The following is a 56,346-nucleotide window of genomic DNA, read 5'->3' on the forward strand; positions in this document are numbered from 1 at the left end:
GTGCAGGCCTATCGCAAGATCGATGCGTATTCGGGATCGGGCAGCTTCAAGGCCTGGCTGTGCCGGATCGCCTACACCCAGTTCCTGATGCAGGCGCGCAAGACCCGGGCCTCGCGGCGCACCGAGGACGCCCTGGCGCGCGAACCCGAAGAGATCGGGGCCGCCCCGTCCACGGCCGGCCAGTCGCTCGATCTCGACCGGGCGCTGGCCACGCTGAAAGCCGACGAGCGCACCTGTGTCATCCTCTGCTACGCCAACGGGCTCAGCCATGGCGAGGCAGCCGAGATCACAGGGCTGGCGCTGGGGACGGTGAAGTCCCATGTCAATCGAGGGCGCGACAAGCTGCGCGCCTGGTTCGAGCAGAGGGAGATGGCCGCATGACCGGTTCGACCGACCCATCCTTCAATTCCGGCTTCGACGCACACCTGTCGGCGATGTTCGACGAGGCGCGCGCACCGTTCGAGACGCGCTATGCGCGCGACGAGTTTACCCAGGCGCTGATCGCGCGGCTGGAACGGCCCGAGCGGGCGCGCTTCTGGGCGCTCGCCGCGGCGGGCGGCGCCGGTGCGCTTCTGGCCGGAAGCCAGCTGCCGCGCGCCGGAGCCTGGCTGGGCGAGACGCTGCCCCAGGTGTCCATGGCCGGGGCGGGCATCGAGCCTCATTTGCTGGTCGGCGCGATTGCCGCTGCCTTCGCGCTGGCCTTCGCCGCCGTGATGCCGCGCCGGGGCGCGCTGTAGCGCATCGCGCGACCGATTGTGCCGATACGAAAGCGGGTTATGGTGCGCGCATTCGCGAGCCCGTGACTGAAGGTAGCCTCCATGTCCGCCCAATCCGAGACACCGGTCAAACGCCAGACCCCGCCCTCCATCCGTGCCCGCAAGGGCGGTGAGCCCATTGTCTGCCTGACCGCCTACGACGCGCCGACCGCGGGTCTTCTCGACCCCCATTGCGATGTGCTGCTGGTGGGAGATTCGCTGGGCATGGTCGTGCACGGATTGCCGAGCACGATCGGGGTGACGATGGAGATGATGATCCTGCACGGCCAGGCGGTGATGCGCCGCGCGCGTCAGGCGCTGGTGGTGATCGACATGCCGTTCGGCAGCTATGAGAAGAGCCCGCAGCAGGCGTTCGAGAACGCGTCGCGCATCCTCGCCGAGACCGGCGCGCAGGCGGTCAAGCTGGAAACCGGCGCTTTTGCCGCCGAAACCGTGCGCTTCCTGACCGAGCGCGGCGTGCCGGTGATGGGCCATGTCGGCCTGCGCCCGCAGGCCTCGCTGGCCGATGGCGGCTTCAAGGCAAAGGGCCGCAGCCAGACCGAGCGCGACCGCGTGCTGGAAGAGGCGCGCCTGACCGACGAGGCGGGCGCGTTTTCCATCGTCATCGAGGGCACGTCGCAGGATCTGGCCGAAGAGATCAGCGCGGCGGTCAGCGCGCCGACCATCGGCATCGGCGCGTCGGCGAAATGCGACGGCCAGGTTCTTGTCGTCAACGACATGCTGGGCCAGTCCGACTGGGTGCCGCGTTTCGTGAAGAAATACGCCGATTTGCGCGGGTTGACCGACGAGGCCGCGCGCCGCTTTGCCGAGGAGGTCCGCGCGCGCAGTTTTCCCGGCCCCGAACACGTCTATCATGTGAAGGCTGGCTAAGCAGCACGCCCGTATTGCCCGGCCCGCCGCCTGCGGCTAGGGTCCCGCCACGTTTTAAAACCTCGAAATTTCCGGAGCGCCCCGATTGGCCGACGTATTCGACGAAGTCGAAGAAGAACTTCGCAAGGAACGCTATACCCAGTTGTTCAGGACCTACGGGCCCTGGGTGCTGGGCGCTGCCGCCGCGGTGATCCTCGGTGTGGCCGGTTATCAATGGTATGGCGCGAACGAGAGCGCGAACCGGGCCACTGCCGGTTCGCAGATGATGGAGGCCATAGAGGCCTACCAGTCCGGCGATACGGCGCGCGCCGACGCGGCCCTGACCACGCTGGCCGAGGAGGGCACGCGCGGCTATCAGGCACTGGCGCTGATGCAGCGCGGCGCCTTGGCGCTGGAAGCGGGCAACCGGGACGAGGCGGCCAGCTTCTTCGAACAGGCCGCGAGGGCCGCTCCGGACCGGCTGACGCGCGACACCGCGCGCTACAAGGCGCTGCTGATCGAGCAGAGCGAGCTGTCCTATGACGACGTCGTGCTGCGGGCCGAACCGCTGACCGAAGGCACGGGCCCGGCCGGTCCGCTGGCGCGCGAGCTGATGGGGCTTGCCGCGATCCAGGCCGAGCGCTGGGACGAGGCGCGCAGCCATTACGAACAGATCGCGTTTTCGCTGGACGTTCCGCAAAATCTCCAGCGCCGGGCCGGCGAAGCCCTGGCCCTGATCGCACAGCGCGCACCGGCCCCTGCGGCCGAGGCGCAGACCCCGGCGAGCGAGGGTGAGGAAAACTAGATGGTGACCATGACCCAATTGCTGCGCCTGGCCGGCTTTGGCGCCTGCGCGCTTGCCCTGAGCGCCTGCGGCGCGGGCGAACGCCTGAACGCCCTGAACCCGTTCTCGGGCGAGGAAACCGACGATCCGAACGCGCCGGCCGCCTCCGAGCGTATCTCGGTGCTGGCCTTTGAACAGACGATCGAGCGCTCCGACCAGTTCGGCCAGCCGATCGACCTGCCCGGTACCTACACCAATGACCGCTGGCCGCAGCCGGACGGCTATCCCAGCCATGCCATGCAGCACACCGCCGCCGCCGGCGATCTGAACCGCGTCTGGCGTGCGCGCGCCGGCCAGGGTTCGGCCCGCGACCGCCGCATCAATGCGCGTCCGGTGGTGCTCGACAACGTGATCTATGCGATCGACGCGGAAGGACGCATCTCGGCGCACAACGCGGAAACCGGCGACCGGCTCTGGGACCGGCGCATCCAGCGCAACCGGGTCGAGACGCAGAACGACGATGGGGGCGGCTTCGGCCTGTCCTTCATCCCGTTCGTGGGCGGCAGCGGTGGCGGCGGCGCGGACCGCATGGCGTTCGGCGGCGGCATCGCGGTCGATGGCGGGCGTGTCTACGCCCACCGCGGCGCGGAGTTCGTCGTGGCGCTCGATGCCGGCACCGGCGAGGAAATCTGGCGCCAGACCGCCTTCACACCGTTCCATTCGGCTCCGACCGTTTCTGATGGCCGCGTCTTCCTGACCACCGACGACAACGAGCTGTTCGCCATCGACGCCACGTCCGGCGAAGTGCTCTGGACCCATCGCGGTATCTCGGAAAGCGCGCGTCTGCTGACCGCGCCGAGCCCGGCCGTGTACGGCGAAATCGTCATCGCGCCCTACAGCTCGGGCGAGCTGGTCGCGCTGCGCGTGTCGAACGGTTCGGTTCTGTGGTCGGACTCCCTGACGCGCACCGGCGGCCTCACGCCGATGTCGACGATCAACGATATTTCCGGCAGCCCGGTCGTGACCAATGACCGCGTCTACGCCATGAGCCATTCGGGCATCCTGGCCGCGTTCAACCTGAATACGGGCGAACGCATCTGGACCCAGGAGATTGGCGGCCTGCACGTGCCCTGGCTCGTCGGCGACTATCTCTACCTCATCACGACCGAGGCCGAACTCGTCGCGCTGGACCGCCACACCGGCCAGCTGCGTTGGCTGACTGAGCTTGGCGCCTTCCGCAATGCGGAAAAGCGCCGCCAGCGAATCGCCTGGGCCGGTCCGATCATGGCCGGCGGACGCTTGGTCATCGGCAGCTCGCGCGGCAGCCTGCTGCTGGTGGATGCCAGCACCGGCGAAATCATGGGCGACCGCGATGTGGGCGAAGCTGTGTTCGTCCCGCCAGTCATTGCCGATCAGACCGTGTATGTCCTCAGCGATGACGGTCGGCTCTCGGCCTACCGCTAGCGCATTGGCATCGATCCAAGGATCGATGGGAATGCTCTGGTTTCTAGTTTGGCGTATTTTCGGCGAACCCGGGTTCCGCTTTCGCTGAAAATACGCGCGCACGCGCGGCGGCACAGAGCCGGCCGCACGCAGAAGGAATACTGCCATGAGACCGCCGGTTCTTGCGGTGGTCGGCCGACCCAATGTCGGCAAGTCCACCTTGTTCAACCGCCTTGCGGGCAAACCGCTGGCCATCGTCGACGACCGGCCCGGCGTCACGCGCGACCGGCGCGAGGCGCGCGGCCGGCTGGGCGATCTCGACCTGCTCCTGATCGATACCGCGGGCTATGAAGACGCGCGCGACGGCATCGAGGCACGCATGCGCGCCCAGACCGAAGCGGCGCTGAAAGAGGCCGATGTCTGCCTGTTCATGATTGACGGGCGCGACGGCGTGACGGCGCTCGACGAGCGCTTCGCCGAAGTCCTGCGCGAGGCCGACAAGCCGGTCGTGCTGGTCGTCAACAAGTGCGAAGGCAAGCAGGGCGACGAAGGTCTGCTGGAAAGCTGGGGCCTGGGCCTGGGCGAGCCGGTGCCGCTGTCGGCTGCGCACGGCGAAGGCATGGCCGAGCTTTATAGCGCGGTGCTGACGGGCCTGCGCACGCTGGGCATGGGCGATGAGAAGAAGACACGCGCCCGCCGCAATCTGGACGATCTGTTCGATCCCGACGCCGAGGATGAGGACGAGGACGACAAGCCGCCGCTGCGCATTGCGGTGGTGGGCCGACCCAATGTGGGCAAGTCCACCCTGGTCAATGCCATGATCGGCGAGGAGCGCATGATTACCGGCCCCGAGGCGGGCCTGACGCGCGACGCCATTGCCGTGGAATGGGAATGGGACGAGCGCCGCGTGCGCCTGCACGACACGGCCGGTCTTCGAAAGCGCGGCAAGGTGGATGACCGGCTCGAACGCATGAGCGCAGCCGACACGCTGCGCGCCATCAAGTTTGCCGAAGTCGTCCTGTTGCTGGTCGACGCGGAACGCCCGTTCGAGAAGCAGGACCTGACCATTGCCGACCGGGTGATCACCGAGGGGCGCGGCCTGGTCGTCCTGATTTCCAAGTGGGACACGGTCACCGACAAGCAGAAGACGCTGCTGTATCTGCGCGAGGAATTCGACCGGATGCTGCCCCAGATCAAGGGGGCGCCGCTTCTGCCCATCTCCGCCCAGACCGGGCGGGGCCTCGACCAGATCATGCCGACCGTGGATAAGCTGCACAAGAACTGGCGCGCCAAGGTGAAGACGCGCGATCTCAATGACTGGCTGCGCGAGATGACCGAGCGTCACCCGCCTCCGGCCGTGGACGGGCGCCGGGTCAAGCCGCGCTATATCGCCCAGACCAAGGGCCGCCCGCCGACCTTCGTGATGATGTGCTCGCGCGCCTCCTACCTGCCAGAAAGCTACAAGCGCTATCTGGTCAACGGTATTCGCGAAGCCTTCGGCATGCCCGGCGTGCCGATCCGCCTGATCGTGAAGGGCGGGAAAAACCCCTACGTGGACCAGAAGAAGAAATAGGGGCAGGGGTGCTGGTCTGAGACGGTGAGCGAAACGCCGGTTCAGCGATGACCAGATGCTTCAACGCTGCCAGCCGTGCTTCGCGGCGATGCCCGCAAACACGTCATCGGCGGGCATGACCTTGCCGTCCCGGACGGCGGCAACACCGTCGCTGATCCGCTCCATCTGCCAGGCATTGGCTTGAAGATACTGCTCGATGGCCTGATTGACGATGTCGTTTCGCGACCGGCCCATCGCGCCCGCGAGCGCGTCGATCTCGGCCAGCTTGTCGGTGCGCACGGTGATGGGTTCCGGTTCGGGGCGCTGCGCCATCGTGTGGTCCTTTATCCTCGCCTTTCATCATGTCACCGCCTGCCGGCCGGTCCAAGCGCCTCCACCCTGGGGCGGGTCGACCAGGTGGTGGGTGACAGGGGCGGGGCTCAGACCTCGAACGCCGCCAGGATGGGGCAAGGTCCGGCCGGGTCGCCCGCACAGTCGCGCGCCAGCCGGGTGAGGGAGTCGCGCGCCCGGCTCATCTCGGCAATCTGTTCGTCCAGCCGGGCAATGCGATTAACGGCGAGCTCTCTGGCCCGCGCGTGATCCTGCCCGGCGTCGAGCGCCAGGAGCTCCCCGATCTCCTCCAGCGAAAAGCCGGCGGTTTGCGCCTTGCGGATGAAGCGCAGGCGCCGCAAATCCTCATCGCCGTAGCGCCTTATGCCGCCAGCGCGAGACGGAGTGCGCAGCAGCTCCTTGCGCTGATAGAAGCGGATCGTCTCCACGCCGACACCGCCCGATTTGGCCAACTGGCCGATGGTGCGCATATTTCCCTCTTGATCCCGTACCATGGTACGGAACTTATATAGGGGGCCTGCCCGTTATGACCAGAACAGGAAGGCGGCCCGAATGACAACGACACACACAGCGGCACAGACACACACACCGGCGCAGACCGGCTCCAGGACGGCGAGTCTGTATCGCATGGTGATGGAGAAACATGTCTGTCCCTATGGCCTGAAAGCGAAGCATTTGCTGCGCTCGAAGGGCTATGAGGTTGACGATCATCATCTTGAAACGCGTGAGCAGACCGAGGCCTTCAAGGCCGAGCACGACGTGAAGACGACGCCGCAAATCTTCATCGATGGCGCGCGCATCGGTGGATATGACGCGCTGCTCAAGCATTTCGGCAACGAGGCCGCCGACCCGGACGCGACCAGCTACACGCCGATCATCGCACTGTTTTCCATCACGGCGCTGATGGCGCTAGCGGCGAGCTTCGCCGTATTCGGCACAATCTTCACGATTCATGCGGCCGAGTGGTTCATCGCCTTCAGCATGGCGATCCTGGCACTGCTCAAGCTCCAGAATGTCGAGACCTTCTCGACCATGTTTCTCAATTACGATCTGCTGGCCAAGCGCTGGGTGCCGTATTCCTACGTCTACCCGTTTGCCGAGGGCGCGGCCGGTATCCTGATGATTGCCGGGGCGCTGACCTGGGTGTCCGTGCCAGTCGCACTCTTCATCGGCACGATCGGCGCGGTGTCAGTGTTCAAGGCGGTCTATATCGACAAGCGCGAGCTGAAATGTGCGTGCGTGGGCGGAGGCAGCAATGTGCCGCTGGGCTTCATCTCGCTGACCGAGAACCTGATGATGATGGCCATGGCCATCTGGATGGGCCTGAAGGCGGTGGGGGTGATCGGCCTCGCCTGACGCCAGGCAAGCGGCTGAACGAAAACGCCCCGGCGAAGCTCGCCGGGGCGTTTGTCTTTCGGGAACCGGGCCGCGGGTTTAACCGCGCTCGAACTTTACGATCTCGCCATTGCGGGTTTCGGACGGCAGGGCCAGTTCGACGAAAAGCGGCGCGACCTCGTCGGGATGGGGCAGGGTCTCGGGATCCTCCCCCGGGGCGGCCTTGGCGCGCATCTTGGTGCGTGTTGCGCCGGGATCGACGAGATTAGCCGTGAGGGCGCAATCCTCCAGCTCCTTCGCCCAGCTTTGCACCAGCGCGTCCAGCGCAGCCTTTGAGGCGGAATAGGCGGCCCAGTAGGCGCGCCGACTGGTCGAGGCGCCCGAGCTGGTAAACAGCGCGCGTCCGGCATCTGAGGCCCGCAAGAGCGCCTCGAACGCGCGGATGAAGCGGGCGGGCACGATCGTGTTCACGCCCAGAACCTCGTTCCAGGTCTTTGCGGTGATCTGGTGGGCGGGCGTGATCTGACCCAGAACGCCCGCATTACAGACCAGGATGTCCAGCTTGCCCCAGCGCTCGGCAATGACGCCGGCGAGCTTCTCGATGCCTTCCGGGTCCATCAGGTCGAGCGGCACCAGCGTGCACTGGCCGCCGGCCGAACGGATCTCGTCGTCGAGCTGTTCGAGTGCGCCGGTCGTGCGCGCGGTCGCGATGATCTGCGCGCCTTCGGCGGCAAGCGCTTTGGCCACGGCATAGCCGATCCCGCGCGAGGCTCCTGTGACCAGGGCAACGCGGCCTTCAAGTCGTTTCTCGCTCATGCATCCACCAGGAAGGAGAGTTGCTGTTCTTTCGCCGCGATCGCCCGGTCGCGGTCGATCAGGCGGGTCGGGTACTCACCCGTGAAATAATGGTCGGCAAGCTGGGGCGCCGCATCGTTGCGCGCTTCCTGGCAGACCGCCCAGTACAGGCCGTCGACCGACAGGAAGCCGAGCGAGTCGCAATCGAGCATTTCGCGCATGCGCTCGGAATCGTGGCTGGCAGCCATCAGCTCCTCGCGCATCGGCATGTCGATGCCGTAGAAATCGGGATGGGTGATGGCCGGGCAGGCGGAGCGGAAGTGGACTTCCTTCGCGCCGGCCTCGCGCACCATGCGCACGATCTTCTTCGAGGTCGTGCCGCGCACGATGGAATCGTCCACCAGCAAAACCCGCTTGCCCTTCAGGGCGGCCGCGTTGGCCGAGTGCTTGCGCCGCACCGACAGGTCGCGCTTGGCCTGGGTCGGCTGGATGAAGGTCCGGCCCACGAAGTGGGAGCGGATGATGCCGAGATCGAACGGCTTGCCGATTTCGGTGGCGTAGCCGAGCGCGCTGGTCATGCCGGAGTCCGGCACCGGCACCACGACATCGATATCGGCCGGGCATTCCTGGGCCAGACGGATACCCATGCGCTTGCGCGCCTCATAGACCGAGCGCCCGGAAATCACCGAGTCGGGGCGCGCGAAATAAATATACTCGAACGCGCATGTCCGGGCAGGTTCGGCCGGGGCGTAGCGCCGGCTCTCAATCCCGTTATCGGACACGATCACCGCTTCGCCGGGCTCCACCTCGCGGATAAAGCGCGCGCCGATCATGTCCAGCGCGCAAGTCTCGCTGGCGAAGATCACGCCGTCATCGAGCTGGCCCATGACCAGCGGACGGATGCCCAGCGGGTCGCGCGCGCCGATCAGCTTGTCATTGGTGAGGGCGACCAGGGCAAACGCACCCTCGATCTGGCGCAAGGCCTGGAGCAGGCGTTCGGCCGAATTGGTTTTGCGCGAGCGCGCGGCGAGCTGAATGATGACCTCGGTATCCGAGGTCGACTGGAAGATGGCGCCCGAGGCGACCAGCTCCTCGCGCAGGGCGCGCGCATTGGTCAGATTGCCGTTATGGGCCACCGCGACGCCGCCGCCGCGCACGTCGGCATAGAGCGGCTGGACATTGCGCAGCGCACCCGAGCCGGAGGTGGAGTAGCGGTTATGCCCGATCGCCATGCGCCCTTTGAGGCCTGCCAGCGTCTCGGGGTCGGTAAAATTGTCGCCCACCAGGCCCAGCCGGCGTTCGGAATGGAAGCCCAGCCCGTCATAGCTGGTGATGCCGCACGCTTCCTGCCCGCGGTGTTGCAGCGCGTGCAGGCCGAGCGCGACGAGCACCGACGCGTCGTCGACATCGCGAACGGCGAAGACGCCGCATTCCTCGCGCGCCTTGTCGCTGGCGGCATCGTAGGTCAGGGAGGGGATCATCAATTCGGGTCCTCGTTTGAGCGCTCGATAAGGCGTCCGATCGGGTCGTCGTCAAGGTCTTCGCGCGGCCGGTCTGCAGCGCCCTCCGCCCAGGTGCCTTCCGGGGCGAGCGACTGGAGCAGGTCGGCCGTCGCCTCGGCCAGCGGATAGACCTGCGCGCCTTGCAGCCAGGCTGGCTGGGCCCCGGGCAGGGTGTTCTTGAACACCAGCACCACCAGCCCCAGCAGCAGGAGGCCGCGGACCACGCCGAACGCGAAGCCCAGCGTGCGGTCGATCGCGCTGACGTCCTCGCCATCCTTCACATTGCGCTTCAGCGAACTGGTGACGAAGGATATGGCCAGATAGACCACCAGGAAGACGATGGCCATGGCCAGCAGGTTGGCAATCACCGCGCTGTTGATGAATTCGCGCATTACCGCGCCGATCACCGGCTGGCACCACAGGGCCGCCAGCGCCGCGCCGACAAAGGCGGTCACGGTCAATGCCTCGCGCACGAAGCCGCGCATCAGGGCCATGACGCCGGAGATGAAGAGAACCAGAAGGGCGACGAGGTCGAAACCGGCCAGACTGTCCATGGTCAACTCCCCTTGCGCCGCGATTGCTACTGGTTGTCAGGATCGAGATGGCGAACTAGCGCCTGCACGGTTGAAAATCCGGTTACACGAAGTGCGCTGTCTTCCGCTCCGGCCGGCGTCAGTGCGGACTTGAAGCCCAGCTTGGCCGCTTCCTTCAGGCGCGCATCGGCGCGCCCGACCGGGCGCACATCGCCGGACAGGGCGATCTCGCCGAACACCACCCCGTCTGCGGGCAGGGGAGTATCGAAGTGAGAAGAGACCAAAGCCGCCGCCACCGCCAGATCCGCCGCCGGCTCGGATATCTTCAATCCGCCGGCCACGTTCAGATAAACGTCACGTCCGCCAAAGCCAAGCCCGCATCGCGCCTCCAGCACGGCCAGCACCATGGCCAGGCGGCCATTATCCCAGCCCACGACCGCACGCCGCGGCGTGCCGAACGCGGCCGGGGCGACCAGGGCCTGAATCTCGGTCAGCACCGGGCGCGTGCCCTCCATGCCGGCAAACACCGCCGCGCCCGAGGCCGCTTCGCCGCGCCCGTCCAGGAACAGGGCCGACGGGTTGGCCACTTCGCGAAGGCCGATATCGGCCATCTCGAACACGCCGATCTCGTCGGTCGGTCCGAAGCGGTTTTTCACCGCGCGCAGGATGCGGAACTGGTGGGCGCGCTCGCCTTCGAAATAGAGCACGGTGTCGACCATGTGTTCGACCACGCGCGGCCCGGCAATTTGGCCCTCCTTGGTCACGTGGCCGACCAGGATGACCGCGGTATTGCGCTTCTTGGCAAAGCGCACCAGCTCCTGGGAGCAGGCGCGCACCTGGGCGACCGTGCCGGGCGCGGCGGCCAGCTGGTCGCTCCACAATGTCTGGATGGAATCGATGATGACGATGTCGGGCTGTTCGGCCTTCAGCCCGTCGAGCACGGTTTCCAGCGAGGTCTCCGCCGCCAGCGCCACCGCCGCATCCGACAGGCCCAGACGGCGGGCGCGGCGGCGCACCTGATCGGCCGCTTCCTCGCCGGACACATAGACGGCCTTTGCGCCCGCATAGGCGAGGCGCGCGACCGCCTGCAGCAGCAGCGTCGACTTGCCGATCCCCGGATCGCCGCCGACCAGGATGGCGGACCCGGGCACCAGCCCGCCTCCGACCACTCGGTCGAACTCGGCAATGCCGGTCTGCAGCCGGGCCGGATCCTCGGTCGCGCTGCCCAGGTCGACCAGCTCCAGGCGCGAGCGGCGCGTCGTCCGCTTGCGCACGCCGGCCTGGGAAGAGAGCGGCGCCTCGGACGAGGCCTCCTCCTGAAGCGTATTCCAGGATCCGCAACTGTCGCACCGGCCGGCCCATTTGGCATGGACGCCGCCGCACGACTGGCAGACATAGACGGACTCCGAACGCGCCACGGGTTTCAGCACTCCTGACAGGATTCAACACACCACGGATATCTGACCCGATTCGCCTCTTGCGGCCTCGCCCTTGGGCTCAGGCCGATCTCGCGGTCAGGTAGAGCTTCACCGTGATGCCGCCATGGTCGACCGGCGCGCTCTGATAGGCAAAGGACAGGCCGGTGGCACGCGCCAGCTTCTCGTCATCGGTCACCAGCCCCGCGCGCCAGCCCGCAAAATCGCGCCGCACCGCGTCACCGAAGGCACGATACAGCGCCGCGAGGCGCGCCTTGTTGCCGATGCGTCCGCCATAAGGCGGGTTGGAAAGGATCAGCCCGGCCGGGCCCTCGGGGCGTGTCAGGGCGCTCAGCGGCTGCTGCTTGAACACGGTCAGGTCCGTCACGCCGGCCCGCTCCGCGTTCTCGCGCGCCATGCGCACCGCATTCTCGTCCCGGTCGTAACCGTAAAAGCGCACACCCTCCGGCACGGCGCGCTCCTGCGTGCTGACGCCCGGATCGCGCCCGGCATCATAGGTGGCCAGCTGCTCGAAGGCGAAGGTCCGCGCCCGCCCGGGCCACAGGCCGGCGGCCATCTCGGCGGCTTCGATCGCGAACGTGCCCGAGCCGCACATCGGGTCGATCACCGGCTCGGTCCCGGCAAACCCGGCCTGGCGCAGGAAGAGGGCGGCCAGCGTCTCGCGCAAGGGGGCCTTGGCGACGGCCAGCTTGAAGCCGCGCTTGTGCAAGGGCTCGCCCGAGCTGTCCACGCTGAGCGTGCAGACATTGTTGTCGATGCGCACCCGGATCGTGACCGGCGCATCGTCGTCGACCCGGCTGCCGAAGACTTCGCGGATCGCGGTCTCGATGCGCTCCTGCGCGGCGCCGGCATGATAGATTTTCGAGCTGCGGCAGCTGGCCTCCACCCGCACCGGCACGCCGGGCTTCAGGATCGCGCCCCAGTCCAGCTTTCGCGCCCGCTTGTCGAGCTGGGACAGATGGACGACGCGGAAGCTCGCGAACTCGACGAGGATGCGCGTGGCCCCGCGCACGGCGCGATTGGCCCGCCAGACCTCGCTCCAGCCGCCCGAGGCCGAGACTCCGCCGCGTTGCGCGCGCGCGCCATGAAAGCCGAGGCTGCGCACCTCCTCGCACAGCGTGGCCTCCAGGCCGGGCGCGGTCACGAAATAGAGCTGAAGCGGAGTGGAGGTCATGAGATGGGGGAACCGGGCTTCCAGGCGATAAGGTGCATAAGTAGAGCAGGCGCGCGGCAAGCCCTATAGCAGGGCGCAGGTGCCGGGAGACTCATCACGAGCCGCGAAACCGGCTATGCTTGTTGCCATTCTGGCGGTGATGACCGCGATGCATGAGAGTGCTTTTCCATGAAATTCGTCCCTCTATTGCTGGCCGGCCTGCTCGCGATGGCCGGTGCCGGAACAGCTCTGGCGCAGGCCCCGGCTTCCGATGCCCACGCATCCCATGCCCATGACGAAGCTCACGAAATGGTCGTGCACAAGACGCCCTGGTGCGGTTGTTGCGCGAACTGGGTCGAGCATATCGAAGCCGCCGGCTTCGCCGTGCGCGTCGAGGAGCACGAGGATATCTCTGCCATCAAGGCCGAGGCCGGCGTTCCCGGCGATCTGCAAAGCTGCCACACCGCGCGCGTGAACGGCTATGTCATCGAGGGCCACGTGCCGGCCGAAGACATCGCACGCCTGCTCGCCGAGGGACCGGACGCGCTCGGCCTCGCCGTGCCCGGTATGCCGGCCGGGTCTCCGGGCATGGAAGTCCCCGGCCGCAGCGATGCCTACGAAGTCGTTCTGTTCAGCGAAGAGGGACGCGAGGTCTTCGCGCGGCACTAGCAGGGGGCAGGTCATCCGCTCCCACCGCTCCACGCTCTCTGGATCCCGGAGCAAGTCCGGGATGACGAAGCTTCATAGTAGTCTCAAAACCCCACCCCTTCGCCATTCCGGGCGAGCAGAGCGAGACCCGGAATCCAGAGAGGACAGGGTGCCGTCATCTGACCCTTCGAGGCCCGCTGCGCGGGCGATTCAGGGTGAGGGTGTGGGGTGACATCGAGTGACGCAAATCATCGATATATCAAAACCTTAAAACCAACCCGCCTCTCTCATGCTGAGGTGCGAGCACAGCGAGCCTCGAAGCATCGGATGGCGAATGCTGCCCCCGCCCCCTCCCGCATGCCGAGGTGCGAGCAAAAGCATCGCAGGATAAACCCCGCCTAGAACCAGCCCGCCTCGCGCAGCGTGCGCGCATGGGTGCGGCTGACGGGCGCCTGCACGCCGGTGCTGAGCGTCAGCGTGGCGCGGCCACCGCTCTTGTCCGCGTCGGTGACGGCCTCGCGCGCCACCCACCAGGACCGGTGCGTGCGCGCCCCGTCCAGTGCCTCCACCGCGGCAATCGCGTCGCTCAGCCGCATCAGGATCAGGCTGTCGCCGAGCGGGGTATGGACGCGCAGATAATGATCCTCGGCCTGCAGTGCGAGGATGGGCGCATCGCGCAGCCGGACGGGAAGTTTCTCGGTGAGCGCCGCGCCGATGGCCAGTCCTTCAGCTCGGCTGCCAGCGCTTTGTGCAGCGCCAGTCCGCCCCGATCCCCCCATGCGCCCTTCCACAACCATGGTGATCGTCACGATTACAATGGCGATCACCCAGACGAAAAAGAAGATCATCGGCAGAATTTCGAGCGGGAAGGGGCCGCCGGTCAGGTATTGAATCCCCGCCACGGCCAGCGTCACCGGCAGGGTGACGGCGATCGACTGGGCCACGGCGTAGGCGGGGCGGGGCCAGTCGCCGAGATGGCGGTCGAACACACGCTCGAACGCGTAGGCGGCGATCAACCCGAGCCCCATCAGCGAAGTCCAGTAGATCCACACCCAGGGCATGCCGAACTCGTTGGTGTTGTAGGGACCGAGAATCGCCAGGATCGTTCCCTGGACGAGCACCAGCCCTACCGGCGGTGCCAGCCTGCGCAGTGTCGTTTTCATTCACTTCCCCCGGTACTGCCCGCCCCGATCGCGTGCCGTTCGCGATGCGTGAATGAACATCTAGCGTAATTCGCGAACGCTTTCAGCCAGCTTGCGAAAACCGGGTGGAAGCGGCGGCCCGGCCCGGGCTGTGTGGGTCTCGAACCTGAAACCAGAACCCACACGAAAGGCCCGTATCCATGACCACGTTGACGCTCACAAACATTCTCGGTGCCGCGGCGCTCGCACTCGTCGCAACCGCGGTCGCGGCCGAGGCCGATCCGTCCGAGAACCCGGTCCTCACCCTGCGGGTGGAACAGATCGAGCAGGCGCAGGGCCGCCTCATGATCGCGGTGTTTTCCGATGGCGAGAGCTGGTCGGGCGGACAGCCCGCCTTCACCGCCAGCGCCGCGGTTGAGGGCTCCGAGGTCGAACTTGAGCTCGGCGCCGTGCCGGCCGGCGAATACGGCATCAAGATGTATCACGACGTGGACGGGGACGGGGAGCTGGACACCAATCTGGTCGGCATACCGACCGAGCCTTTCGCCTTTTCCAATAGCGCGATGGGCAGTTTCGGCCCGCCCTCCTGGGAGGCTGCCGCCTTCGGCGTCGGCGAAGAGAACACCGTCCACACCATCAGCTTTCGCTAGGAGGTCTCCATGACCGAGATGTCACGACGCCATGCCCTGACCCTGTTTGCCGCTGTCGGTGGCGCAGCCGGTCTCGGCGCCCCGGTCAGGGCGCTGTCGGGGGACCCGATCTACGAGGCCTATCAGGCCAATGCCCGCAACGACCCCTGGACGCTGGGCGTGCGCGATGCCCCGGCCTCCGGCTTTGACGGCGAGGCGCGCCGCCTGCACGGGCGCCTGCCGCGCGGCCTGTCCGGCACGCTCTACCGCAACGGTCCGGGACGCTATTCGCGCCAGGACTGGCGCTACCGCCACTGGTTCGACGGCGATGGCTTCCTCCAGGCCTGGCAGCTTGACGGCAACCGCATCGCCCATCGCGGGCGCTTCATCGAAACCAGCAAGTGGCAGGCCGAGGAAGCGGCGGGCCGTTTCCTGACGCCGGCCTTCGGTTCGATGCCGCCGGATGCGGGCGGCCTGACCGGGCCGGATGATATGAATGTCGCCAATACCTCGGTGATGATGCTGAACGGCGAGCTCCTCGCCCTGTGGGAGGGGGGATCGGCCTGGTCGCTCGACGCCGAGACGCTGCAGGCCCGCGGGCCGCGCCGCTGGGGCAGCGGGCTGGACGGCGTGCATTTCTCCGCTCACCCCAAGGTCGAGCCGGAGACCGGTATCGTGTGGAATTTCGGTCAGGACGCTTACGGCGAGCGCCTCGTGCTCTGGAAGATCGGTGCCGACGGTAATCTCATCGATGCCGGGCTGGTCGACGATATCGGCGCCGGCATGATCCACGACTTCATCATCACCGAGCGCTCGCTGGTCTTCCTGGTCGGCAATCTGCACCACGAACGTCTGCGCCTGCCTTTCCTGGACGGGTTTGCCTGGCGCGACGACGTGCCGATGAGGGCCATCGCCATCGACAAGAATGACTGGAGCCAGCGGCGCACCTGGGAATTGCCGCCGGGCTTCCTGTTCCACTTCGGGGGCGGCTGGGAAGAACGCGACGGCACGATCCGTCTCGACGCCGCGCTGTCGCCGAACGCCGATGTCATCCTGGAAGATGTCCGCGACATCATGCGCGGCGTGCCCCGGGCGGGTAATTCGCGCATGCAGCTGGTCACGCTCTCGTCGCGCGGGCATTTCCGCATCGAGACGCCCGGCGACGGACTGGCCGAATTTCCCCAGGTCGATCCGCGCTATACCGGCAAGCGGCGCCAGTATACCTGGCATGTCGACTGGACGCCGGACCAGGCGCGCGGGGCCACCGCAATCGCGCGCCGCAACGTGCTGACCGGTGCCTTCGACCGCTACGATCATGGTCCGGGCGTCTATGTCGAGGAGCCGCTCTTCATTCCGGCCAGCCGCCGGTCCGCGGAAGGCGAGGGCTGGATCGTGCATACCGCGCTCAACGCCGAGGCCCGCGCGACCGAGCTGCACGTTTTCGACGCGCTCAACCTGTCGGCCGGTCCCCAGTCGAGCTGGCGCCTGCCCTATGCCTGCCCGTTTGGCTTCCACGGCTGCTGGCGCGGGTGAGGCGCCCTGGGGCGCGGCAGGAGGGCGATATCAGGTGGTCGGCGCCGGATCGAGCCGGCCCCTTGAATCCGGGCCCGCCCTCTTGTCCGTGTCCTCTTTGGACGCCGTCACGATCCCTTGGCGGCGCGCCAGGCGCGGGCGAGATCCATGAAGCCCTGCGGGGGGATGGTTTCGGCGCGGGCGCCCGGATCGATCCCGGTTTCCTCCAGTAGCGCTTCGGACGTTGTCGCGGCCAGATTGGCGGCCTGGCCAAGAGATTTTCGCAGGGTCTTGCGGCGCTGGCCGAACGCGCTTTCGGTCACGATCGACAGCGCCGCGACATCCTGGAACCGGTCGGCTTCGGCCAGCGGTTCGAGGACCACGACCGCGCTGTCCACCTTGGGCGGCGGGGTGAAGGCGCGCGCGGGCAGGGTCATCGCGTATCGCGAGCTTGCGCGGGCTGCGGTGAGGATAGCCAGGCGGCCATATTGTTTCTCGCCGACCTGTGCGACGACGCGCTCGGCGACTTCCTTTTGAAACATCAAAACCAGGCGCTCCCACCAGGCAGGATCGGCCTCCAGCCACTTGATGAGCAGGGCCGTGCCCACATTATAGGGCAGGTTGGAGGCGAGCAGGCGCGGGCCTTCGGGCACGAGGGCGGGCTCGTCCACTTTCAGCGCATCGGCTTCCTGAACGCTGAGACGCCCGCCGAAGGCGGCAGAGATCTGCTCGAGTGCGGGCAGGAAGCGGCTGTCCTTCTCGATCGCCAGCACGCGCCCGGCGCCTTCTTCCAGCAGGGCGCGCGTCAGGCCGCCGGGACCGGGGCCGACCTCGAACACGGTGGCCTGGCTCATGTCCCCGCACAGGCGCGCGATCTTTCGCGTCAGGTTGAGGTCGAGCAGATAGTGCTGACCGAAGCGCTTGTCGGCGTTGAGGCCGTGAGCCGCGATCACCTCGCGCAGCGGGGGAAGGGTATCGCCACTCATGTGAGCGCACTCTGACGGTTCTCGGCCATCGTGGAGGCCAGCCGGATCGCGGCGATGAGGCTGTCGGCGCGGGCGAGACCGCGTCCTGCGATATCGAAGGCCGTGCCGTGATCGGGCGAGGTGCGCACGATCGGAAGGCCCAGCGTGGTGTTCACCCCACCATGGAAATTCAGGGTCTTGACCGGAATCAGGCCTTGATCGTGATAGAGGCAGACCGCGGCATCGTAGCGTGCGCGCGCCTCGGCATGAAACATTGTGTCCGGCGGCATCGGGCCGGCCACATCATGACCCTCGGCGCGCAGCGTCTCCACCGCCGGGGCGACCATCTCGATGTCTTCGCGGCCGAGCGCACCGCCTTCACCGGCGTGCGGGTTCAATCCGGCTATGGCCAGGCGCGGAGAGGCCAGTCCGAAATCGGTTCGCAGCGCGGCAAGCGTCACGCGCGCGGTGTGAAGGATCGCTTCGGTCGAGAGCGCATCGAGCGCATCGCGAAGCCCGAGATGGATGGTGACGAGAACGGTCTTCAGTTCGGGCGCGGCGAGCATCATCACAGGGCCGCGCGGTCCGTCCCAGGCGGCATGCGCGGTGAGATGCGCCACGAATTCAGTGTGGCCGGGAAACCGGAAACCCTGCTCGTACAGCACAGCCTTCGAGATCGGATTGGTGACGACGCCGCCGGCTCGTCCGGCCAGCGTGTCGCGCACGCACGCTTCGATCGAGGCGACGACAGCGGCGGCATTAGCGGGCGCCGGATGTCCGGGCCGGGCCGGTTCCGGCAAGGGGACGGGACGCACGGGCAGCGCCTGAGAGAAAATCTCGCCGGCCTGCTCCGGCTCGCGGGCACGCGGAGCGGGCAGGTGGAGGCGATCTGCGATCTCGCGCAACTGGTCAAGATCGGCGTAGGCGATGAAGTCATGGCGGCGATCCTTGAGCGCAGCCCAGGCCCTGAGGGTCAGTTCCGGGCCGATACCGGCCGGATCGCCAAGGGTCACCGCGAGCGGCGGGCGCTTCACCGGATCTCGATCGTCGCTTCGCGGCGCAGATCGCGCAGCCAGCGGCGCGACAGAAGCGAGAGCTGCTGACCACGCAGTTGGTCTTCCATCTGGTCTTCGCTGGGAATGCCGGCGCCTTCAATCGAACGCCCGCACAGCACGAAGGACTGGAGCCCGGCGGCGGTTTCCAGAAGCGGCGTGGCCTCGACCGGCTCCAGGCCGGTGACGGCGTTGCGGATCGTATCGACCAGCGCGTTGGCGCCAATGGTGCCAAGGTCGGTCACCAGAACGCCCTCGATATTCTCCACGCGCGTCTCGACCGCGTCGCAGGACTCGATGGAGCCCACCGCGCGCGAAAGCCGGGAGCGCGCATCCTCGGTGATGCGCGAGCCTGGAAGCGTGATCTGGATGAGTTCGAGCTGCTCGACCACGGAGCTGTCCCGGCGGTCGATGAGCGCCACGATCAGGTAGCCGCCGGGAACGCGGACGGGCCGGGAAATCTGGCCGGGCTGGCTGAACTGGGCGATGATCTGCTGAACCTGCGGGGAAAGCTGGCTGATCGCCTGCCAGCCGGTATCGCCGCCGGCCGACGCGCTGGGCGCGGCGGAAAACTGGCGGGCCACCGCCGGGAAGGGCGCGCCCTGGGAGAGCTGCTGGAAGACGGTCTGAATCGCGGCTTCGGCCTGACTGGTATCGCCGGAGCCCGGGGCCTCGATAAGGATCTCCCCAAGACGGACCTGAGGTTCGGAGGCCCCTTCGATGACCCGTTCACGGGCCACCTCGATCTGGTTGTCGGACACGCGCACCCGGCTGCCATAGCGGCCATTGACCAGAATCTGCCAGGCAATTTCAGCGCGAATCTGGTGGCGAAGCGTCTCGATATCGACTCCGGCGGAGGCCAGGTCCTGATCGATTTCTTCCAGGGTCGATCCGTTACGCGCCGCGATGTCGCGAAGCGATTCCGTGACTTCCTCTTCCTCGACCTCGACCTCGAAGTCGCGGGCAGACTGGAGCTGCAGCGTTTCCTCGATCAGTCCGTCGAGTGCCTGCTCCTGGATGCGGGCCAGCGTTTCCTCGTCGGGCTGAATGCCGGCCGAGGTGAGGATGAGCATCATGCGGTTGCGCACGTCCAGCGTCGTGATCGGCTCGTCATTGACGACCGCCGCGATGCCTTCGACCTGCTGGGCCGGTGCCGGAGCGGCGAAGAGCATGGCCGCGGCGAATGCCGGCACCAGAGAGCAAATGAGAGACTTGAACGCCATGACAACCTGTCGGGTCGGGAGAAGGAAGCGAGAAGATACCGATCAATATGGGCGAAGCAATGACGCAAGACGGTCGCGCGATCAATCGTCCTGAAGGGCGCCTAGGGTGAAGAGGGTGAGCTGGAAGCGGACCGAGGTTCTCGGCCCGAGGTTACCGATGTTGTAGTTTTCGCGTTCGTAGATGATGTCCAGCCGGGTGCACTCATCCTCGTAGGAGAGGGAGGCCTGCGCAGTCCGGGTTTCGTCGGTGTCGAGGTCGCGGCGGGCTGCCGCTCCGACGCTCCAGCGATCGGTCAGCTCGAACGACACCGAGGCTGCGATCTCCTCATCGTCGTTTTGCCCGGGCGCCTCTGCAGTCAGCTTGGTATAGCGCAGCGCGCTGCCCACGCGCCAGGCCGAGAAGGTTCCGCGCACGTCGCTGCGGTTCAGGCGACCGCTCTCGCTGTCGAAGCGGTTGCGGGAGTCGATCGAGAAGCCGGCGAGATCAATGCCGAATTCGGCGACCCAGTCGGAATTCTCGTTGTCGAGGCCTGTCCCGGCTCCGAACGGAACCTCATTGTCGAGACGGTAGCTCCGGCCCGCAAAGACCTCTGCGTCCGGCAGCCACTCGCTGACCGTATCCAGCTCGAGCAGCATGCCGACATCGGCGCGCTGCCCGTTTTCCCACAGGTCGTAGCCGCCGGCCCGGTTGCGGCTGAACAGCGAGACCGAATCGATATCGACGATCTGGCTGTCTTCGTTGGGCGGACGTTCGCCGTCATCCACACCGGTGGCCGACACCAGGTGGACGCGCGGCGCAATGATGGTCTGCCCCCAGCTGTCCATACGAGCGAAAGGCCAGCTGATGTCGGTGCCCACTGCGCCCAGGGCGCGTGTGAAGTTGCGCGAGCCGGTCTCGACACCTGCCCCGTCGGTCTCGGTAACCGCATACGCATCGATCCGCCCGATCGCATAGGGCTCGAAGCGTACGCCGAGGGGCAGAATGGTCGAGCGGTTCCAGCGCAGTCCGGCGCTGGCACGCAGATAGTCGTCGCCGTCCTCGCGCACCAGGTTCGCGGTGGAAAGCTCGCTTTCCAGCAGGCCGGCCCAGTCCGGGAAGGGCAGATCGGTCAGCAATTGTCCGATAGGAGCGATATGGGGCAGGGCGTCGTCGTTCTCGCCCTCGAACAAGGACGTCACGCGAATGGCCGCGATATCGGAATAATAGTTCTGGCCCTGCCCCTGCAGATAGATCTGGGAGGCCAGGTTCCGGTTAGGCATCTCGTAAATGCCACGGCCGATATCCGGGCTTTCTGAAAAATCGTAGCGGCGCAGATACAGATCGCCCGACGTTGCCTGAACGCCGAAGCCCCAGCGCCAGCGCGGCGTGAAGTTGAACCGGCCTTCCGCAAAGGTGTGCCAACGCAATTCCTCGGCGCCGAAAAAGCCGTCCTCGTCGAATTCCTGCTCGTAGGTCGCACTGCCGGAAAAGGCGAACTCGCCTGAATAGAAGCGACGCCGGTATTGCAGCTCCAGGCTCGGATTGACCTCGCTCATGTAGCGCGGCGCCACCACGAGGTCGGAATGCGGTGAGATTACCCACAGATACGGCTGCTTGTAGCTGAAGCCGAGACGGTTGGAAAAATCGACGCTGGGAATGAGAAAACCCGAACGGCGCGGCGTAGACGGATCGGCGTGGGCGAAGATCGGCGCGTAAAGAATGGGCGCGCCGAGGATCTCCAGCCGCACATTGCGATAGTAGATCATCTGGTCGTCGAGATCGCGCGTCACGCGGCTGGCCCGCAGACGCCAGGTGGGGGAGCCGCTGCCGTCCTCGCACAAATCGCATGCGGTGTAGTAGCCGCGCGTCATCTCCACCGAGCCGTCGGCGCGCCGCACGGCAACCGAAGCGGCGGCCTTTCCGTCATTCTCGAGCAGGGTGGCGAAACCATAAGCGACGCCTTCGCTCATCTCGGAGTCGAGCTCGATCGACTCCGCCAGCGTTGCCGGTTCGTCTCCCTGAAAGAGACGGACATTGCCGCGGGCGATGACGCGTCCGGTTTGCGGATTGTATTCGATTTCGTCGGCGAAAAGCGTGCGCTCGCCGCTTTGCATGCGCACGTTTTCACGCGCGAAGAGGCGTTGGTTGTCGCGATCGTCAATCAGCACGCCGGCTTCGAGATAGACCGGTTCGCGCGCATCGGGGGCGGCGTCGCCAACCGCTTGCGCTTTTGCTCCGGCAGTCAAAAGCGCGGCCACAGCGCATGCCGTCATCAAGCTCCGCATGGAACCCCTTTCACCCCGGACCTACCCCGTAGCCTGCGTGTCTATCCAATCGCAGCGCAGGCGTCCACGCATCAACCGTCTTCGGTGTAGGCCACGTAGAACATGGCCGCGAGAATAAAGAGTGCCGGTGCACTCCAGGCTGCACTGATTGTATCGATCGTCCCGGACCGGCCAAGACTTAGCATCAACTCCTGCAGGAAGTAGAGCAGGAAACCTGCCGCCCCGCCGGCGAACGCGAATCCGGCCGCGCCGCCAAGACGCACCAGGCGCAGAGTGGCCGCGATGGCAAGCAGAGCCGCCGCGACGATGGTCAGGGGTTGGGCAAGGAGGCTCTGGAACCGTAATTCATAGGGACGCGTGGACAGACCCGCAGCGCGCGCCGATGCGATGACGCCGGGCAGATCCCAGAACGAAATTCCGCCCGGCGATCGAGCGCGCTCGAACAGGGCCTGGCGCCCGATCGAAGTCTGCAGGGAAATTTCCCCGAGCCTTTCGCGCGGCGCGTCGGCGGTCAACTCGACCGCTTCGTCGAGAACCCAGAATCCGGAACTCAGGCGGGCCGACTCCGCTTCGATGCGGCGCACGAGAATCGGGGCGCCCGCTTCGGAGCGCAGATAGATGCGGAACACCGGAGTGAATATCTGGCCTTCCTCGGCGTCGAACCGTGAGGCCGTGATGATGTTGAAGCCGTCCGGCGAGGTCTCGCGCAGCCAGACCGGGCCTGTCGACACCGAACTCATCCCGGTCTGTCCATCCAGAATGGTCTCGCGGATCGTCTCGAAACGAGCATTGCTCATTGCTCCCAGCGGGCTGAGCACCGCAGTCCCGGCCACGCCGATCACGAAGGCGAGAGAGGCGGCGGGCAGCAGGATGCGCCAGGCCGAATAGCCGGCTGCGCGCATCACGATCAGCTCGCTGCGCCGGTTGAGCCGGAAAAAGGCCCAGAGCGTGCCGAACAGAACAATAAAGGGCAGGGTCTCCTGAATGAGGAGAGGCGATTTGAGCAGGGTCAGTCCCAGAGCCTGAAGCGCCGTGAGGTCGGCGCGTGTCGAGATGTCCCGCGAGGTCTCGACGAAGTCGACGAGGATGATGACGGCACTGATCACGCCGGCCGACGCGAGGATGCCGAGCAGCGTCTGCAGGATGAGGTAGCGCGCCAGGCGGCTCATGCGGATGCCTCCGCGTGCGCGCGCCTGAACCGGCGCAGGAACCGGACCGGGCGGTTCAGGATAATCAGGCCGATGACAATTCCCCCGACCGGAAGCGCATACTGGACAACGTTATACGCCATGTTGTCGCTGGCCGCGGCTTGAACGGCAAACCCGGCCAGCCTCAGGATCATGGCCCCGGCCCCGGCCAAAATGATGAAGCGTGCGTAGCCTGTGCGCCTGTGTTCGACAGCGAAGAAGGCGCAGGCCGCAAACAGGGCGAAGACCAGATTGTAGAGCGGAGCGGCAAGCCGGTAGTGGCCTTCGGCATACAGCACGGCTGCCGAACGCGCCCGGACGATGTCGGCGGCGGTCGGCATCAGAAGCTCGGGCAGGAAGCGGTCGCTTTCCTTGAAGAAGAAGGCCGAGGCCGGATCGAGGAAGGCGTTGAGCTCGAATTCGTAACGTTCGAAGGCGAGTGTGGACAGCTCGCCCTGTTCGTCGGTCTGGGAGAGCTGCCCGTTCTGCAACAGCATGACCGGTCCGCGAGAGGTGCGTGTGATCAGCCCCGTCCCGGCCGCATAGGCCCGGCTTTCCGTGCCGCGTCCGTCCTGAATGAACACGTCGCTCATCACGCCGTTATCGTCGAGGGAGCGCGTGTAGAAGGTCACGTTGCCGCCGAGGTCGGTGAATTCACCCGGACGCATGAAGTCGGCCACAAGATCGCTGCGGATCTCGTAGACGCTCTCGCGCATTTCCCGGAAGGCGACAGGCTGAAGGAAGAGGTTGATGACCAGATTGCCCAGCATCGCGAAGACGGCGATGCGAATGAAGGGCGACATGCGCTGACCGCGACTCATGCCGGCGGCCGCCCCCACGGTCAGCTCTGAATCGCTGATCAGGCGGTTCATCGAGATGGCGACGGCAAGAAAGACCGCGACGGGCAGAATCATCGCGATGATCTGGGGCATCGCCAGCAGAGTGATCCAGACGAAGGCGAACGCGGTTTCGCGCTCGCTGGAGATCAGCTCGATATTGGACAGGGACTGCGTCATTACGGCCAGGCCGGTCAGCGCCAGCAGGGCCGTCAGGAGCGGCCACAGACCCTGCCTGAACAAATATCGCTGAAACAATGTCATCGTGGCGCAGGTCCGGGGTCGAAAAAGTGGCGGCGGAGCGCCAGATCATGAAGGCAGAGACTTCTAACGTGACCCGCGATCGGATACCACTCACGCCATGAGTTAATGTGTAGCCGGTTTTCCTGCCCTGTCGGCCCACCCCGGGTACGCGTCAGATCGGACGAGCCGTTCAATCCCGTGAACCAAGAAAGAGACGTGACATGAAGATCAAGTTTGCTGAAACCGCTTCCGGTGACACGCTGGCCGTGCCGGCCTACTCGCGCACCACGCTGTCCGACCCGGCGACCGCGCTGGACGAGAAGACCGGAGGTGCGATCAGCCGCGCGATCAAGGCGTCCCGTTTCAAGGGCGAGGCCGGCGATGTGGTCGAGATCGTCAGCCCTAACGGCGTGGATGCCGCGCGGATCGTCGTCTTCGGACTGGGCGAGAGCAAGGACGCGGACGGCAATGTGTTCGAGAAGGCCGGCGCGAGCGTGGTCAAGCACCTGCTCAATACCGGTGCCGACACGGTCTCCTTCCATCTCGACGGTGTGACCGACACCGAGAGCGCGGCGCGCACGGCTCTGGGCGCGACCATGGCGGCCTATCGATTCGATGCCTACCGCACCAAGCTGAAAGCCGACAAGAAGCCGTCGTTGAAAACGGCCGAGTTCGTGGTGTCCGACGAGAAGGCCGCGAAGAAGTCCTGGAAATCCTGGGAAGCGGTGGCCGACGGTGTGAAGACCGCGCGCGATCTTGTCATGGAGCCGGCCAACATCCTTTACCCGACCGCCTATACCAAGCGGGTGAAGGAAAAGCTGGAGAAGCTCGGTGTCGAGATCGAGGTGCTCGGCGAGAAAGAAATGGAGAAGCTGGGCATGGGCGCGCTTCTGGGCGTCGGCCAGGGCTCTGTACGCGAAAGCCAGCTCGTCATCATGCGCTGGAATGGCGGCAAGGACGGCGAGAAGCCGCTCGCCTTTGTGGGCAAGGGCGTGTGCTTTGATACCGGCGGCATCTCTTTGAAGCCGGGACTTGGCATGGAAGAGATGAAGGGCGACATGGGCGGTTCGGCTGCCGTGGTTGGCCTGATGCATGCCCTGGCCGGCCGCAAGGCGAATGTGAACGCGATCGGCGTGATCGGTCTGGTCGAGAACATGCCGGACGGCAATGCGCAACGCCCGGGCGATATCGTCACATCGCTGTCCGGTCAGACGATCGAAATCCTCAACACCGATGCCGAGGGCCGGCTCGTGCTCGCCGATGCGCTCTGGTACACGCAGGAGCGCTTCGATCCGCGCTTCATCGTCGACCTGGCCACGTTGACCGGCGCCATCCTGATCACCCTCGGCCACGAGCATGCGGGCGTCTTCTCCAACGATGACGAGCTGGTCGACAATCTGACCCGGGCCGGCAAGGCCTCGGACGAGACGGTCTGGCGTCTGCCCATCGGAGCGGAATACGATCGTCAGATCGATTCCACGGTGGCCGACATGAAGAATCTCGGCGAGGGCCGCAATGCCGGGTCGATCGCCGCGGCGGTCTTCCTGCAGCGCTTCGTCAACGAGAAGCCGTGGGTCCATATCGATATTGCCGGCACCGGCATGCAGACCGGATCGAAGGATCCGCGCAAGCCGTCGTTCGGAACCGGCTACGGGGTCCGTCTGCTCGACCGGCTCGTGCGCGACTACTACGAGGGCTAGCGCCTGGACGATCCAAAGGGCGGTCTTGAACGGGCCGCCCTTTTTTCATGCCTGAAGGGAGACAGCCGGCGTGGCCGAACTCTGGTTCTACCATCTTGAGCAAGCCAGCGTGGACGAAGCCCTGCCCGAGCTGCTGACCAAGCTGCTTGCGCGTGGGGGGCGGGCGGTGGTCGCAAGCCAGGATGAGGCCCGGCTCGAGGCCCTGGACGCACATCTGTGGACGTTCCGCGACGATGCCTTTCTGCCGCATGGACGTGACAGCGAGCCCCAGGCGAGCCGGCAACCTGTCTTGCTTTCCACAGAGACACGGAACGTTAACGGCGCCAGCATGCTTTTTCTTCTCGACGCGACACCGATCGAGATCGAAACGCTGGCAGACTGGGATCGCGTCGTGGTGATGTTCGAAGCTCGGGACGAGGGCGGCGTGAGCTGGGCCAGAGAACTCTGGTCGGCGGCCCGTAAGGGCGATGCCGAGGTGTCCTACTGGCGTCAGAACGACCAGGGGCGATGGGAGAAGAAAGCATGATACGCATATTCGCGATGATTTCGCTGGCCGGACTGGTTCTGGGGGCCTGCGCGGCCAACCAGGACGTGACCGAGGTGGACATGTCCGAACTCGATGAAGACGGCGCGGAGGCGCGCGAGTGCGCGGCCGATCAATACCAGATGCTGGTGGGTCAGCCGGGCACAGAAGTCCATACGCCCAGCCTGCCGCAGCCGCACCGGATTTACGGCGAGGGCGACATGGTCACCATGGACTATCGCCCGGAGCGCCTGAATGTCGTCATTGGCGGAAATGGCGAGGTGATGGAGGTCAAGTGCGGCTAGGGTCTCGCTCGCCGGGCGCGGTCTAGAGCCCGGCTTCGGCCCGGGCCGTCTCGAACGCTTCTTCGGCCTCGAGCCAGCTCAATTCTGCCTCTTCGATGAGATCTTCGGCCCGGGCGCGCTTCTTGTTCAGCTCTGTGGCCAGAGCGGGGTCCTTTTCCCAGAGGCCGGGCGTGGCCAGGCCGGCATCGATCTTGGCCAGGACGCCCTTCAGCCGCTCGGCTTCCTTTTCCCATCTGGCCGCCTCGGCCTTGAGGGGCTTGAGACGCTCGCGCGCTTCTGCGGCGTCGCGCCGGCGCTCGGTCTTCTGTCCCCCCGTCGGCCTGGCCTGTCCTCGCGGGCGCGTCTCTTCCTCACCTTTCAACACAAGCCGGCGATAGTCGGCCAGATCGCCCTGATAGGGGGCGATGGTCCCGTCGGCACAAAGCCAGAGCCGGTCGACACACGCCTCGATCAGGTGGCGGTCGTGGCTGATGATCAGCACTGCGCCTTCGAAGGCATTGATTGCCTCGATCAGCGCCTGACGGCTGTCCATGTCGAGATGGTTGGTCGGCTCGTCCAGTATCATCAGGTGCGAGCCGTGAAAGCTGATGAGGTTCATCAGAAGGCGTGCCTTCTCGCCCCCTGACAGCGATTTGGCGGGTGTTTCCTGACGGTCTCCGGGCAGACCGAAACGGGCCAGGCGCGAGCGGCGCTGGGCCTCGGTCGCATCTTCCATCAGCTCCAGAATATGGTCGTAGGCGCTCTGGTTGGGATGCAGGGCGTCGATCTGGTGCTGGTTGAAATGGGCGATTTCCGCCTTCTTGTGCATGCGGAAACTGCCGTCCAGCAGGTCGACATGCCCCGTCAGGAACTTCGCGAAGGTCGACTTGCCCGATCCGTTGCGACCCAGAAGACCGATCCGGTCATCGATATCGATGCGCAAGTCCATCCCGGTCAGGACCGGATTTTCGGGCGAGTAGCCCGTTGCGCCGTCCTCGATCCGGATCAGCGGATTGCCCATGCGCCTGGGTGCATCGGGAAACTCGAACGGGGCTACGGGATTGTCGACGCTGGTTGCCACCGGCTCCATCTTTTCCAGCATCTTGACGCGGGACTGGGCCTGCTTGGCCTTGCTCGCCTTCGCCTTGAACCGGTCGACGAAGCTTTGAAGGTGGCGGCGCTTCTCTTCCTGGCGCTCTTTCAGCTTCATCTGAAGACGCTGGCGCTCGGCCAGCTGACGTTCGAACTGGTCGTACCCGCCTTCCCAGATCGTCAGCTTTCCCTCGTTTAGATGCGCGATCGCGTCGACGCTGGCGTTGAGCAAATCGCGGTCGTGGGAGATGACGAGCGCGGCACCGGGGTAGCGCTGTAAGTGGGTTTCCAGCCAGATCGCGCCTTCAAGGTCGAGATAGTTGGTCGGTTCGTCCAGGAGCAGAAGATCGGGTTCGGCGAACAGGGTGGCGGCCAGCGCGACGCGCATGCGCCAGCCGCCGGAGAACTCGGCGCAGGGGCGCAGCTGGGCGTCAGGCGAAAAACCGAGCCCGTGCAGGATGGAGCCGGCCCGCGCCTCTGCCGAATGCGCATCGATGTCGGCAAGGCGCGTCTGGATGTCGGCAATGCGGTTGGGATCGGTAGCCGTCTCTGCCTCGGCCAGGAGTGCGCTGCGCTCGGTATCGGCCTCCAGCACGTAGTCCATCACCGTAGTCGGGCCGCCGGGTGCTTCCTGCGCGACCGAGCCAAGCCGGGCGCCGGGCTGCAGCGACACCGACCCGTCATCGGGAGTGGTTTCGCCACGGATCAGTCGGAACAGGGTGGACTTGCCGGTGCCGTTGCGCCCCACCAGTCCCATCTTGGTCTTGGCAGGCAGGAAGAGCGTCGCCTGATCGAACAGGCGCCGGCCTTCAATGTGATAGGTGAGGTCGTTGATGTGCAGCATGGGCGATGCCGGTTAGCACGGCTTCACACGCCGGAAAAGCGCCGCTATAAGCCGCCGCAACTTCCTCCCCATCCAGCCAGAAGGAATTTACCGATGGCCGTTCAACGCACTTTCTCGATCATCAAGCCGGATGCTACTGCGCGCAACATCACCGGCAAGGTCAATGCCAAGATCGAAGACGCCGGTCTGCGCATCATTGCCCAGAAGCGCATCAAAATGACGCGCGAGCAGGCCGAAGGCTTCTACGCCGTCCACAAGGAGCGCCCCTTCTTCAACGACCTGGTTTCCTTCATGATTTCCGGCCCGGTCGTGGTTCAGGTTCTCGAAGGCGAGAACGCGATCGCGAAATACCGTGACGTGATGGGCGCGACGAACCCGGAAGATGCCGCCGAGGGCACCATTCGGGCCAGCTTCGCCGAGTCCATCGAAGCCAACACCGTGCATGGCTCCGACGCGCCGGAAACCGCCGCGCAGGAAATTCCGTTCTTCTTCAAGGAAGACGAGATCGTCGGCTAAGCCAGGCCGCACCGGCCGCAAGGCAGAAAAAAGCCCCGGCGCTGCTTGCGCCGGGGCTTTTTTGTTCATTTGCGCTCCTGAATGTAGGCAATCGCGGCGTTCAGCATCACGTCCTGTTCGCTGCGGATCGCCGGGGCGGGCAGGAAGACATCGGGCGTGAGGGGATGGGTCTCGCGCTCCCCGTTCGGGCGGATGATGAGCGCCTTGGGATAGCCGACCAGAAATTCGGAATGGGGCAGGGTGAAGTGCTCCATGGCGCCATAGGTGGTCGCCATGTCAGTGGTCGGCTCCCCCATGATCGTGCCGAAGCCGCAATCCTGGATCAGGGCGCCGGTCGATACCGCATTCGAGAAGGAGAAGCGGTTGACCAGAACGTAGACCTCGCCATCGAAACGCTGGCCCTCGCGGGGTTGGGCATAGGGGATCTCGTACGAGACGGTTTCGCCGGGCTCGGCGGCCGCGTAGAGTTCGGCCAGGCGGGAGGAAGCGCTGGTCTCACCTTCGGTCAGGGCGTCGACGCGCGCCAGGTTGGAGGCGATCGTGGACTCGCTCACCTTGATCTGGAAGTCGGAGGCGAAGCGGAAAGGCTCGTCCGCGAACCAGGCGACGACCGGGTCTGAATAGGAATTATCCCCGCCCGGATTGTCCCTCAGGTCCAGGATCAAGGCCTCGGCGCCCGCTTCGATAAAGTCCCGATAGGCAGCATCGATATAGGCGATGAAGGCTCGCGTTGCCTCTGGATCATAGGCCTCTTCGGGCGTCGTGGCATCGACATTATAGAACGCACCGGGGCGAAGGTAGGCGATCGTTTGGTCCACCATTCGGGCTTCGCGCCCCGCCAAGGAGAAGGCATTCTCGATACCCACCGAGTTACGCAGCTCGTCCAGCGATGCGGCGGCGATCCAGGCCCGGGCCCGCTCGCCCTGGCGTTCATAGGCGATGTCGAACGAGTCCGGCTCGCCGTATTCGAGCCAGAAATAATAGAGTTCGGAGCCTTCAAGCTGGCTGTACGCCAGGGCGGGCGTGTCGGCGGCGATATTGCGCGTCAGCCGGGCCAGCCAGACCGGATTGGCCTGGCCATCGATGGACAGGATGCGGTCGCCGGGTTGAACCGGGCTGTCGGCCGGGGCTTCGGTGACGATCACCTCGCCTTCATGCACGCGCAGGCTGAGAGGAAAGAATCGTCCGGTTTCCAGATGTTCGTTCCAGTCAGGGTGAGGCGTCACGATCCGGGTGTGTGCGATCCGCGCCAGAGCGGCGAAGCGCTGGGCAATCTCGTGAAACTCACCCAGCTCCACCGGTCCGTCGATCTGGCGGATGAGTTCGTCATAGCGCTGATCGAAGGCCGAGCGGGGCGTGTGCACGAACAGGTCGTTCTGTGCGGTCTCGAGCCCTTCATACAGGGCGGCGAGGTCGGCTTCGGCCTCCTGCTCTGACAATGTCTGCGCGGTCGCGGAAGCGCAGGAGAGCGCAAGGGGAAGGGTCGAGATCAAGGATATCAAGGTTACGGGTTTCAAGGCAGGCCTCTTTTGATCGGGCCGGGTCGTCCGGCCGGGTGAGAACATGTCTTCCACCTCGCCACAAGCGCTTCTAACCTGCCATGACCGGGGCTTCCCGATCATCTGACCTTTTTCTCCCCCGGCCGGATCTTTAAAGAGCAAAGGGGTGTGCGATGGGCGAGGCTGCGCCCTTCCAGCTGCTTGAATGGCAGGTCGAGCCGGTCCGCAACCGCCTGATCGGGCCGGACGGGGAGCGCGAGGTCGAGCCGCGCGTGATGGATTTGCTCGTCCTGCTCGCGGCTCGCCCCGGCGAAGTGCTGTCGCGTACCGAGATTGGCGCCGCGGTCTGGGGCGGCGTTCACGTCAACGACGATGCGCTGGGCCGGACGGTGTGGAAGCTGCGCCAAGCCCTCGGCGACGACGCGCGAACACCGCGCTTTATCGAAACCGTGCCCAAGCGCGGCTACAGTCTGATTGCGACGCCCGAGGTCATGCCCGCGCAGGCGCCGGTCTTCGCCGCCCCGCCTCGGCAGCGCGGCCGCAGACGGCTTCTCGCCGGTGGCGCTGTGATCGGCCTTGCCCTGATCGCTGCGTCGATGTTCATGCTGCGTCCGGAGGTGGACGCCCCGGACGCCGACTCCGGCTCCGATCCGGAGGCAGAGAGCGCGCCTGAAAATCCGGATGCGGTCACCTTGCGCCGGGCCGATGCCTTCTATCACCAGTTTACCCGAACCGATAACGAAGCGGCGCTGCGTCTCTACGAAGCGGTGCTCGAAGGTGATCCGGATAATGGCGCCGCACTTGCCGGCCTGTCGAACGCGCTCACACAGCAGGTCATCCGCTGGCGCGGCGAAGCGGGTGCCCCGATGGAGCGCACAAGCCTGGGTGAGGCATTGGCCTCCGGCTATCTCGACACCGAGGAGGCGCAGCGTGTTCTGACACGTGCGCGCAGGCTGGCCGAAGCGGCGATACGGGAAAATCCTGCGCATGCGCGCGCCTATCGGTCGCTCGGGCTGGTGCTGGCGGCACAAGGCGAATTTTCCGCCGCCGAAGACGCTTACGCGCGCGCCCTCGTGATCGATCCCGACGCCTGGGGGGCGCTCATCAATCTCTCAGAAATGGCCAGCTTCCGCGGTGATGAGGCCGCCGCGCTGTCCTATCTGGAACAGGCCTATGAGGTGATGGCGCGCACCTATGATGCGCGGCCGCTGGAAATCCGGCCCTGGCACAGTGAAGTCGGCCTGTCGGTTGCGGCCCGCCATGATGAGCGCGGATCGCTGGGCGAGGCCGAACTCTGGTATCGCCGTGTGCTGTCCTCCGATCCGCTCAACCAAGCGGCCGTTCGCGGGCTTGCGGGCGTCCTGTCACGCGCCGGAGATGCAGGTGCGGCGGATGCGTTGTGCGCCGACTTCGAGCGGCGCACGGGACAGGCGTGCGAGCCGTAGGGCGGCTCAGAAAAAGAGAACCCCGACGGTCACGGCATAGAAGGCGAGAATGAGGGCGCTTTCAAAGCCGATGCCGGCAAATCCCACGCGTTGCCGGCGCAGCAGCCCGAGCATGAGCACGGCGGTCATCAGGATCGACATCGAGATCGTGAAGACCGCACCCGTCGGCATCGCGTGGTAGAGCGATCCGCCCCGGTAGGCGATGTCGGAAAACGACAGGAAGAGCGTGTCGAAAGCGTTCCCGCCGAGTATTCCGCCGACTGCAAGCGTGAGCGCTCCACGCCGCACGGCCGCAATTGACGTTACCAGCTCGGGCAGGGAGGTCGCGATGCCAGTAAACAGCCCGCCGATTGCGACCTCGGACAGCGGCGTACGGTCCGCGAGCACGACGGCGAACTGGCTGATGCCGAAGCCGGCCAGTCCGGTGAGCAGTGCCAGAAGGGCGAAACTCGTCCACGGTGGTGCGCCCGGTGTCTCGCCGTTTGCCTCAGGCGCCCCCTCGGCTTCGTCTTCCTGGGTTTCGCGCGTCATTTCGGGCGTCCACATGGGCGCCGTACGCGCGCGGCGCACCAGCTGCAGCCCGAACCCATAGGCGGCGAGCATGACGATTGTCGACGGGTGGATGCCGGCGATCGTGAAATCCGGTCCGGAATAGGTCACGAGCGGGATGGCCAGCATTGCCAGGAGCAGCGCCCCTTCGGTGATATTGGCCAGAGAGGCCGCTGCGTGTTCGAGATTGGCGCGGCGGTAGACCAGATCGGCGATGGCAAGAAAGGCGGTCTGGACGGCTATGCCGCCCACCGCGTTCGAGCTCGACAAGGCGGGAAAACCCTGTGCGGCGGTTGCGACCGACGTGATGATGCCGGGCAGGGAAGTGGCCGCGCCCAGCAGCACCGCGCCGACCAGCGCTTCCCCCCAGCCGGTGCGGTCGGCAATCACGTCGCACCGCTCGGCGAGTTGCGCACCGGCCGACGCAATGATGAGCGTGCAGATCAGGAAGCCGGCAATGACGGCTGGAAGGGGCAGATTGGCAATGAGGCTGAATGTCATGGCGAGACCAACGGGTCATGCCGCGACGGGTTCCCCGGCTAAAGCGCTGCCTTGATCTTTTCAGCCTGGGCCTTGAGCGTTTCGGTATCGGCCTGGCCGCTCTGGCCGTGTTCTCCGATGGCCTGGCCGGTATATCGCGGAATCACGTGGAAATGGATGTGAAAGATCGACTGTCCGGCCGGCGCGCCGTTGAACTGGGTAACGGTCACGCCGTCAGGATCCAGTCCCTTGGCAACCGCGCTGGCGATGGCTTTGACCCGCGTGATCGCCGCCTGGGCGGCTTCGTCGGAGAGTTCCAGCAGGTTGCGCGCGCGTTCCTTGGGAATGACGAGCGTGTGGCCCGGGCTCTGGGGGAAGATGTCCATGACGCACAGCACGTGCTCGTCTTCATGGACTTTGACCGCCGGAATCTGGCCGGAGATCATTTTGGCAAAGACATTGTCGTCGTCATAGTCGCCGTGAAGGCTCATCGAGGCGGCTCCCTGTCATCATCGCTGCGCGAAGGATCGTGATAACCGATCGAACGCGTCCACGCCAAAAAGGCTTTGAAATTTTTTTCCATCGCCCGCCAATCGATCAGCGGGGCGTCCGGATTGTAGCCAAGTTCCTGGTGGGTGAAGGGTTTGCGGCTCCCAGGATACCAGCCATGCCAGCATTCCACGCATTCGCGGGCCGCCAGGGCAGGCGGCAGGCCTGCAATCTGCCGGAGACGCGTCCCGATCCGCGCGGTGCGCCCGGCGACGGCGCGCGTGGAGCCGCCGCATCGAGGACACGCAAGGCTGTCCGCGTCCAGCCCGGCCCGACGCAGATAGGCTTCTGCCTCCGCGCGCTGATCGGCGCGGACATAGATAGGAAAGCCATCTGACACCGACATCTGGCCCGACAGGACCCCGACGAGTTGTTCGTTATGGGCATACGCCTCCATGCCCGCCTTCTGGAGAGCCGCGAGAACCGGTTGCGCCTGACCGGCGCCAAGCGGTGTGGTAAGTTTCACGAAGCCGGCCATCGATGATCCTGCTTGAAGGGCATTTCGGTTTCCAGGTCCTCGATCTCTTGAGCGATCGCGACGCGCTCGCGGCGCAGATAGCGGTCTACCGCGTCTGCAAAGCTCTCATTGGGCAGATAATGGGCCGAGTAGACGGCCTGGGGACGGTATCCGCGCGGCATCTTGTGCGGGCCCTGGGCGCCGGCCTCGACCCGTTCGAGGCGGTGCTCGATCGCGAAATCGATCGCGCGGTGATAGCAGAGCTCGAAATGAAGATTGTCCCGGTGTTCCAATGCGCCCCAATACCGGCCGAAGAGGGCGTGCGAACCGATGAAGTTCAGGGCCGCAGCGATATAACCCGCCTCGTTGCCCGCCATGACCAGCAACACGTCGTCAGCCATGCGTTCGTGGATGAGTGCGAAGAATTCGCGATTAAGGTAGGGCGTGCCCCATTTGCGCGCGCCGGTCTCCTGGTAGCATGCGAAAAAGACATCCCAGTGGTGCTCTGTCAGATCCGACCCGCGAAGCGCCTCAATGGTGAGACCCTCGCATGCGGCGGCGCGCTCCTTGCGCAGCGACTTGCGCTTGCGTGAGGAGAGGTCGGCGAGGAAGCCGTCGTAACTGCCATAGCCGCGATTGGTCCAGATGAACTGGATATCGCAGCGTTTTAGCAGACCTGCCTCCCCGAGCGCCTGCCAGGCGCCTTCTTCAGGGAATAGCACGTGCCAGGACGACAGGCCCCATTCGCCCACGACATGGCGGGCAGCCTCCACGAGGGCGACCTGGACGTCCGGATTGCTGGCCAGGACGCGGCGTCCGGTGGCAGGCGTGAACGGGATTGCGGTCAGGAGCTTGGGGTAATACTGCCCTCCGGCGGTTTCGAAGGCGTTCGCCCAGCCGTGATCGAACACGAATTCGCCGTAGGAATGGCCTTTCAGGTAAAGCGGCAAGGCTCCTACGAGCGCGCCGGTCGCCTCGTCCTCGGCCAGAAGATGCTTGGGACCCCATCCGGTCTCTTCCACCGCGCAGCCTGAACTTTCCAGTGCTTCCAGAAAATTCCAGGAGAGGAAGGGGTCGTACGCGGCACCGGGCGGATTGGCGACGGCGTCCCAGGCCTCGCGCGAGATCTCGGAGAGGCGTTCGATCATGCGGATGCGAAGGGACATGCAATAATGGTTTCCGGCCGCCTGCAGTGACCGCCAACATATAGAGCGGTCGCCGCGCTGCGGGGAGGGGAAGCTGGATCCCGTCCTTCAGGAAACGCACCTCGCAGAAAATGCTGGCGCGCCGGGTGTTTTGCGTACCCGCCGTGACTTCAGCCTACATCAGGCCGATTTCGCGCAGGCGCTCGGCCAGATAGGCGTCCGCGGTGATGGGCTGCTCGTAGCGGTCAGGCCTCTCGGCAGACACGCACCCGGGCAGCGTCCTGATTTCAAAGTCCGGATTGAAATGCAGGAAGAAGGGCGTCGAGTAGCGCGGATACCTCATCCGTTCGGCCGACGGGTTCACGACGCGGTGGGTTGTGGACGGCAGCACGTCATTGGTCAGGCGCTGCAGCATGTCGCCGATATTGACCACGAGAGCATCGCGCGGCGGTTGGATGGGAAGCCAGTCGCCGTCCCGGGTCTTGACCTGGAGCCCGGCTTCCTCGGCGCCCAGCAGCAAGGTGATGACGTTGATGTCTTCGTGCGCCCCTGCGCGTACGCCGCCCGGTTCTCCCTCGATCGGAGGGTAGTGCAGCAGGCGCAGCACCGAGTTGCCCTGATCGACCGTGTTGTCGAACCAGGTTTCCTCAAGCGAGAGATCGCGCGCGATCGCCCGCAACAGGACACGTCCCATGGCGTCGAGCGCTTCGTAAAGCGCCTTGGTTGACGCGTCCAACCCATCGACCTCGGCGACGCTGACATTGTCCGGCATGGAGGGCGCATACCGATGGCCCGCAGGAAGATCACGGCCGCGGTGCCAGAATTCCTTCAGGTCGCGTTCCGTTGCCCCTTTCGCGACTTCGATCCCGAACGGCGTATAGCCACGCGCGCCACCCTGACCCTCCTGATGGTATTGCCGCTTGGTCTCAGGCGGCAGGGCGAAGAAAGCCTTCGCGTCGGCCAGAGCGCGATCGATGATGGTCTGGTCCACGCCATGATCACGCACGACGGCAAAGCCGTATTCACGGAATGACCGGCCGAGCGCGGCGGCAAATCCGTCCGGATCGCTCGCCGACTGGGCGAAGGAGACCGGGGCGATGCTGTCTTGGGTCAATATTGTCATGGTAGTCCCGGTTTAATCCTGGCTCGCGCGCTCGTGAAGAGGGCCGGGTTGACCAAAGTGCCGCAGGGGCCAATCTGCAAGCCATCGCTTCAGAGCCCGGAGAGCCCTCATGACCGCGCCGATTGAACTGCATTACTGGCCAACGCCGAACGGTTGGAAGATTTCTATCGCACTGGAGGAGATGGAATTGCCCTATGCCGTGAAGCCGGTCAATATCGGCGCTGGCGAGCAGTTCAAGTCCGAATTTCTGGCGATCAGCCCCAATAACCGCATGCCGGCCATCGTCGATCCTGACGGACCCGACGGCAAACCGATCTCGGTCTTCGAAAGCGGAGCCATCCTGCAATACCTCGCGCGCAAGACAGGACGCTTCTATGGTGAGACCGAGCGCGAGCGCGTCAAGGTGGATGAATGGCTGATGTGGCAGATGGCCGGGCTCGGCCCCATGGGCGGACAGGCTCATCACTTCCGCAGCTACGCCCCGCGGATCGAACCTGACCTTTCCAAACTGGAATACGGCAAGACGCGCTATACCAACGAAGTGAATCGTCTCTACGGCGTGCTCGACACCCAGCTGACCGGGCGGGCCTTCGTGACCGGCACCTACTCCATCGCGGACATGGCCATCTGGCCCTGGATCCTGCCGGACGGCCAAGGCCAGGACCTGACCGAGTTCCCCGCGCTGAAGGCCTGGTACGAGCGCTTGAAAGAGCGCCCTGCGCTCCGCCGCGGACGCGATGTCGGCAAGGAATTCAGCCGCTCGCTGGCCGACGACAATGAAGACATGAAGAAGGCCCGCGATGTGCTTTTCGGGCAAAAGGCCCGCAAATAAGGACCCGGCCCGCACCGGTTTTGCTTCAAGCCTGCGCGTCTGCGTGCTTTGTTGCCGCCGGGGCTTGACGTGAGGGGCTGAGGTGGGAGCAACCAATCAGGAAGACGGGTCCGTGCGCGGCATGTCCGCCGCGGCGCTGCGCGTTCTGCGCCCTCTTGCCTTTTTCTGCTTGCTCGTGTCTGCGGTGTTCTTGGCGTACCAGGCGGGCTCGATCCATTACCGTGAGACAGGCTGGTCGCCTGTGCTGCGAACGAGCGAGGCGCGCGTCCAGGCTCTCATCGAGGACCGGGTCAGGAATGTGGATGCCGCGCGCGCCTATTGGGACTCGGAGCTGGCCCGGCGGGTCGATCCGTCCCGCTCTCCGATTCCAGACCTCGACGGCGTGCGTTCGCTGGGCGGGGCGCTTGACCTTCTGTCCGGGCGAAAGGCGTTTGCGCTCTCGCTCCGCGACGGGGGGGCGCAAGGCGTGGCGAATGCCCGCTTGCGTGCCCGGCCGGTCTGGCAGCAAGAGCGCCTGATCGAGGCGGAGCTGACCGGTCTCGCGCGCACCGCCCGCGAAGCCGGCATCGCCCCTCCCGAGCTTGTCCTGGCCGACCCGGCGATTTTGCGCAGGGCCCGGCAGAGCGAGCGGCTCTATGGGCGCGCGATTTCGGAGTTCGACCGCTGGTTCGTCGATCCGGCCGGCCGAAGCCTGCGGCTGGCTGCGTTTCCCGGCTGGACGGGCCGCGTCGAGGACGCGGTGCTTCTGCACGCGAGTGTGAGCCCTGACACGCGCGACCCGGCTGAACGCCATCTGGCCGGCCTCCTGCGAGGCACCGGCGATCCGGGTGTTCGCGCCGGCGCCCGCATGCTGTACGCCGGGCACCAGGCCGGCCTGCTCACCGCCGGTCTCGTCGAAGGCGCAGGCGAGCACGAGCTGTTGGACATGGCGCGGGGCGCAAACCGGTTGCGGTTGCGTCTCGGCGCGGGGCCGGCGCTGCGCGTCATGCCCGCAGTGCGCTCAGCTCAAGACGTTGAACATCTCGTGCTCCTCTCAAACCTGCTGGGTCCGGATACGCTGGCGGTGGTCGAGCTGTTCGGGGACGACGCGGCCTATCTGCTCGACGCGATGAGTATGCCGGCAGCGCCAGGCTGGTCGGTCAGAATGCGGCTCGCGCTCGCAGCTACATGCGGTCTTCTTGCATTGCTCCTGGTCGTCAGCGCGCCGCTCGGCGCGGCGCTCAGGCGCACGCACGGGTCAGGCGGGGCGGGCTAACGATTCAGGAATACGGTTTAATCGAAAGTAGGAAATCCTAACGAAAATAAACGGTTAAATTGTGTTATTCTTGATGCGCTTTAACCGTGTGGATACCAAAGGCCGACATTCTCCATCTCGTAGAAGGGGCTCGAAGAGGCCTTGAGTGGATGGCAAAGCCCGGTGACACCGTTGAGATGCGGGCACCCGGCGACAGAAAAGGGGAATGGCAGAATGGCCTTCACCGATGTTGAAACCGCGCAAGTGCATGAAGCGGTTACGGTCGAGCCGAAAGGCGATGACCTGTGCAAGTTGGGCCTGCTCTATTCGACGGGCCAGGGTGGTGTGATCGACTATGTCGAGGCCCACAAATGGTTCAACCTCGCAGCCCTGATGGGCTCCGAACCGGCCAAGCACTACCGCCGCGAAGTCTCCGAAGAAATGGACATGGACCAGATCGCGGCCGCTCAGCGCGCGGCGCGCGAATGGCTCTCCACGCGCCACTAGGCGTCATAGCCAAGTAGGTCGGCCTTCGCTTACGCTAGTTGTCGTTCAGGATCGAGTTCGCCAGGGCGTAGCCGAAGGCTTCGTTGAACGGCACGATGTTGGCGATGTACTGCTCGACGAACAGGTTGACCTCCGCAATGGTCGAGCGCGGCACGAAAACGATATCGTGCCGGCGTAGCGGAACCTGGTCGGCTGGCCGGCCGCTCAATGCATCGCGCAGGTCGACGGTGCGCATCATGGCCGATCCGTCCGGAGCCCGGCGCAGCACCACGACTTCGCCTCGGCGGGCCGTATTCTGGAAGCCGCCGGCAAGCAGCACCGCCTCCAGCGTGCCTGTGCGCATGTCAGGCAGCGGATACAGACCCGGGGTCGCGACTTCGCCGCCCACGAAAATATTCTGGGAGGCCGCACCGGTGGCGCGAACCTCCACGATAGGATCGCGCAGGACGCTCGAATAGCGCTGGGCGATCAGGCGCGCGGCTTCAGGCTCTGTGAGGTCGGCGACCATCAGCGCGCCGAGCATGGGCAGGTTCGCGCGCCCGTCCGGACCGACTGTGACCGGGCCCGACAGCTCGTTCGCAGTGTATACCGTTACCGTAATCTCATCACCGGGATAGAGCCGGTAGGCTGGATCCTCCGAGCTCCACTCGGCGAAGCGTGCCGGATCGAACCCGGTCGAGGGCGCCGACTGCGGCGATCCCGCGCAAGCGGTCAACGCAAGCAGGGCGAGCGCGACCGGGCTTTGGCGAAAAATGACCATCGTGCACCTTCTTAAGAAGTCTGACTATTTTTGCACCGTGGCGCGGTACGGCTAAGGAAAAATTAAGCGCACGCGCGCGAGATGGGGGCATGAGCGATTACGAGCAATCCAGCACCGGCCGGGGGCCAGGCGCCAATTCGCCACGCCGCGAGATGGACCTGTTCGATATCGTTGCGCTGGCCTGGGCCGAAAAGATCCTCATTGTGCTGGTCTTCCTGGCACTCTTCATTCCGGCTGCCATTGCCGCCTACGTCCTGCTCCAGCCTACTTACGAGGCCCAGTCGCGGCTCCTGATTCTGCTCGACGAGGAAAACCCCACTCCGGCGGCAGCCGGTACGGGCGACGCGTTCGTGCTCGATCAGGTCATGCAGTCAGAGATCGAGATTCTGAATTCGGACGCGGTCCGCCGCTTTGCGCTGGAACGCAGCGGAGCGGAGGTGACGCCCACGGCGTTGCAGCGTCTTCGCGACGGGTTTTCCATCAACCGCCCGCCGTTTTCCAGCGTCCTGATCGCGCAGTTCGAATCTGCCGACCCGGAGCGGGCGGCCCGGACCTTGAATGCGATCGTCGATGCCTATCTCGCTTATCGCCAGGAAATTCTTCTCGAAGACGGGGCGGGCAGTCTGTCTGCACGGCTGGCGAGGGCCGAAATCGTGGCCGAGAGCGCGGCAGCCGATCTGCGCAACTTCCTGATCTCTCACGACATCGGTGATTTCGAAGCCGAGCAGGCCGCCCTTATTGCGCGTATCAGCGATCTTCAGACCCGGCTCCTTGCCGCTGAAGCCGAGGCCGATGCCGCCCAGGCTGGCGCTGCGGCGCTGCGCGAGCGTCTCGAAACCCTGCCTCAGACGATCGAACAATATGTCGAGAACGATGTGTCCGGTCAGCTGCTGACGCTTGAAGTGCGCAGGCGGGAGCTGCTGGCGCGTTATCTGCCGGAGGCACCGCCGGTCATCGCCGTGGAACGCGAGATCGAAGCGTTGCGCGACTTCATCCAGTCCGGCGGCGCGGAGGGTGCAGGCCAGCGCCGCACGGGCCCGAACCCGATTTACCAGGAACTCGATACCACAAGACTGCAGCAGGCGAATGCGGCAGTGACCCAGGCGCGTCTGGCGCGCGCCCTGCGCGGGCAACTGGCGAATGCGCGCGAACAGTCGGCGCGCCTGCGTGCCCTGCGCCCCGCCTACGACCGCCTCAATCGGGAGGCTCAGGCTGCAACGCTCGCCGCCGAGCGTCTGGTTGGTCAGGTCGCCAATGCCGACGCTCAGGCTGCCGGTTCGCCCGAGGCGGCGGAGGCGGTGCGGATCGTCGAGCGCGCCTATCCGCCCGATCAGGCCAGTTCGCTGCGCAAGATCGGCGTGATCGGTGCCGGGGTGTTCGCCCTGGGGCTGGCCATGCTGACCGGTCTGCTGCGCGGATATCTGACCGGCTACCGCCCGCGATCTTCGCCGCCGCCGCGCGTGTCGCGCGACGCTCCGCCCCATGCCTACCGCGATGCGGCGTCTCAGGGCATGCCGCCGCGGGCCCCGCATTCGACCCCTACGCGCAAGCGGCGATCAATGCCGGTTCTGGCGCGCGTCGCAGAAGAGCCAGCGTCAGCGCCTCGTTAACTGTCACTGGGTAGGATGGCTTCGAATAAAGGAGCCTGGCTCAGCATGTCCGCCCGCGCGCAACTGGAAGATCTGTCGCGGCGCCTCACCACGCGTGAGGCGCGCGGGCGTGCCTATATGGTCGTTCCGATCACGCCGGGGGCGGGCGCGTCCTTCATCTGCGCCCGCCTGGCCGCGAACGCGGCCCGGGAATCGGCGCGGCCAGTATGGCTTTTCGATCTCGATTTCGGCGCGAACCCCCAGTCCACACGCACGCGGATGAACGGGGCGGCCTATAGCGCGGACCTTGGTGCTGAACGCTTCTGGCGCACCGAGCCGGAGGGCGCTGGGCGCCTGGCGCTTCGCAAGGTCGATGCGGCGCCGGTCCTGATTTCGGTTTTTGAACGCGATCCCGGTGAGGTTCGCCGGGTGACGTTCGCGTCAGCTCCTGCCTATTGGGACCGTGTCCGTGACGCCTGCGGGCTGGCCCTCATCGACATTCCCTGCGACAGCCCGGCGGCCACAGCGCTTTGCGCGGATGTGGACGGGGTAATCCTCGTGGGCGATGCAAAGACGACCACGCGTGCGATGGCCGATTCGCTGGCTGACGAGATCGAGCACGCCGGCGGCGAGGTACTCGGGGTGATCCTCAACCGCGCCCCGGAACAGGCCACCCGGTGAGCGCGGCCCGTCTGGCCGAGCGCTGGCGCAGCCAGACTCCTGTTCTGACCGGCTTGCCTGTGATCGAAGGCGCCGTTGCCGTCGTGCTGCTGTTCCTCTTCTCCCAGGCGCTTCTCGGTCCGCTTCTGGCCGACCCTGCCGATCCCGAGGGCGCCCCGATCCTCCGGCTCATCTGGCCGCCGGTCTACGCGCTGACCCTGGTTCTGATGATGAGCCGGCCCGGCGCTTCATTGCGCTATCTTGCCTACGGATGGCCGGTACTGGCCCTGGCGGCGTTGACCGTGCTGTCCACGGCCTGGTCGCTCGATCCGGCGCTGACGCTCCGCCGCAGCTTTGCCATCTTCATGACCACGCTGTTCGGTATCTGGCTGGCCGCCGCCTTCTCATGGCGCGACCTGCTGCGTGTCCTCGGCGCGCTCTTTGCCCTGCTTGCCGTCATGAGCTTCGTCGCCGGTCTCGCGGTGCCGGGGTTTGGCATCATGCAAGAAATCCATCCCGGCGCCTGGAAAGGGCTGTGGTGGGAGAAGAACACGCTGGGCGCCCTGATGGCCTGGGCGCTGCTTGTTTTCGTCTCCGCCGGTGCGATCGACCCGCGCTACGCATGGGTCTGGCGCGCTCTGGCGCCGCTCGCGCTGCTTCTGGTCCTGCTCTCCACCTCGAAGACGGCGTTGCTGGCGAGCCTCGTGGCGTTGGGCGGTCCGCTCGCCATCGCCCTGGTGCGACGCGATTTCACCTTTGCCGCCGTAACTCTGGTGACTGCCGCACTGGGTCTGGCGGCGGGTGTGATCGCGCTGATTATCGGTCCCGCAGCCATCCTCGAAGCGCTGGGCCGCGATCCGTCCCTGACGGGGCGGATTCCCATATGGGCGGGCCTGATCGATGTGATCGGGCAGGCGCCGTGGACCGGCTTTGGATATGGCGCGTTCTGGGCGGCCGAAGACGGGCCGGTGCATTGGCTGCGCAAGGCAACGGAGTGGGATGTGCCTACCGCTCACAATGCCTGGATCGAAACCGCGCTGGCGCTCGGCTTGCCCGGGCTCGTACTGGGTGCCTTCGTCTTCCTGCGCGCCGTCGGGCAGGGCGTGCTGCGCCTGCTTTCCGGCAACGAAACCTATTTCGCGCTGACCTTCATGGTGACCTGGGGTCTGATCAGTGTCAGCGAAAGCAACATGCTCCAGCAAAACAGCCTGGTCTGGGTGCTGCTGGTGACGGTTACGACCAAGCTGGCCGCGCCGCGCGATCAGGCGTGCGAGGCGCCATAAAAGCGCGGCTCGAAGCGCTCCATCCAGACAAGCTTGCCCGCGCCTTTGGCGGTCCGGTCCAGACACGCCGCGCACGCGCGAGCGCTGATCAGCCGGGCGGGGAGGGCACACAGGCCGTGGACCACCAGCTGAGCCGCCCCGATCCCCATCCAGGCCGCCAGACCGGCCCAGTCCGGCTGCGCGCGTCTGAAGCAATTCTGGCTCGGCCCCTGCCCGTAGGCGAAGCTGCGCAAGAGCAGGTGACGCCAGTTCGCGCGTCGCGGCTCGACATGTTCGATGACTTCGGCCCCGGCCGCCCACCCGAAGCGCGCGCCGTCCCGGGACAAGGCGGCAAACAGAATATCGTCTTCGCCCCCGGTCTCGTTCGCGACCGGGTCGAAAGGCGGCTCGGGCAAAGAGACCTCGCGCCGGTCGATGAGCGAGTTGCCGCATCCGCGAGGCCGGGTCAGAACCTGGTCGACGTCCGGACCCGTGCGCGAATAGAGGCGCGAAATGTACGCGTTACGCACGCTCGCGTGGCTGCCGGTCGAGGACGGCGCCTGGGCGCGCACCGGGCCAAACACGACGGCCGCATTCAGCCTGTCACGGGCGATCAGCAGGCTTTCCAGCCAGTGCGGCGCGGCGCTCTCATCATCGTCGAGCTGGACTATGAAGCGGCCACGTGCAGCCTCAAATCCGGCATTGCGCGCATTGGCGACTCCGGCCCGGGGCTCGTGGACATAGTCGATCACGACCGGGCTCGCCGAGGCCAGGGCCTCGGTGACCGAACGGGCGCCGCCTTCGGGCGCGTTGTCTACGACAACGATCTGGTCTGGACGTACGGTCTGGGTGAACAGGCTGCGCAGCGCGCGGGCCAGCCCGTCCGGCCGGCGGAAGGTCGGAACCAGGACCGTGACGCTCACGAGACGCGCTCGGCCTGCGGAGTTTCGATCCGGGTCAGCGCGTCTCCCATCGTCATCACGCGGCAGGACAGGTCTGCGGCGAGCTGGCAGACCTCGTCCAGGAAATCCGGTGTGCATCCCCACTGGCTGGGCCGCTCGCTGACATCGTGACCGTAGAAGATGAGCCAGCCAGGGTTGGCGGCCGCGTCACGGACCGCGTCGAGGGCGCGTGCCAGACCGGCTTTGCCGCCGTCGAGCGGCACGGCCTTCAGCAGTGCGCGGTCCGCATGTCCGCGATTGATGCCGGGTTGCACGCCGCGCAAGGCGCGATAGTGCTGCGACAAGGCTTTCTTCGTCGCCGGGCTCGCCTCGCCGTAGGGAAAGGCAAAGACGCCGAGTTCGCTCTCATGGCCCATGGCGGCGAGGGCGCGCCGGTTCCGGGCGCAATCGGCCATCACAGCCTCGACCGGCGCGCAACCGGAATCCAGATGGCCGTAAGTGTGGCAACCGATCTCGTGCCCGGCCGTGCGAAGGCGCAGAAGATCGCCCGGCTTGAACAGCGCGCCGAGATGGTTTTGCGAGCCGGCATATCCGGCTGCGGCAAAATAGGTGGCCCGCCAGCCGAAGCGTTCCAGGATGTCGGCGCCCGTCCAGGCGGCCGAACGCGGGAAGTCGTCGAATGTGAAGGAGATGAGCGCGCGGTTCAACACGATCTGCAAGGGCTGGCGGGCCAGCTGACGGGCTGCGAGCCTGCGCAGCTTGCCTGCCGGGCCGCCGGACGGGATGTAGGTGTCGTTCATTGCATGGCCTCCGCTGCGCGTGCCGCGCGGTAGAATTTGATTGCCAGGACACGCAGGCGCACCGGCAACGCCTCCGTGAGTGCTGCCCGGCGCATGACTGTCCTCATCGGGCTGGCGAGGCGCAGCCGGCGTACGAGACGCGCCCAGCGCGCGCCCGGCAGGCGGGTCATTTCGCGATTGCGTTCCAGGAAGCGCGCGAAATTCGCGCCGCCATCGTCATACTTGGCGAGGAGTTCGCCGACGGTGTGCAAGCCGACATGGCGGGCCGGAATGTCGAGATGGACCAGCCGGGCTTTCCGCGCCGCACGGGCAGCCCAGTCCACATCTTCCCAGCCCCAGCCGGAAAACCCTGTGTCGAAAGCCACTTCGCCCATGAGTGAGCGGCGCACGAGCAGGTTGGAGCTGCAGAAGGCCGAGGTGCCGATCCGGGTGCGCTGTGCGACCGAGGCCACGTCCCCGGCGCTTGCCAGTGCCGCGTGGACGCGGTGTTCGCGGACGATCCGGTCGGGCAGCTCAAAGCCGCCGAATGCGGCATCGAAGTCCGGTTGGCGTGCGAATGCGTCAAGCCAGTCGCGGATGAAGCCGGTCGGAATCGACATGTCGGCATCCAGGAAAAGCAGCCAGTCTGCGCGGGCCCGGCCTGCCAGCGTGTTGCGCCCGGAGGCGCGGCCGAGATTGGTGCGCGCGCTGACGAGGCGGGCCGGGGCGCGGCTCGCCAGTACCGCAGCCGTTACGGCGGCGTTGAGCGCGGGGTCCGGTTGGCCGTCGTCGAAAAGGACGATCTCGATATCGGCGTCTTCGCGCGCCAGTGCGTCTATCAGCGTACGCGGATCGTCCTTGTAGAACGGTATCAGCACTGACAGGGCAGGCGTCCCCTGCCGGGCGGATCGGGCGTTGCGCACTTCGTGAAAGAGGGGCGGACTCATGAGATGGCCTCCCGGAGCGGACGGCCTATGCCGGGAAGGAAATTCCGGCAGCCGGCAATATTGAAGACGAGGGCGAGCGGCACGAACACGCCGACGCCGACTGCGACGCGCGACACCAGGTCGACCAGGGCCGGGCCGAACTCAGGCAGGGCCAGGATTGCCGCGCCCATGATGACCGCGGCTGCGCCCGCCTTGATCCAGTCGGCAACAGGCAGGGGCAGGGCGAAGGTGCGCTGCCCGAGCAGTGCGCAGGCCAGAAGCGAGACGGCATAGGCGATGACGGTCGCAATCGCGGCGCCGGCGATGCCGAAGGCCGGCACCAGAAAGAGGTTCAAAATCAAGTTGAAAGCCGCGCCCGCCATCATGGTGAGCGCCATCGCGCGCGGCTGACGCCCCAGGATGAAGGCCTCGTGGAAGTAGTAGGTCATGAGCCCGTTCAGGAGCCCGGCGAGCGCGATCCAGGGCATGATGGCCGCGGCCTGGGCGACGATCTCCGGCGCGATCATCAGGCGGGCCAGAGGCTCGGCGACGAGTGCGAGTCCGAGCGCGGCCGGAAATCCGATCAGTCCCATCAGCGCGCCGGCTTGCTTCATCACGCGCCGGGCTGCGGCGGGGCCCTCGGTTTCCAGAGCGGTGATCGCCAGCGGACCGGCGGCGGCGCCGAGCCAGATGAAGACGATGTCGAGCGAACGGTCCGCAATACCGTAGCCCGCGGCGTAGGCGCCGGTCGCGGCATTGCCGAGAAAGCCTGCAATAACAAAGCGGTCTCCGGTAGACAGCAGATATTCGAACATCAGGGAGAAGGCGACGGGAGCGCCATAGGCCAGAAAGGTCATGGCCCGCACGCCGCTGGCCCGGTCGGGCTTCGCGCCGCTGAGCAGCACGGGCAGGTCGATCAGGCAGGCGATGAGCGCGGCGAGGGCCATGCCGGCGAACGGCCCGGCCGGACCCAGCCCGCCGGCCAGGGTGAAGACGATGCCCAGCGCGAATCCGCCAACCAGTGTAAGGCTTTGCAGGATGGAATAGCGCACCGCTTCGCCTGCCGCGCGCCGTGTCACCAGCGACAGGGAGAGGGCGGAGCGGATAACCAGATGACCGACCGCAAAGCCTGATGCGCTTTTCATGGCGGGGCTGAGCGGGCTGAACGCGATGGCGACGCCCAGCAGCGCGGCAGTGGCCACGCCGAGGAACAGGTAAACCCTTATGGCGGTTGCGAAATGAGGTTTGAAGCGGCCCCGCGCCGCAGCGCGGGCGTGGAAGCGGGCGACCGCAGCGTCGAGCCAGCTGAACAGCGCCGTCCCGATCAGCGAGGCGGCCACCAGAATGAGGGAGTACTGGCCGTATTCGTCCGGCGTCAGGATGCGCGTGAAGACCACCACGCCGCCGAACCCGACAATCGCCTGGGCCAGGTATACCGGCAAATATGCGATCAGATGGCGGTTCAACATGAGGCGGCGGTGTCCCGATTTCGCGACGTGGATAGATTTGCCGGCGAAGATGCAAACTCCGGGCCGGGGCGAGGGCGCTGACCGGCCGGTCAATTCGGTACGAAGTATGCAGGAAGAGGGCTGAAGACTGCCTTAACCGGCGGGGATGTATCAGTTTGGCTCGAGACAAAAGAGCCGCTAAAGCAGGACGTTGGACCGATGCTCCAGGTGGAGAACAAGAAGGTTCAAGAGCTTGGACCTGAAGACCGGGCCGCGTGGCGCCGCTTGCGCGCGGCCGATCCGGGCCTTGCCAGTCCGTACTTCTCGCTCGGATTTGTTGAGGCGGTAAGCCGTGTGCGGAATGATGTCCGAGTTCTGGTCGCGCGTGAAAACAATGAAATCATTGCCTTCCTGCCGTTGCAGGTTGGAATTCTGGGTCACGCAAGGCCGGTCGGCGGGCCGTTTGGCGACCATCACGGGCTGATCGCGGCGCCGGGACAGGCCATCGACCTGAAGGCCCTTTTGAGTGCGGGGGGGATATCGGTTTTCGATTTCTTCGGGGTGCCGGGCCATCAGCGCGCCTTCCGGGCCGGCGCGCGCGGCGAGGACGGCTCCTGGGTGATCGATCTATCCGACGGATACGACGCGTTCGTGGAGACGCGCAGCGCCATCGAGCCGAAAGCGTTCCGCAATCTGCGCTCGCGCCAGAACAAGCTGGAAAAGGCCGATGGGGGCTATGTTTTCCGGCCGGACGACCGGCGCGAGGAGGTCTTCGAGACCGCGCTCGCCTGGAAGTCGGCGCAATATGTGCGAACCGGACATTTCGATGCGTTTTCAGTGGACTGGACGCGAAACCTCCTCAAAACGCTTGTCCACGACGAGGGGGAGGATTGCCACGGACTTGTCTCCAGCCTCGAGATCGGCGGCAGGCTGGCGGCGATCCATGTGGGAATGCGCTCCAGCTCGGTCCTGCACTACTGGTTTCCCGTGTATGACCCGGAGTTTTCCAGCTTCGGTCCGGGTCTCGCGTTGCTGATGAAGATTTGCGAGCACGTCAGCCAGGACGGCATCGCGCAAGTCCATCTCGGGCCGGGCGAGTATGCGTTCAAGTCGGACCTGGCATCATGGCAGATTCCGCTACTGTCCGGCTATGTCGCGACTACCTCCCTGCTCGGTGCGGCTAGAACGCTGGCAAACGGCATTGACGCTTCGGCGCGCGCCCTGCCGCTGGGTCCGGTCTCGACTCTGCCCGGCCGGGCAATGCGCCGGCTCGACCGGATGACCTCCTTCCGGCCGGCATGACCGGCCGCCGCGAGCTGCTCGCCGGGCTGGCCGCGGGGGGGATAAGTGCGCTGCTGGGGGCGGGGATAAGTCCCGCTTTGGCGCGCCCCGACGGATTGAGGCTGGAGCCGTCCGGAGAGCCAGCCTCAAGGCGCGCGCTCTGGTCGGTGGCCGATGGCCCTTCGCTTCGCGGCGCGGTTTTCGCCCAGCGCCGGGTCTACCCCGATCTCGACGGACGCGATTTCCTGGGCTCCGGCCCGGTCGGCGCTCCGATCACGGACGAGGCCCTGTCCGGGCTGCGCGAGGCCGGTGCCAATCTGGCCGTCTGGTCCGGGCCCGGCCCGTTCAGCGAAGAGGCTCCGTTCGCGCCCGACCCGGCCATCGTCGCCGAAATCGAGACCTGGCTGGCGCGGTGCGAGCGCCAGGGCCTCTACACCGTGCTCGGCTTTCGAACCGGTCCGGGCCGCAGCGCCTTTGCCTTTCATCCCGAAGACGTCTGGTATCCGCGCCATCTCTATGACGACAGCGTGTGGCGCGAGGCCCGCAAACAGGCCGCCTGGCTGGAGATGGTGGACTGGGCGGCGGAGCGCTTCGGCGATGCCCCGGCGCTCGCCGGAATTCTCGCCATGGTCGAACCCAATGATGACTGGCTGGACCTGCCCGGACGCTGGGACGCGATGGCCGAACGCCTCGCCGCGGACTGGCGCCATCCCGGCGTGCCGCTCCTGCTGAGCCCCGGCGGCTGGGCGGACATGGCGGGCGCCGACGCGCTGCGCCGGCGCGTGGGGCCGGACCCGGTGATCGTGGCTCACAGCTACACGCCGCGCGACTATACCCATCAAGGTCAGGGCGATGACCTGCGGTGGGAGGGGGCGGAGCTGGACTTGCCCCGGGCCGCCGGAGACTGGGCCTGTCTGGAATTTGGCGCCGTCAATGTGGCGCCCGGACAGGACGATTATCTGGCGAGCCGAATCGCACAGTTCGAAACGGCGGGCGCCAACTGGGCGGCGTTCGCGTGGGGCAATGGCTGGCCGGCCTACGAGGCGCGCGAGAACGCGATGGCGCTGCGCTTAAGCCCGCCCGCGCGCAGGGCGCTGGGTGAGGCCTTTGGCGCAAACCGGGTCCGGCCTTGAAAAACTCTGTCCCAAGACGTGGCATCCGGTCAGGCTTCGCGGTAGAACGCGGGCTGATCTGAACGCGGCCGGCCCGGGCCGCGCCGCCCCGTCACGAAGAGCGTTATCCGATGACCGCGCCCCAGCTTTCGATCGTCATCCCTGCCTTCAACGAAGCTGAAACGATCGAGACCGTGGTGCGCGAGGCGCTCGACGTGGTTGGGGAGCGTCTTGCGACGTTCGAGATCATCGTGGTCGACGATGGCAGCGCGGACGATACCGCCGGAGCCCTTGGCGCGCTCGCCGCCGCCGACAGCCGCGTGCGCGTCGTCCGTCACCCCAACAGGTCGGGCAAGAGCGCCGCGCTGCGCACCGGCATGCTGTGTGCGCGCGCGATGTGGTGCGCGACGATGGACGGGGACGGCCAGGACGATCCGCGCTCCATGCTCGACATGATCGACACCATCGACCTGACGGCGATCGGCACGGTCGGCGTCGTGGCGGCGAACCGGAAGAACCGGACCGATGGCGGCAGCCGCAAGACAGCTTCGCGTATCGCCAACGGCCTGCGCCGGTCTCTGCTGAATGACGATTGCCCGGACACGGCCTGCGGGCTGAAGCTCATCCCGCGCGATCTCTTCCTGGTGCTGCCGTTCTTCGACGCGCTGCACCGCTATCTGCCGGCGCTGAGCGGTCATCTGGGCTATGAGACGGTGAACGTGCCGGTTCGCAACAGGCCGCGTGCGGCGGGACAATCGAAATATACCAATTTCGGACGCGCCGTGGCCGGATTCTTCGATCTGATGGGCGTCATCTGGATCATGCGGCGCACTCATGTGCCCGCACCCGATTTCGTGCTGGGGGCCGGGACATCCCCGCCGCCGGGCACGCAGCGCGACGGACAGGGCGCGGCCTCCTGAGAGGCGCGTCCAGGGGAGGGAGAGGCGGCGTGAACGCTCCACTGGAAGATCCGGCATCGACCGGACACGATTCGACACTGTCACCGCGCGCTTGGCTCATCCTGATGCTGCTGGCGCTGGCCGCCTTCGTGCCGGGGCTGTTTTCCATCCCGGCCATGGACCGGGACGAGTCCCGCTATGCCCAGGCCAGCGTGCAGATGATGGAGACGGGCGACTTCATCGATATCCGCTTCCAGACCGAGCCGCGCTACAAGCAGCCGGTTGGCACGTACTGGCTGCAATCGATCGCCGCCGCGCCGTTCGGCGGCGAAGACGCGCCCATCGGCGCCCATCGCCTGCCCGGACTGGCCTTCTCCCTGCTGGCGGTGGCCCTGACGGCCTGGCTGGGCGCCCGGCTTTTCTCACCCACGATAGGCTTCAGTGCCGGACTGGTGCTGGCGATCAGCCTGATGCTGGCGCTGGAGGCGCGCACCGCGAAGACAGATGCCATCCTTCTGGGGCTGGGCATGGTCGCGCAGGTGGCGCTCGCCATGATCGTCCTGCGCGAGGAGTCCGCACGCCCGAAGTTTCTGGGCTGGCCCGCCTTGCTGTGGGCGGCCATCGGGGCGAGCCTGCTGGTCAAGGGACCGATCTTCTTCATGGTCACGGCGCTGACGCTGGGCGGCTATGCGCTCTGGAAACGCGATGCGTCGATCCTGCTGAAGGTCCGGCCGCTGCCGGGCATCGCGCTGGCGCTGGCGATCTTCCTGCCCTGGTTCCTGGCGATCAATGTGATGACCGACTGGGCGTTCGCGGCCAAGGCGGTCGGCTGGTCGCTGCTGGGCAAGGTGACCGAGGCGCACGAAGCCCATGGCGGGCCGCTAGGCTATCACCTGATGCTGTCCCCGGTCACGCTTTGGCCGGGCTCGGTCCTGCTGGTTCTCGGCGTGCTCGCGGCCTGGCGCTATCGCAGCGACGACCGGGTCAAGTTCCTGATCGCCTGGGCCTTGCCGACCTATATCGTCTTCGAACTGGTCGCGACCAAGCTGCCCCACTACACGCTGCCGGCCTTTCCCGCGATTGCGTTGCTAATCGCGATCGGGATGGAGCGCCGTGACGTGCTGCTGTCGCGGCGGGCCGCATCCATCGCGTTCTGGATCTTTGCCGGGCTGGCGATTGCCGCGGGCCTGGTGGTCGCCGCCGTGCCGCTGGCCGGGCGGATCTTCTTCGAGATGCAAGTGGGCGTTATCGCGCCGGTCACGCTGGCTCTGGGCGTGGTGGCTGCGGTGGCGGTGTTTGCGCTGGCGCGACGGCCGAGCGTCAATCGCCTCGTCGCCACCGGGGTGGCGGCGGCCGCGACCTATACCGCGGCCTTCGCCTTTGCCATTCCCGGCGTGACGCCGCTGTGGACCTCACGCGACATGGGTGTGCTGGCCCGCTCCATCGAGGCAGAGGGCTGCGAGTTCGTAGAGATCACGGTGGCCGGTTATCGCGAGCCGTCGCTCGCCTTCAATCTGGGGACCGGCACGCTGCTGGCCAATGACGGCGAGCAGGCGGCGGACTTCCTGCTGGTCCACCGCGAATGCGGGCTGGCCATCGTGGATGCGGCCGAAGAGCCGGTCTTTACCTCCACGGTCAATGCGGCGAACGGCACGCTGGTCGAGCTCGGCCGGCTGGAGGGCTATAATTACGTGAAGGGCGATCCGCTCTCGCTGACCTTCTACACGCTGGAAGGGTCCAATCTGAGCCTGCCGGACTGACCTGAAACCCCGGGTTTGCCCTGGGATCTGAGAGACGGCGAAACGTTCGCTTTCTTAACTGAAACCCCGGCCAAGCCGCAGGCGCCGAGCCGGGGCCTCGGGGCCACGTGATCAGTCAGGTCCCGGGTCCGCTGCGCGGCCCGGGATTTCAAGGGTGGGAGGAGACGGGAGAGGATCGGCCCCGCCCGGCAGCGCGAAGGGCGCCGCGCTATCCTAAGCCACCCCGCCTTCGTCATTCCCGGCTTGCCCTGGGATCTGAGAGACGGCGAAACGCTCGCTTTCTTACCTGAAACCCCGGCCAAGCCGCAGGCGCCGAGCCGGGGCCTCGGGGCCACGTGATCAGTCAGGTCCCGGGTCCGCTGCGCGGCCCGGGATTTCAAGGGTGGGAGGAGACGGGAGAGGATCGGCCCCGCCCGGCAGCGCGAAGGGCGCCGCGCTATCCTAAGCCACCCCGCCTTCGTCATTCCCGGCTTGCCCTGGGATCTGAGAGACGGCGAAACGCTCGCTTTCTTACCTGAAACCCCGGCCAAGCCGCAGGCGCCGAGCCGGGGCCTCGGGGCCACGTGATCAGTCAGGTCCCGGGTCCGCTGCGCGGCCCGGGATTTCACGGGTGGGAGGAGACCGGAGAGGATCGGCCCCGCCCGGCATCGCGAAGGGCGCTGCGCTATCCCAAGCCGCCCCGCCTTCGTCATCCCGGGCTCGCCCGGAATGACGAAGCAGTCAGGTGGCGCCGTGAACGGGGTTACGCCGCGCGGCTGGCTTTCTTGCGCTCGTGTTCGAGCAGGAGCTTCTTGCGGATGCGGATGGACTCCGGCGTGATCTCGACCAGTTCGTCATCGTTGATGAACTGAAGCGCGAACTCCAGCGTGACGCGGATCGGCGGCACGAGCACGACGGCTTCGTCAGTGCCCGAGGCGCGCATATTGGTCAGCTTCTTGCCCTTGAGCGGGTTGACCAGCATGTCGTCGTCGCGCGCATTGATGCCGATGACCATGCCTTCATAGACCTCGGTGCCGTGGCCGATGAAGAGCTTGCCGCGCTCCTGGATGTTCCAGAGGGCGAAGGCGAGCGCCTTGCCGCTGGCCATCGACACGATGGCGCCCTTCTGACGCTGGCCGACATCGCCTTCGCCGCGCGGGCCGTAATGGTCGAAGCCGTGGAACATCAGGCCGGAGCCCTGGGTCAGGGTCAGGAATTCGGAGCGGAAGCCGATCAGGCCGCGTGTCGGGATGATGTATTCCAGGCGCACGCGTCCCTTGCCGTCCGGCACCATGTTCTTCATCTCGGCGCGGCGCGAACCGATGCGCTCCATCACCGAGCCCTGGTGGTCTTCCTCGACATCGATGGTCAGCGTCTCGAAGGGCTCGTGAATCTTGCCGTCGATCTCCTTCAGGATGACCTCGGGGCGGCCGACGGCCAGCTCGAAGCCCTCGCGGCGCATTGTCTCGATCAGGATGGAGAGGTGGAGTTCGCCGCGGCCGGCGACGCGGAACTTGTCCGCATTGTCCAGCTGCTCGACGCGCAGGGCGACGTTGGAGATCAGCTCGCGGTCGAGACGCTCCTTGATCTGGCGCGAGGTGACGTACTTGCCTTCACGCCCGGCAAACGGAGAATCGTTGACCTGGAAGGTCATCGAGATGGTTGGCTCGTCCACGACCAGCGGCGGCAGACCTTCGAGATGGTCGGGATGGCAGACCGTGTCGGAGATGTTGAGCGGATCGACGCCGGTGAACATGACGATGTCGCCGGCGCTCGCCTTCTCGGTCTCCACGCGCTGCAGGCCGTGGAAGCCGAGCACCTGGAGCACCTTGCCCTTGCGGCTCTTGCCGTCGGCGCCGACGACGCCGACCAGCTGGTTCTTCGACAGGGTGCCGCGGCGGATGCGTCCGAGGCCGATCACGCCGGTATAGCTGGAATAATCAAGCGCGCTGACCTGAAGCTGGAGCGGAGCGTCCGGATCCACGTCGGGCGCGGAGACACGGTCGACGATGGTCTGGAAGAGCGGATCCATGCTCTCGGTCGGGGTTTCCGGGTCGAGCGTCGCCCAGCCTTGCAGGGCCGAGGCGAAGACGATCGGGAAATCCATCTGCTCGTCGGTCGCGCCGAGGCGGTCGAACAGGTCGAAAGTCTGGTCCACGACCCAGTCGGGACGCGCGCCGGGGCGGTCGATCTTGTTGATGACCACGATCGGCTTCAGACCGAGCGCGAGCGCTTTTTTCGTCACGAACGTGGTCTGGGGCATCGGCCCGTCGACCGCGTCGACCAGCAGCAGCACCGAATCGACCATGGACAGGACGCGCTCGACTTCGCCGCCAAAGTCGGCGTGGCCGGGCGTGTCGACGATGTTGATGCGGTAGTCCTGCCACTTCACGGCCGTGTTCTTGGCCAGGATGGTGATCCCGCGCTCGCGTTCCAAGTCATTGGAATCCATGACGCGTTCGACGTCTTCGCCGCGGTCTCCGAGCGTGCCGGACTGGCGCAGCAGCTTGTCGACGAGGGTGGTCTTGCCGTGGTCGACGTGCGCGACGATGGCGATATTACGCAGATTTTCGACCGGGCTGGTCATGGCGGGCTTTCCTTGACGGGGGAGTGTTTGCGCGCCCTCATACAGGCGGTCGGGCGCGATGGCTAGCACCGGTGATCACCGGGGCTGGACGCGGGGGGTGAGCGTTGTACCCTCCCGCCCAAAGAAATTGCGAAAAACGCGGGGAAATTCAATGAAACAACTGGTGCGTGCAGGTCTTGGACTTTGCCTGCTGGCGGGCGTAACGGCGCCGGCCAGCGCAGAACCCATCGGCTTCTTCCAGGTCGAGGGCGTCCGCTATGACAGCGCGATCCCGACGCCGGAAGAGGTGTTCGGCTTCGAGATCGGCGAGCGCCCCGTGCGCCACAGCCAGATGGTCGATTATCTGCGCCAGCTCGCCGAGCTGTCCGACCGGATCGATGTCGAGACGATCGGCTATTCTCACGAGCACCGGCCCATCCTGTTCTTCACCATCACCAGCCCGGACAACCACGCCAATCTGGACGAGATCCGCGAGACGCATCTGGAGCGCCGCCTGGGCGAAGCGGAGGCCGATGCCGCGCCGATGCCGATCTGGCTGAATTATGGTGTGCACGGGGCGGAAAGCGCCGGCATGGATGCCGCCATCCCGCTGCTGTATCACTATGCCGCCGCAGATGACGAGGCGGTGGCCGAGACGCTGGACGAGGCGGTCCTCCTGGTCACGGCGATCTTCAATCCGGACGGGCACACGCGCCGGATCGATCACGTCAACACGTTCTGGGGCTATACCAATGTCTCCGATCCCGATCATGCCCAGCACGATCTGTGGACCAAGGCGCGCACCAATCACTACTGGTTCGACCTGAACCGCCAGTGGCTGCTGCTGACCCAGCCCGAACCCCAGGCCTGGATCCGCAAATGGCATGAGTGGAAGCCGATGGTCTCGGCCGATTTCCACGAGATGGGGACCGACAGCCCGTTCTACTTCCACCCGGGCGAGCCGGCGCGCATGAACCCGCTCATCCCCGACACCGCACGCGAGCTGACGCTGGGCATCGCCCAGCACCATGTCGAGTGGCTGGACAGCGAGGCGCGGCTCTACACCTCCGAGCAGGGCTTCGACAATTTCTACATCGGCAAGGGCTCGACCTATCCCCAGGTCAACGGCTCGCTGGGCATCCTGTTCGAGATCGGCGCGGCAAGGGGCGGGGAGATCGAGTCCGAGCGCGGACTGGTGAGCCATGCCGACAACGTCCGGACCCATTTCCGCACCTCGCTGACCACCGTGCAGGGCTCGCTTGCCCAGCGCGAGGCGATCACCGACTTCCAGCGCGGCTTCTTCGAGGACGTGGCCCAGCTGGCCCGCCAGGACAGCGCGCGCGCCTATGTCTTCTCCGCGCCCGGCGATGCGAGCCGCGCCGCGCGCTTCATCGAGCTGCTGACCCAGCACGATATCGCGGTCAATACGCTGG

General features: G+C 66.0%; 53 protein-coding genes (2 of these 53 only partly in view). 26 read left to right on the forward strand and 27 right to left on the reverse strand.

Annotated features, from left to right (window positions below; genetic code table 11):
- From PGP17_RS14450 to der, 6 genes are all read left to right on the forward strand, one after another.
- On the forward strand, window positions 1–381 hold the 3' portion of the coding sequence (locus PGP17_RS14450) for an RNA polymerase sigma factor (RefSeq protein WP_135943922.1). It extends 162 nt beyond the left edge of the window; only the last 381 of its 543 coding nucleotides appear in the window; its start codon lies beyond the left edge, outside the window; its stop codon occupies window positions 379–381.
- Entirely contained in the window at window positions 378–737 is a 360-nt protein-coding gene (locus PGP17_RS14455) for a hypothetical protein (RefSeq protein WP_270376071.1), read from the forward strand. Before PGP17_RS14450 ends, PGP17_RS14455 begins: the two co-directional genes overlap by 4 nt.
- An 81-nt stretch (window positions 738–818) precedes the next feature.
- Window positions 819–1,646, forward strand: coding sequence for a 3-methyl-2-oxobutanoate hydroxymethyltransferase (panB, locus tag PGP17_RS14460; RefSeq protein ID WP_135943920.1), 828 nt, complete (start codon window positions 819–821; stop codon window positions 1,644–1,646).
- 85 nt (window positions 1,647–1,731) lie between these two features.
- A complete protein-coding gene (locus tag PGP17_RS14465; RefSeq protein WP_270376073.1) occupies window positions 1,732–2,430 on the forward strand; it encodes a tetratricopeptide repeat protein in 699 nt (232 codons plus the stop codon).
- Window positions 2,431–3,873, forward strand: coding sequence for an outer membrane protein assembly factor BamB family protein (locus PGP17_RS14470; RefSeq protein WP_270376075.1), 1,443 nt, complete (start codon window positions 2,431–2,433; stop codon window positions 3,871–3,873).
- Between the two features lie 145 nt (window positions 3,874–4,018).
- The gene (gene der / locus PGP17_RS14475) at window positions 4,019–5,425 is read left to right on the forward strand and encodes a ribosome biogenesis GTPase Der (RefSeq protein ID WP_135943917.1); all 1,407 of its coding nucleotides are present in this window, start codon (window positions 4,019–4,021) and stop codon (window positions 5,423–5,425) included.
- 60 nt (window positions 5,426–5,485) lie between these two features.
- Here the strand turns inward: der and PGP17_RS14480 are convergent, their stop codons facing one another.
- Window positions 5,486–5,737 (reverse strand): CopG family ribbon-helix-helix protein, encoded by a 252-nt coding sequence (locus PGP17_RS14480; RefSeq protein ID WP_270376077.1) that lies wholly within the window; start codon window positions 5,735–5,737, stop codon window positions 5,486–5,488.
- A 107-nt stretch (window positions 5,738–5,844) separates the two neighbouring features.
- A complete protein-coding gene (locus PGP17_RS14485) occupies window positions 5,845–6,249 on the reverse strand; it encodes a MerR family transcriptional regulator (RefSeq protein WP_442915170.1) in 405 nt (134 codons plus the stop codon).
- Window positions 6,250–6,307: 58 nt separating this feature from the next.
- Between PGP17_RS14485 and PGP17_RS14490 the strand changes: the two genes are divergently transcribed.
- On the forward strand, window positions 6,308–7,111 hold the full coding sequence (locus PGP17_RS14490; RefSeq protein ID WP_270376080.1) for a glutaredoxin: 804 nt from the start codon (window positions 6,308–6,310) through the stop codon (window positions 7,109–7,111).
- Between the two features lie 78 nt (window positions 7,112–7,189).
- On the opposite strand, the gene PGP17_RS14495 is transcribed toward PGP17_RS14490, so the two are convergent.
- From PGP17_RS14495 to PGP17_RS14515, 5 genes are all read right to left on the reverse strand, one after another.
- Window positions 7,190–7,906: an SDR family NAD(P)-dependent oxidoreductase gene (locus tag PGP17_RS14495; protein WP_135943913.1), complete on the reverse strand. Its 717-nt coding sequence runs from the start codon at window positions 7,904–7,906 to the stop codon at window positions 7,190–7,192.
- The gene (purF, locus tag PGP17_RS14500) at window positions 7,903–9,366 is read right to left on the reverse strand and encodes an amidophosphoribosyltransferase (RefSeq protein WP_270376085.1); all 1,464 of its coding nucleotides are present in this window, start codon (window positions 9,364–9,366) and stop codon (window positions 7,903–7,905) included. The genes PGP17_RS14495 and purF overlap by 4 nt, the downstream gene beginning before the upstream one ends.
- Entirely contained in the window at window positions 9,366–9,941 is a 576-nt protein-coding gene (locus tag PGP17_RS14505) for a CvpA family protein (protein ID WP_135943911.1), read from the reverse strand. The genes purF and PGP17_RS14505 overlap by 1 nt, the downstream gene beginning before the upstream one ends.
- 26 nt (window positions 9,942–9,967) lie before the next feature.
- Window positions 9,968–11,338 (reverse strand): DNA repair protein RadA, encoded by a 1,371-nt coding sequence (gene radA, locus PGP17_RS14510; protein WP_270376087.1) that lies wholly within the window; start codon window positions 11,336–11,338, stop codon window positions 9,968–9,970.
- A gap of 79 nt (window positions 11,339–11,417) precedes the next feature.
- The gene (locus PGP17_RS14515) at window positions 11,418–12,530 is read right to left on the reverse strand and encodes a THUMP domain-containing class I SAM-dependent RNA methyltransferase (protein WP_270376088.1); all 1,113 of its coding nucleotides are present in this window, start codon (window positions 12,528–12,530) and stop codon (window positions 11,418–11,420) included.
- Between the two features lie 168 nt (window positions 12,531–12,698).
- On the opposite strand from PGP17_RS14515, the gene PGP17_RS14520 reads away from it, so the two are divergent.
- Entirely contained in the window at window positions 12,699–13,178 is a 480-nt protein-coding gene (locus tag PGP17_RS14520) for a DUF411 domain-containing protein (RefSeq protein WP_270376090.1), read from the forward strand.
- A gap of 377 nt (window positions 13,179–13,555) precedes the next feature.
- Here the strand turns inward: PGP17_RS14520 and PGP17_RS14525 are convergent, their stop codons facing one another.
- Window positions 13,556–14,320, reverse strand: coding sequence for a LytTR family DNA-binding domain-containing protein (locus PGP17_RS14525; RefSeq protein ID WP_270376092.1), 765 nt, complete (start codon window positions 14,318–14,320; stop codon window positions 13,556–13,558).
- 179 nt (window positions 14,321–14,499) lie between these two features.
- Here PGP17_RS14525 and PGP17_RS14530 point away from each other — a divergent pair, with 179 nt between their 5' ends.
- Together PGP17_RS14530 and PGP17_RS14535 are read left to right on the forward strand one after the other, a co-directional pair.
- Window positions 14,500–14,949, forward strand: coding sequence for a DUF2141 domain-containing protein (locus tag PGP17_RS14530; protein WP_270376094.1), 450 nt, complete (start codon window positions 14,500–14,502; stop codon window positions 14,947–14,949).
- Window positions 14,950–14,958: 9 nt separating this feature from the next.
- Window positions 14,959–16,461 (forward strand): carotenoid oxygenase family protein, encoded by a 1,503-nt coding sequence (locus PGP17_RS14535; RefSeq protein ID WP_270376096.1) that lies wholly within the window; start codon window positions 14,959–14,961, stop codon window positions 16,459–16,461.
- A gap of 107 nt (window positions 16,462–16,568) precedes the next feature.
- Here PGP17_RS14535 and rsmA read toward each other — a convergent pair whose 3' ends face one another.
- The 6 genes from rsmA to PGP17_RS14565 form a co-directional block, all read right to left on the reverse strand.
- Window positions 16,569–17,426, reverse strand: coding sequence for a 16S rRNA (adenine(1518)-N(6)/adenine(1519)-N(6))-dimethyltransferase RsmA (rsmA, locus tag PGP17_RS14540; protein WP_270376097.1), 858 nt, complete (start codon window positions 17,424–17,426; stop codon window positions 16,569–16,571).
- Window positions 17,423–18,439: a 4-hydroxythreonine-4-phosphate dehydrogenase PdxA gene (gene pdxA / locus PGP17_RS14545; RefSeq protein ID WP_270376099.1), complete on the reverse strand. Its 1,017-nt coding sequence runs from the start codon at window positions 18,437–18,439 to the stop codon at window positions 17,423–17,425. Before pdxA ends, rsmA begins: the two co-directional genes overlap by 4 nt.
- The gene (locus PGP17_RS14550; RefSeq protein ID WP_135943903.1) at window positions 18,436–19,680 is read right to left on the reverse strand and encodes a peptidylprolyl isomerase; all 1,245 of its coding nucleotides are present in this window, start codon (window positions 19,678–19,680) and stop codon (window positions 18,436–18,438) included. Before PGP17_RS14550 ends, pdxA begins: the two co-directional genes overlap by 4 nt.
- Window positions 19,681–19,761: 81 nt before the next feature.
- Window positions 19,762–21,945, reverse strand: coding sequence for an LPS-assembly protein LptD (locus tag PGP17_RS14555; RefSeq protein WP_270376102.1), 2,184 nt, complete (start codon window positions 21,943–21,945; stop codon window positions 19,762–19,764).
- A gap of 71 nt (window positions 21,946–22,016) precedes the next feature.
- A complete protein-coding gene (locus tag PGP17_RS14560; protein ID WP_270376104.1) occupies window positions 22,017–23,114 on the reverse strand; it encodes an LptF/LptG family permease in 1,098 nt (365 codons plus the stop codon).
- Entirely contained in the window at window positions 23,111–24,232 is a 1,122-nt protein-coding gene (locus PGP17_RS14565; RefSeq protein ID WP_270376106.1) for an LptF/LptG family permease, read from the reverse strand. Before PGP17_RS14565 ends, PGP17_RS14560 begins: the two co-directional genes overlap by 4 nt.
- Window positions 24,233–24,432: 200 nt before the next feature.
- Between PGP17_RS14565 and PGP17_RS14570 the strand changes: the two genes are divergently transcribed.
- From PGP17_RS14570 to PGP17_RS14580, 3 genes are all read left to right on the forward strand, one after another.
- Window positions 24,433–25,911 carry a leucyl aminopeptidase gene (locus PGP17_RS14570; protein WP_270376108.1) on the forward strand — a complete coding sequence of 493 codons (1,479 nt, stop codon included), beginning with the start codon at window positions 24,433–24,435 and terminating at the stop codon, window positions 25,909–25,911.
- Between the two features lie 70 nt (window positions 25,912–25,981).
- Window positions 25,982–26,437: a DNA polymerase III subunit chi gene (locus tag PGP17_RS14575; protein WP_135943898.1), complete on the forward strand. Its 456-nt coding sequence runs from the start codon at window positions 25,982–25,984 to the stop codon at window positions 26,435–26,437.
- On the forward strand, window positions 26,434–26,739 hold the full coding sequence (locus PGP17_RS14580) for an I78 family peptidase inhibitor (RefSeq protein WP_158291202.1): 306 nt from the start codon (window positions 26,434–26,436) through the stop codon (window positions 26,737–26,739). Before PGP17_RS14575 ends, PGP17_RS14580 begins: the two co-directional genes overlap by 4 nt.
- Window positions 26,740–26,761: 22 nt before the next feature.
- Here PGP17_RS14580 and PGP17_RS14585 read toward each other — a convergent pair whose 3' ends face one another.
- Window positions 26,762–28,654, reverse strand: a complete 1,893-nt coding sequence (locus PGP17_RS14585; protein WP_135943896.1) for an ABC-F family ATP-binding cassette domain-containing protein — start codon at window positions 28,652–28,654, stop codon at window positions 26,762–26,764.
- 93 nt (window positions 28,655–28,747) lie between these two features.
- On the opposite strand from PGP17_RS14585, the gene ndk reads away from it, so the two are divergent.
- A complete protein-coding gene (gene ndk, locus PGP17_RS14590; protein WP_135943895.1) occupies window positions 28,748–29,170 on the forward strand; it encodes a nucleoside-diphosphate kinase in 423 nt (140 codons plus the stop codon).
- 65 nt (window positions 29,171–29,235) lie between these two features.
- Here ndk and PGP17_RS14595 read toward each other — a convergent pair whose 3' ends face one another.
- Window positions 29,236–30,663 (reverse strand): S41 family peptidase, encoded by a 1,428-nt coding sequence (locus tag PGP17_RS14595; RefSeq protein WP_270376112.1) that lies wholly within the window; start codon window positions 30,661–30,663, stop codon window positions 29,236–29,238.
- A gap of 179 nt (window positions 30,664–30,842) precedes the next feature.
- On the opposite strand from PGP17_RS14595, the gene PGP17_RS14600 reads away from it, so the two are divergent.
- A complete protein-coding gene (locus PGP17_RS14600) occupies window positions 30,843–32,114 on the forward strand; it encodes a winged helix-turn-helix domain-containing protein (RefSeq protein ID WP_270376114.1) in 1,272 nt (423 codons plus the stop codon).
- A gap of 6 nt (window positions 32,115–32,120) precedes the next feature.
- Here the strand turns inward: PGP17_RS14600 and PGP17_RS14605 are convergent, their stop codons facing one another.
- The 5 genes from PGP17_RS14605 to PGP17_RS14625 all read right to left on the reverse strand — a co-directional run bounded on the left by PGP17_RS14605 (window position 32,121) and on the right by PGP17_RS14625 (window position 36,417).
- Complete coding sequence (locus PGP17_RS14605; protein ID WP_270376116.1) at window positions 32,121–33,164, reverse strand: sodium:calcium antiporter; 1,044 nt, start codon at window positions 33,162–33,164, stop codon at window positions 32,121–32,123.
- A 38-nt stretch (window positions 33,165–33,202) separates the two neighbouring features.
- On the reverse strand, window positions 33,203–33,634 hold the full coding sequence (locus tag PGP17_RS14610) for an HIT family protein (RefSeq protein ID WP_270376118.1): 432 nt from the start codon (window positions 33,632–33,634) through the stop codon (window positions 33,203–33,205).
- The gene (locus tag PGP17_RS14615; RefSeq protein ID WP_270376120.1) at window positions 33,631–34,170 is read right to left on the reverse strand and encodes a hypothetical protein; all 540 of its coding nucleotides are present in this window, start codon (window positions 34,168–34,170) and stop codon (window positions 33,631–33,633) included. Before PGP17_RS14615 ends, PGP17_RS14610 begins: the two co-directional genes overlap by 4 nt.
- Entirely contained in the window at window positions 34,155–35,315 is a 1,161-nt protein-coding gene (locus PGP17_RS14620) for a GNAT family N-acetyltransferase (protein WP_270376122.1), read from the reverse strand. Before PGP17_RS14620 ends, PGP17_RS14615 begins: the two co-directional genes overlap by 16 nt.
- A 154-nt stretch (window positions 35,316–35,469) precedes the next feature.
- Window positions 35,470–36,417, reverse strand: coding sequence for an isopenicillin N synthase family dioxygenase (locus PGP17_RS14625; protein ID WP_270376124.1), 948 nt, complete (start codon window positions 36,415–36,417; stop codon window positions 35,470–35,472).
- A gap of 109 nt (window positions 36,418–36,526) precedes the next feature.
- Here PGP17_RS14625 and PGP17_RS14630 point away from each other — a divergent pair, with 109 nt between their 5' ends.
- The 3 genes from PGP17_RS14630 (at window position 36,527) to PGP17_RS14640 (ending at window position 38,990) form a co-directional block, all read left to right on the forward strand.
- Window positions 36,527–37,249: a glutathione S-transferase family protein gene (locus PGP17_RS14630; RefSeq protein WP_270376125.1), complete on the forward strand. Its 723-nt coding sequence runs from the start codon at window positions 36,527–36,529 to the stop codon at window positions 37,247–37,249.
- A 112-nt stretch (window positions 37,250–37,361) separates the two neighbouring features.
- A complete protein-coding gene (locus PGP17_RS14635; protein ID WP_270376127.1) occupies window positions 37,362–38,504 on the forward strand; it encodes a hypothetical protein in 1,143 nt (380 codons plus the stop codon).
- A 213-nt stretch (window positions 38,505–38,717) separates the two neighbouring features.
- Window positions 38,718–38,990 (forward strand): SEL1-like repeat protein, encoded by a 273-nt coding sequence (locus PGP17_RS14640; protein ID WP_135943885.1) that lies wholly within the window; start codon window positions 38,718–38,720, stop codon window positions 38,988–38,990.
- A 34-nt stretch (window positions 38,991–39,024) separates the two neighbouring features.
- Here the strand turns inward: PGP17_RS14640 and PGP17_RS14645 are convergent, their stop codons facing one another.
- Window positions 39,025–39,750 (reverse strand): polysaccharide biosynthesis/export family protein, encoded by a 726-nt coding sequence (locus PGP17_RS14645; protein ID WP_135943884.1) that lies wholly within the window; start codon window positions 39,748–39,750, stop codon window positions 39,025–39,027.
- Window positions 39,751–39,839: 89 nt separating this feature from the next.
- On the opposite strand from PGP17_RS14645, the gene PGP17_RS14650 reads away from it, so the two are divergent.
- Genes PGP17_RS14650 through PGP17_RS14660 form a run of 3 tightly spaced genes read left to right on the forward strand, consistent with a single transcriptional unit; the run spans window position 39,840 to window position 43,282 of the window.
- Window positions 39,840–41,360, forward strand: a complete 1,521-nt coding sequence (locus PGP17_RS14650; protein ID WP_270376129.1) for a GumC family protein — start codon at window positions 39,840–39,842, stop codon at window positions 41,358–41,360.
- Between the two features lie 45 nt (window positions 41,361–41,405).
- A complete protein-coding gene (locus PGP17_RS14655) occupies window positions 41,406–42,020 on the forward strand; it encodes a hypothetical protein (protein WP_270376131.1) in 615 nt (204 codons plus the stop codon).
- Window positions 42,017–43,282, forward strand: coding sequence for an O-antigen ligase family protein (locus PGP17_RS14660; protein WP_270376134.1), 1,266 nt, complete (start codon window positions 42,017–42,019; stop codon window positions 43,280–43,282). Before PGP17_RS14655 ends, PGP17_RS14660 begins: the two co-directional genes overlap by 4 nt.
- Here PGP17_RS14660 and PGP17_RS14665 read toward each other — a convergent pair.
- Genes PGP17_RS14665 through PGP17_RS14680 form a run of 4 tightly spaced genes read right to left on the reverse strand, consistent with a single transcriptional unit; the run spans window position 43,261 to window position 47,337 of the window.
- A complete protein-coding gene (locus tag PGP17_RS14665) occupies window positions 43,261–44,184 on the reverse strand; it encodes a glycosyltransferase family 2 protein (RefSeq protein WP_270376135.1) in 924 nt (307 codons plus the stop codon). The two genes, PGP17_RS14660 and PGP17_RS14665, sit on opposite strands and share 22 nt — an antisense overlap.
- A complete protein-coding gene (locus PGP17_RS14670) occupies window positions 44,181–44,963 on the reverse strand; it encodes a polysaccharide deacetylase family protein (protein ID WP_270376137.1) in 783 nt (260 codons plus the stop codon). Before PGP17_RS14670 ends, PGP17_RS14665 begins: the two co-directional genes overlap by 4 nt.
- A complete protein-coding gene (locus PGP17_RS14675; protein ID WP_270376138.1) occupies window positions 44,960–45,889 on the reverse strand; it encodes a glycosyltransferase family 2 protein in 930 nt (309 codons plus the stop codon). The genes PGP17_RS14670 and PGP17_RS14675 overlap by 4 nt, the downstream gene beginning before the upstream one ends.
- Window positions 45,886–47,337: a lipopolysaccharide biosynthesis protein gene (locus tag PGP17_RS14680; protein ID WP_270376140.1), complete on the reverse strand. Its 1,452-nt coding sequence runs from the start codon at window positions 47,335–47,337 to the stop codon at window positions 45,886–45,888. Before PGP17_RS14680 ends, PGP17_RS14675 begins: the two co-directional genes overlap by 4 nt.
- Before the next feature lie 198 nt (window positions 47,338–47,535).
- Here PGP17_RS14680 and PGP17_RS14685 point away from each other — a divergent pair, with 198 nt between their 5' ends.
- The 4 genes from PGP17_RS14685 (at window position 47,536) to PGP17_RS14700 (ending at window position 52,368) form a co-directional block, all read left to right on the forward strand.
- Window positions 47,536–48,618: a GNAT family N-acetyltransferase gene (locus PGP17_RS14685; protein ID WP_270376142.1), complete on the forward strand. Its 1,083-nt coding sequence runs from the start codon at window positions 47,536–47,538 to the stop codon at window positions 48,616–48,618.
- The gene (locus tag PGP17_RS14690) at window positions 48,615–49,730 is read left to right on the forward strand and encodes a hypothetical protein (protein WP_270376143.1); all 1,116 of its coding nucleotides are present in this window, start codon (window positions 48,615–48,617) and stop codon (window positions 49,728–49,730) included. The genes PGP17_RS14685 and PGP17_RS14690 overlap by 4 nt, the downstream gene beginning before the upstream one ends.
- A 110-nt stretch (window positions 49,731–49,840) precedes the next feature.
- Window positions 49,841–50,629: a glycosyltransferase family 2 protein gene (locus tag PGP17_RS14695; protein ID WP_135943874.1), complete on the forward strand. Its 789-nt coding sequence runs from the start codon at window positions 49,841–49,843 to the stop codon at window positions 50,627–50,629.
- 29 nt (window positions 50,630–50,658) lie between these two features.
- Window positions 50,659–52,368, forward strand: coding sequence for an ArnT family glycosyltransferase (locus tag PGP17_RS14700; protein WP_270376145.1), 1,710 nt, complete (start codon window positions 50,659–50,661; stop codon window positions 52,366–52,368).
- A gap of 742 nt (window positions 52,369–53,110) precedes the next feature.
- Here the strand turns inward: PGP17_RS14700 and typA are convergent.
- Window positions 53,111–54,934: a translational GTPase TypA gene (typA, locus tag PGP17_RS14705; protein WP_270376147.1), complete on the reverse strand. Its 1,824-nt coding sequence runs from the start codon at window positions 54,932–54,934 to the stop codon at window positions 53,111–53,113.
- 151 nt (window positions 54,935–55,085) lie between these two features.
- On the opposite strand from typA, the gene PGP17_RS14710 reads away from it, so the two are divergent.
- Window positions 55,086–56,346 carry the beginning of a M14 family zinc carboxypeptidase gene (locus PGP17_RS14710; RefSeq protein ID WP_270376149.1) on the forward strand. The gene runs 1,349 nt beyond the window's last position, so the window shows 1,261 of its 2,610 coding nt (coding positions 1–1,261); it begins with the start codon at window positions 55,086–55,088; the stop codon falls past the right edge of the window.

Source organism: Marinicauda sp. Alg238-R41 (assembly GCF_947331485.1).
In the GTDB taxonomy this organism is placed as follows: Bacteria; Pseudomonadota; Alphaproteobacteria; order Caulobacterales; family Maricaulaceae; genus Marinicauda; species Marinicauda pacifica.

Bases quoted from the DNA above. Each gene is read 5' to 3' on its own strand.
- PGP17_RS14535 (WP_270376096.1), top strand. From the start codon at position 14,959: ATGACCGAGATGTCACGACGCCATGCCCTGACCCTGTTTGCCGCTGTC.
- panB (WP_135943920.1), top strand. From the start codon at position 819: ATGTCCGCCCAATCCGAGACACCGGTCAAACGCCAGACCCCGCCCTCC.
- PGP17_RS14555 (WP_270376102.1), bottom strand. From the start codon at position 21,945: ATGCGGAGCTTGATGACGGCATGCGCTGTGGCCGCGCTTTTGACTGCC.
- PGP17_RS14640 (WP_135943885.1), top strand. From the start codon at position 38,718: ATGGCCTTCACCGATGTTGAAACCGCGCAAGTGCATGAAGCGGTTACG.
- PGP17_RS14560 (WP_270376104.1), bottom strand. From the start codon at position 23,114: ATGAGCCGCCTGGCGCGCTACCTCATCCTGCAGACGCTGCTCGGCATC.
- PGP17_RS14530 (WP_270376094.1), top strand. From the start codon at position 14,500: ATGACCACGTTGACGCTCACAAACATTCTCGGTGCCGCGGCGCTCGCA.
- PGP17_RS14585 (WP_135943896.1), bottom strand. From the start codon at position 28,654: ATGCTGCACATCAACGACCTCACCTATCACATTGAAGGCCGGCGCCTG.
- PGP17_RS14600 (WP_270376114.1), top strand. From the start codon at position 30,843: ATGGGCGAGGCTGCGCCCTTCCAGCTGCTTGAATGGCAGGTCGAGCCG.
- PGP17_RS14675 (WP_270376138.1), bottom strand. From the start codon at position 45,889: ATGAGTCCGCCCCTCTTTCACGAAGTGCGCAACGCCCGATCCGCCCGG.
- PGP17_RS14615 (WP_270376120.1), bottom strand. From the start codon at position 34,170: ATGGCCGGCTTCGTGAAACTTACCACACCGCTTGGCGCCGGTCAGGCG.
- PGP17_RS14645 (WP_135943884.1), bottom strand. From the start codon at position 39,750: ATGGTCATTTTTCGCCAAAGCCCGGTCGCGCTCGCCCTGCTTGCGTTG.
- PGP17_RS14495 (WP_135943913.1), bottom strand. From the start codon at position 7,906: ATGAGCGAGAAACGACTTGAAGGCCGCGTTGCCCTGGTCACAGGAGCC.
- PGP17_RS14570 (WP_270376108.1), top strand. From the start codon at position 24,433: ATGAAGATCAAGTTTGCTGAAACCGCTTCCGGTGACACGCTGGCCGTG.
- PGP17_RS14470 (WP_270376075.1), top strand. From the start codon at position 2,431: ATGGTGACCATGACCCAATTGCTGCGCCTGGCCGGCTTTGGCGCCTGC.
- PGP17_RS14490 (WP_270376080.1), top strand. From the start codon at position 6,308: ATGACAACGACACACACAGCGGCACAGACACACACACCGGCGCAGACC.
- PGP17_RS14670 (WP_270376137.1), bottom strand. From the start codon at position 44,963: ATGAACGACACCTACATCCCGTCCGGCGGCCCGGCAGGCAAGCTGCGC.
- der (WP_135943917.1), top strand. From the start codon at position 4,019: ATGAGACCGCCGGTTCTTGCGGTGGTCGGCCGACCCAATGTCGGCAAG.
- ndk (WP_135943895.1), top strand. From the start codon at position 28,748: ATGGCCGTTCAACGCACTTTCTCGATCATCAAGCCGGATGCTACTGCG.
- typA (WP_270376147.1), bottom strand. From the start codon at position 54,934: ATGACCAGCCCGGTCGAAAATCTGCGTAATATCGCCATCGTCGCGCAC.
- PGP17_RS14550 (WP_135943903.1), bottom strand. From the start codon at position 19,680: ATGGCGTTCAAGTCTCTCATTTGCTCTCTGGTGCCGGCATTCGCCGCG.
- PGP17_RS14505 (WP_135943911.1), bottom strand. From the start codon at position 9,941: ATGGACAGTCTGGCCGGTTTCGACCTCGTCGCCCTTCTGGTTCTCTTC.
- PGP17_RS14680 (WP_270376140.1), bottom strand. From the start codon at position 47,337: ATGTTGAACCGCCATCTGATCGCATATTTGCCGGTATACCTGGCCCAG.
- PGP17_RS14695 (WP_135943874.1), top strand. From the start codon at position 49,841: ATGACCGCGCCCCAGCTTTCGATCGTCATCCCTGCCTTCAACGAAGCT.
- PGP17_RS14515 (WP_270376088.1), bottom strand. From the start codon at position 12,530: ATGACCTCCACTCCGCTTCAGCTCTATTTCGTGACCGCGCCCGGCCTG.
- PGP17_RS14520 (WP_270376090.1), top strand. From the start codon at position 12,699: ATGAAATTCGTCCCTCTATTGCTGGCCGGCCTGCTCGCGATGGCCGGT.
- PGP17_RS14580 (WP_158291202.1), top strand. From the start codon at position 26,434: ATGATACGCATATTCGCGATGATTTCGCTGGCCGGACTGGTTCTGGGG.
- PGP17_RS14690 (WP_270376143.1), top strand. From the start codon at position 48,615: ATGACCGGCCGCCGCGAGCTGCTCGCCGGGCTGGCCGCGGGGGGGATA.
- purF (WP_270376085.1), bottom strand. From the start codon at position 9,366: ATGATCCCCTCCCTGACCTACGATGCCGCCAGCGACAAGGCGCGCGAG.
- PGP17_RS14525 (WP_270376092.1), bottom strand. From the start codon at position 14,320: ATGAAAACGACACTGCGCAGGCTGGCACCGCCGGTAGGGCTGGTGCTC.
- PGP17_RS14655 (WP_270376131.1), top strand. From the start codon at position 41,406: ATGTCCGCCCGCGCGCAACTGGAAGATCTGTCGCGGCGCCTCACCACG.
- PGP17_RS14480 (WP_270376077.1), bottom strand. From the start codon at position 5,737: ATGGCGCAGCGCCCCGAACCGGAACCCATCACCGTGCGCACCGACAAG.
- PGP17_RS14605 (WP_270376116.1), bottom strand. From the start codon at position 33,164: ATGACATTCAGCCTCATTGCCAATCTGCCCCTTCCAGCCGTCATTGCC.
- rsmA (WP_270376097.1), bottom strand. From the start codon at position 17,426: ATGAGTGGCGATACCCTTCCCCCGCTGCGCGAGGTGATCGCGGCTCAC.
- PGP17_RS14620 (WP_270376122.1), bottom strand. From the start codon at position 35,315: ATGTCCCTTCGCATCCGCATGATCGAACGCCTCTCCGAGATCTCGCGC.
- PGP17_RS14625 (WP_270376124.1), bottom strand. From the start codon at position 36,417: ATGACAATATTGACCCAAGACAGCATCGCCCCGGTCTCCTTCGCCCAG.
- PGP17_RS14565 (WP_270376106.1), bottom strand. From the start codon at position 24,232: ATGACATTGTTTCAGCGATATTTGTTCAGGCAGGGTCTGTGGCCGCTC.
- PGP17_RS14455 (WP_270376071.1), top strand. From the start codon at position 378: ATGACCGGTTCGACCGACCCATCCTTCAATTCCGGCTTCGACGCACAC.
- PGP17_RS14630 (WP_270376125.1), top strand. From the start codon at position 36,527: ATGACCGCGCCGATTGAACTGCATTACTGGCCAACGCCGAACGGTTGG.
- PGP17_RS14485 (WP_442915170.1), bottom strand. From the start codon at position 6,249: ATGGTACGGGATCAAGAGGGAAATATGCGCACCATCGGCCAGTTGGCC.
- PGP17_RS14650 (WP_270376129.1), top strand. From the start codon at position 39,840: ATGAGCGATTACGAGCAATCCAGCACCGGCCGGGGGCCAGGCGCCAAT.
- PGP17_RS14610 (WP_270376118.1), bottom strand. From the start codon at position 33,634: ATGAGCCTTCACGGCGACTATGACGACGACAATGTCTTTGCCAAAATG.
- PGP17_RS14685 (WP_270376142.1), top strand. From the start codon at position 47,536: ATGCTCCAGGTGGAGAACAAGAAGGTTCAAGAGCTTGGACCTGAAGAC.